Raw genomic sequence first — 57,671 nt, 5'->3', positions numbered from 1 at the left:
CGACGACCCGCCGCCCGTCACGCACCGGGTGCAGCATCGCCTCGGCCATCTGCATGTACGTGACGTAGCGCCGCTTGCTGTCGTCGTAGAGCGTGTAGAGGTCGTACGCGTCGGGCCGCTCGCGCAGCAGCCAGACCTTCGTCGCCGGGTCCGCGACGCAGAAGAACACGTCATCCGCCGCACGAATGCGCGCTTCGTCGGCACGGGTGAAACCGCTCGCCTCGATCCCCGAGCCGAGGATCTCCAGCGAACCGGGCCGGGCCGGCGGCGCTATCGCGGCCGGATCGTCGGTGATCGATGCCGCGCGCGCCGCGATCGCGCGCGCGAGGTGCCGCCAGCGGCGGCGATGCGTTTCCGCATCGGGATAGCGTTCATGGTCCGGCTGCGACCAGGCAGTGCTCATGATCGATCCTCGTGACGGACGGGCAATCAGCCCTTCAGGTAGGCCATCGCAACCGACGCCCCGGTTTTCACGGGCAGCGGTCGGTTCTGGTACGTCGCTTGCGCGAGCGTCTGGAACGCCAGATACGCATTGGCACCCGAGTTCTGCTTCATCTGCGCGACGAGCGCGTTCTGCGCGTCCTGCGGCCAGCGCCAGTTCTGCGCTTCGGTATCCGCCTGGCTGTTCTTCGTCTGCAGCAGGGTCGACAGCGTCACCTGCAGCGTGGTCGAATCGCCCTGCACTTCCTGCACGTACTGGCTGAAGGTGGTCCAGCGCGTCGCGACCGGGATCGGATCGTTCAGCATGTAGTTGACGAGCAGCCCGAGCCCGGACGTCTGGCGCGGCTGCAGGTTCGCCATGTCGCGCTCGTCCTGCTGCCGCCATGCGTCGAGCAGCTTCCCGGCGGTCTGGAACGCGACGTAGATCGCGACACCCTCGACGAGCGTCGGCAGCGCCTTCGTCATGATCCAGTTGCCGACCGCGCCGAGCACGCGCGACACCGTCCCCGGCTGCACATCGACGTCGGTGTCGATGTCCACGTCCACATCGATGTCGATGTCGCTGTCGGTCACGACGTCGATGTCGACGTCGATATCGACGTCCACGTCCACGTCGACCACGGCGATGAAATCCACGTCCACGTCAATGTCGACATCGACGTCGACATCCACATCGATATCGATGTCCACGTCGACATCCACGTCGATATCGATGTCGATGTCGATATCCACGTTGATCGGATCGGCGTCGTCGCCCACCGCGCTGTCCGGCGCCGCGCTGTCGCCGTTCGCGTTCAGCGCGCCGCGAATCTTGCCGGCGATCTCGCCGACGTTGTTCGCGAGCCATTGCAGCCCGCCGGGAATCGCGCCCAGCAGGTTGATCGCCGCATCGACCGCCATCGCGAGCTGCACGGTGAAGAACGCGCCGTAGACGAGGTCGTAGAGCACCGCGTACCACGGCAGCGTCGGGTCCTCGTAGGACTGCGCGATGAACTGCTGGCCGTTGTACGTGCCGACGAACGCCCAGGTGATCGTGTCGGGGTGGCCCTCCCAGGCGAGATCGCGTATGACGGCCGTGAGCAGCATGCCGTTCTTCGCGGTGGCGCCCGCGCTGGACAGCTGCGAGGTCGCGAAATCGAGCGGGATCGCCGCGCCTTCGGTGGGCGTGTACGTCGCGTTGCCGCCGGTGATCGTCAGCGTTCCGATGCTGGTCGTCGGCAATATGAAGCCCATCGAACTGGCTGCCGGCGGCTCGTAGCAATAGTAGGTGCCGGGGAATGCATAGAGCTGGTTCGTCGCCCAGTAGCCGAGCGCGGAGTAGAGGCCAAACGTGAGCCCCGCCGCGCCATTCTGCGAGAAATAGGCCGCCGCCGCATCGGGCAGGCTGGTAACGGGCGTGTTTTCGACCAGTGCGTTGAAGTTGAGCGCCGTCGGTGTGAACGGCTGGCTCACGGTATTCCGGTAGAAATTCCAGCCTGCCTGCGCGATGTCCGCGTCAGCCTGCGCGAGCGGAATCGTCTGCGAGGCGGGCGTGAGCGCTTCCGCGACGGCCACCTTGAGCGGAAATTCGTCCGTTTGCCGCGTGATCACGACGCGTGCGATCGGCTCGTCGGTCGTGAAGTGGCCTGTACCGTCCGCCGACACGCTGCCGAGCAGCGTGTAGGTCGGCACGTACGCTGACGGATCGGTCGACGGCGGATTGGTGGGCGTCGGCGACATCGTCGTATAGACATTCACCGCCGCGCCGTACGTGCTGGTGACGTTGATCGGGTAACTGGCCATGTTCACTTCCCCCATACGCGATACGGTGAATGCGGCAACAATTCGGATCGCTGACAAATCCGCGTAGCCATTGCTGATCTCGTGTGGCAGTTGATTCGCGCGCCGCCGGCATCGGTCAACTCAACAGCCGCTCGACCTCCCGGATCAGCGTGCGGCGCCGTTGCGCATCCTGCTCGTAAGCGCGCGCGGCGGCGTCGATGTCCGCACCGCAGTGCGGGCACGTGAGCTCGTGCTGATGAACGTAGCCGTTGCACGCGCGGCAAAGGCCGAGCGTGGGCGGGATTCGCCCGACGTCCGGCGCCCGCTTGCCCTTGTGTTGCCAAGCGAGTTCGACGGTCTGCCCCGACCGGGAGATGCTCGACACGGGCGTGCTGTCCGCAATGCGCTCGGTGACGAGGTCGAAGCGCCCCACCGCGAATGACGCCGGCGCCGCATCCTCGATCTTCTCGATGCGCTCGCGCAGCCCCTGCTTCTTCAGTTCGAGCACGCGATAGTGGCAGTAAGGGTTGTTGCCCGGCTTGCCGAGCAGCGAATGCGAGGTCCACGTGCAGCCGCCGCGGCACACGTCGGCGTAGTAGCACGTGCGGCAGAATCCCCACAGGTCGTCCACGGAGCGCAGCCTGCCGAAATGAATCGCGTCGCTCGTCCGCCATATCTGCTCGAGCGACAGATCGCGGATATTGCCGCCCGCGAAGCCGACCGTCGCCAGCGACGGGCAACCCTTCACGGTGCCGTCCGCTTCGAGCGCAATCACGGTCTGCCCGGCCGCGCATCCGGTCCAGTGCACCCGCTCGTCCCCGAAACCGCGCCACAGATGCTCGTACGGGCCGAAGTAGCCGATGTTGTTGCCGACGTTCATCAGCAGGCCGCGATCGAGACCGCGCTTGTAGAGATCGGCGAGCAGCGGCATCAGCTCTTCGAGCTGGTACGGCTGCAGCAGCAATTCATCGTGATCGACCGCGTTGCCCATCGCGACCGTCAACTGAATCTGCCAGTGCGTGACCCCGATCTCGATGATCGTGTCCATCAGCGCCGGAAGATCGCGCATCGTCGCCGAGCCGATCTGCGTATTCACGCTGATCGCAAGACCGTGCGCGCGCGCCCGCTTCAGCGTATCCACGGCCCGCTCGAACGAGCCGGGGACGTTGCGCACCTTGTCGTGCAGCGGCGCCAGGCCGTCCAGCGACACGCCGAGGCCGTTCAGGCCCGCCGCGACGGCTTGCTCGAGCCGTGCCGGCGTCAGGTTGCGGCCGCCCGTTTGCACCGCGCAGTACATCCCGTGCGAGCGGATGGCCTTGATGAGCTGCGTCCAGTCCTTGCGCAGGTAGGCCTCGCCGCCGATCATCGACACTTCGCGCGTGCCGAGCCTGGCCAGCGACTCGATCACCTCGAGGCACTCGTCCGTCGAGAGTTCGTTGGTGCGCCGGCGGCCTGCACGAGATCCGCAATGCAGGCACTTCAGATCGCAAGCCAGCGTGATTTCCCACACGACATGAACCGGGATGAAATGTGTGTAGTCCTCATTACCCAGGAATCGAACCGGGCGTACTGGGGTCTCGTCCATGCCGATGTCCTTCGAGTGTCGTTGCGCCCGCGTCGGCCGCTTGCCGACCGGGCTGTTCGCAGGCCATTCCTGCCTGCCGTTCGCCACGCGTGCCGCGGGTAGCGGCACGCGTTCCCTGCGTCGCAAACGCTCAGCGTCGCGCTTCCAGCCGCGCGATTTCGGCATTCAGGCCGGCGAGCGCCTGCTCGATGCGGCCGGCATCGGCAAGCTGCTGTTCGGCCTCGCGCGCAAGCGCCTTCATGCGGACGAGGTCGCCCGATTCCCGCGCCTGCTGCAGGCCGACGCCGTATAGCGGCGTGACCGGCTGCTGGCGTGGCTCGAGCGGCTGCAGCGCGCCGGTCGCGGTCATGATCGCGTGGTCGACTTCGTGCCAGCGTTCCCCCTCGAAGAACCGGTAACTGGCGACGCCCGACTTCCAGTCCGCCTCCACGATGCCCTGCAAGCGGAACGTTTCGGCCAGGCCGCTGGTCGGCCCCGACGGATTGCCTTGCAGGTTCAGGACGAGTTGCGCGTTGGCGCCCGGCGCCAGCACCATCTGGTTGTATTGGCCCCATACCTGCGCACGAAACTCGAGCGGCGGCCAGGTCGGCTGAGTGACGCGGGCAATACCGCTGACGGTCTTGGCAGACGGGTTGACGAGCAGCGCGAGCGTGAGGACAGGTGCGCCAATTGCCGGCGTGGCGACGCGGAAATTCACGGGAAAAAGAGCAGCGGACATTACGTGGCTCCTGTAGCGAATAGTGATCGGGAAAACCCGGCCGGACTCAATGCCCGGCTTCCAGGCGGGCGATTTCCGCCTTCAGCGCAGCCAGCGCCGTTGCGATTTCGTCGCGGCTTTGCAGCTGATGATTCGCGGCAGCGGCAACCGTCTTCATGTGCGCGAGATCGCCGGAGGCCGTCGCCTGTTGAATGGGCGCGCCGTACAAGGGCCGCGGCCCCCCGTGCGGCTCCAGGATCACCGAGCCCGGCTCGAGCGGCACGAATTCCCGATCGATCCTGGCCGGGACGTTCTCGATCGCGTGCCAGCTACCGTTGTCGAAGTAGCGGTACGAAGCGACGCCGCTTTGCCAGTCGTTTTCCAGCACGAGCTGGAGCCGGAACGTCACGATCGAATTCGAGGCCGGCCCGCCCTGATTGCCCTGCAGCGTCACCAGAATTCGCGTATTGACCGGCGGCATCAGCGCCATGTACGTATAGGTGCCCCAGACGTCGGCATCGAACTCGACGGGCGGGTTCACTGCCTGCGTGACGGTTGCGGTGCCGACCACACTGCGCTCGGGGGTGTCGACGAGTAACGCGAGCCTGAGCGTGGGTGCGCCCGGCAACCCCGTGCCGATGACATAGCCGGCCGGGAAAAGCCCTGTACGTGAGTTCTCGGACATCTGGTCCTCCTGGGTGGTGAACGAAACGGCGATGCGCGCGACGACCGGTCAGGCCTGTTCGCGCTTCACGATTTCCTGCTTGAGCTTGCCGACCGCAGCGGCAAGGTCCCCGTGCTGCTGCAGGACCGCTTCGGCCTGACTCAGCAAAGCCTTCATTTTTGTCAGATCCCCTTCCGATATGGCCTGGTGGATCGCTACGCCGTAAGGCGGAATGACATGCCCGGTTTCCCTGTTCATACCGTTCTCGCTGAAAAGATGGTCGCGCTGATTCGCGGAGCTTCCCGCGAGCAGCAGATAAAGCAACGCATGTGCCAGTGGCGGTGTGTGCGGGCTGTGCCGGTGGGATTCGCTGCGGCGCGCCGGGCGGTGGACGAATTCGGCCGGTCGGTTGCTGCGGCGATGGACGGATTCGTCCATCGACGTTGCGTGGTTTCGACTGTGGGGTGCAATGGCAGTCGGGACCGGGAATGCGAGGTGCGGATTTTGGTGAATGTGATCAACCGGACTGGTAACGCGATCACGGAGATCGGCGTTCGTGAACGGGGGGAAACGGCTACCGCACGTTGAAGCGGATTTCAACCGCTGTCGGAGGGCAGGCCGAAAACCACACCGTCGGTCTCGGGTGCCTTGCTGAAGATGGACTGGACCTATTCTGGAAACGCAGCGGCTTCCTGGTTCACCCGAAAGCCGGCGGCGCGTTTCACCATCACTTACGTTGCGGAATGAAGCCTGGGGTGCCGGTCTTGACGACTTCGTTGAATCTCTGTCTGGTCTGAATTCGATTGATCTCGTCAAACGCGTCAGCCGGAAGCGCGGAGATGTCGAAATTCTCGCGCGCACGGGCCGCAGTCTTGGGGGTGGTAAGCACAGCGCCGCCACGCTGCACCGCCCAGGCAAGCAGTACCTGCGCCGACGTCATTCCAGTTCGAGCGGCAATTCGGGAAATGACCGGGTCCTCGAGCGGCCCCGGCCTTATTCCGTGGCCCAATGGCGCAAAGGCCAAAAACACGACCCCGTTCTCCTTGCAGAATTCCAGAAGCTCCGTTTCGGGAAGGTACGGATGTGCTTCGACCTGCACTGCAGCCGGCTTGATTCGCGTCGAGTCGTAAAGGGGCCGCAATTCGTTCAAGCCGATGTCAGACAGCCCGATGGCGCGGCATCTACCATGGTCGACGAGATTTTCCATCGCCCTCCACGTGTCAAGCAAAGTCACGCCTTTATCGTAGATAACCGCGCCGTTTTCATCGCGCGGGTCCTGCTCATCCCCCGGCTGAAATGCAAACGGAGTGTGTATGAGATAGAGATCCAGATAGTCGAGCCCAAGCCTGCCGAGACTCGCCTGGAAAGCAGGTTCGACACGCTCGGGCCGATGATTGGAGTTCCACAATTTTGTGGTCACAAAAATTTCTTCCCGCGCGATCCCTCCGGCAGCAAGCCCTATCTGCAAGGCCTCGCCCACCTCACGCTCGTTCCGATATCGCTCGGCACAATCGAAGTGTCGAAATCCGGCTTTCAGCGCGTCGCTGGTCGCGCTGGTCGTCGTAGCGGCGTCGGAAATCAGCGTGCCAAATCCGAGTGCGGGCATGCAGCCTCCTCCGTGATTAAGCGCCATCCTTCTGATCCGAAAATCGGAAGATTCAATCATCACGACACCTCCACACTATCTTGTGAGCAGGGACACAGGAGCGACACTAGAGCGTACAGTTGAATCCATCGAGTCGCGCTGATCCGCAACGCAGCCGCCACCACCAGGGTCAAGCGCGAGCGGCGAGCGGGTCGGCTTCCCGATTCAGTGTAGCCGACGAGTTGCGGAGCAATAGGAGGACCTTTAGGGAGATGGCAACTGGCGGTTGGCAGGTAGCGGATAGTCCGATCTTACGATGTGCCTTTGGGGGAACTTAATCGGTAGCATTTTGATACGTCCTGGACGGTCGATCACCCAGTGGCGCGATAGGCCAACAATTGCCTTTCATGTTCGACAGGAGTCCGACCTTGGCGGGCGTGCCGTATCGGCGTGCGTGAGGCGGTTATCAGGGTCTTTGACGACAACGCGCACGAATCAGTAATCAGCCATGCCGAGTTGAAGGTCCACGTGTACGATATGACCAGTTGACCAATGAGTTTCGCCAGACACCGTGAAAGCAGTTTGCCCGCTGCACGGGCCCACGACCATCATCGGCACGAACGCGTACGGGTTTCCGGTTTATGCGTGCTGCTGCCACGACGTGCCTTATATGGCGCCGCCGGACCGGTGTACGCGGGTGCCGACGCAAACCGGATCCGACCCGCGGCAGCAACCCCAACAACCGAAGACGAACAAAGAAGGACACTGACGCTCAACGCTGCCGTGAGAATGAGTTACGTGAATCGCGTATCAAACCATCAGCTTCCCACCTTCACCGGTGGCAGGAATTTTCCGGGCGCGCCCGGTTGTTGAAAAAGAATTGTTGCGATGTCTCCGTCGGCGACGGCGATATCCGGCTTCCCGTCGCCGTTCAGATCGGCGATCGCAACGGACAGCGGCTCCACCACGCCTGCATAGTTGACGGCCGGCAGGAAGACGCCCGGTCGGCCGGGATCCTGCAGCAGGACCGATACGCTTCCGGTCGTCGATAACGCCCCCGCGTTGGCCACCACGAGGTCGGGTTTGCCGTCGCCGTTGAGATCTCCGACCGCAACGTCCAGGGAACGTGCGCCTGTGGGGTAGTTGGTCGGAGCCAGAAAGCTACCGGGATGCGCCGGATCCTGAAGCAACACGGACACGCTCGCTGTATCGGGATTGGACGGCGTACCCTGGTTTGCGACGATGATATCAAGCAGGTGATCGCCATTCACGTCCGCCAACTTGAGTGCCGCAGGCTGGGCGCCCGCCGCAAATTCCGTTGGAGGCAGAAAGCTTCCCGGGTGCGCTGCATCTTGCAACAGCACCGCGACATCCCCGTTGCCATTGTTGTCCTGGGTCAACACGACAAGATCCTGCTTGCCATCCCCGTTCACGTCACCAATGGCCACTGCGATGGCCGATTTGCCAACCGCCACCGGGGCGGGCGGCAGGAATGACCCCGGCGGGCCCGCTGGATTCTGAATCAGGACTGCCAGATTGGAACTCACTGTGGCCACAACGATGTCTGGTTTGCCGTCACCATTCAGATCGCCGACGGCGAGGCCGTTGGGGTGCCCGCCCACCGGCACGACAACCGGCGGCAGGAAGGTCCCGGGATTGGCGTGATCCTGGATGAAAATCGATACGCTGCCCGCGCTGCTGTTGGCAACTACAAGATCGAGCCTGCCGTCACCATCCAGGTCAGCGGCTACGACCATCTGCGGATCACTGCCGGTAGCGTAGTGCACACCGGGTGCGAATGTGCCTGCCGCCGAAGGGCGCTGGAGGACTACCGCGACAAATCCCGAGTGAGGCGGCGCGGAGCTGACAAAGGTCGTGGCAACGGCGAGATCCTGCAACCCGTCCGAATTGAAGTCTCCGGCAACAATGGAAGAGGGAAGATTGAACGGAGCCAGTCCCCCACCATCACCACCACCACCGCCTCCTCCGCCGCACGAAAGAAGCAGGACCGACGCTAGTCCGATACATGCACGCAATTTCGGTCGCATGTCCGTCTCCTTCGCACCCTTACCGCATGACCTGATTATAGAAACTGTAAAAGCCTTGATGGTTTCGACAATTGTTTGGCGCCGACACGCTGAGCTGTTCTGCTCCGGTTGTTGGTAGCGCCACAACGGTCGGACGCGCACTGTCCGAATAAATCCATCACATACGCTGATTACGGCAGGTGAGATCGATCGCGCACACTGACGCGATACAGGCGTTCGCCTTGTGCTTGCGGGCCCTGCCGCTTATCGCACAGCTGCTACGAACTTTGGCACGGCTTTTGCCCCGATCGAAGCAAGTGTCGCAACGCCCACTATGGTAGCCAATGAAAACCTGTTACTTCTGCTACGTAGACAATCCCGATTCGGCAGTTCAGTGCAAGCACTGCCGAACGGAACTTTCCTTCAATGAAGCCGCATTGAAGGATGCTGCGACTGAAAGAATGATGACCAAGTTTTCCGAGACGGCCATTGCATTCTTTGTAGCAGCTATCGTCGCGGCGGTCGCATATTGGGCCGTTAGAACGGCCGGCTGAAATGGGCGTTATCGCGAGCAGCCGTTGGCTATCGGCGGATTTCATTATCCTTACCCGTTGTCACCCCCCGATATCTGTCGAGTTCATAGCGATTCCAAACAGACGTTGCCCCTCTTTGGTGTCCTCGACGCGCCAGCCCTGTGCGCCTAACGTCTCGCGTATCTGATCGGCTTTTGCCCAGTCTCTTTCCACTCTGGCGCGCTCACGCTCGCCGAGTAACACCCGGACGTTTTCCGGGATGTCGAACGCAACAGGAATCCAATCGCGCAAACCGAGACCAAGCACGGTATCAAAATTGTCCACTGTCGCTCTCAAGGTCGAGGTCGGCAGGTCACTCCTGACTAAATCCCAAAGCACGGCGAGCGCCCTTGGCAGATTCAAGTCCTCGTTCACTTCAGCGTCGAATCGTGCAGCGAAATCCGGATCGACCCGGCCTCCTTTCGGCCAATCGGAATAGAGATGCCGAAGCCGGTTCAGCGCAGTCTGTGCTGCGTCGAGAGACGCCCACGTGAAATGCAGCTTGCTTCGATAATGGGCGGTCAGGCACAGGTAACGGTACGCAAGCGGATCGACGTTCCTGCGCTGCAAAGTCTCCAGGCGAACGAAATCGCCGCTCGACTTTGACATCTTCGTATCGGCATCGAGCGTCAGAAAGTGCCCGTGCACCCAATAATTCGCAAGACGCGTGCCGTGGGCCGCCTGGGTCTGCGCAATCTCGTTACTGTGATGCACGGCGATATGGTCCTCGCCGCCGCAGTGAATATCAAACAACGTCCCGAGGTACTTTGCGGACATCGCCGAGCACTCGATATGCCAGCCCGGAAAGCCGCGCCCCCATGGGCTGTCCCATTCCATTTGCCGCTTGACACCGGCCGGGCTGAACTTCCACAACGCAAAGTCAGTAATGCTCTTCTTCTCGCCCAACGCGACCCGCTTGCCCGCATGCAGCCCTGCGCGATCCAGCCGCGCGAGATAGCCGTAGTCGTCCTGCTTACTGGTGTCGAAATAGAGGCCGTCGTCCGTCCGATACACGTAACCAGCTCGCTCGAGCTTGCCGATGAACGCGATCTGTTCGTCGATGTGATCGGTCGCACGGCACCATGTCGTTGGTTCGAGCAAGTGGAGCGCGCGCCAGTCCCTGATAAAGGCATCGGTGTAGCGCTGGGCGATGGCCCACGCCGACTCCCCGGTCCGCCGGCTACCTTTTTCCATCTTGTCTTCGCCTTCGTCTGCATCCGAAGTCAGATGCCCAACATCAGTGATATTGACGACGTGCCGGACTTCGTATCCGTTGCGCATCAATACGCGACGCAGAATGTCCTCGAACACATAGGTTCTCAGATTGCCAATATGCGCGTCGTCATAGACCGTGGGGCCGCAGCAATACATGCCGACCTGCCCGGCGTGGATTGGCGTGAACGGGCGCATGGTCCGCGACCAGGTGTCATACAACGCAAGCGGCATTGAGTTTCTCCGTCCCGAAAGTGTCGGCTCAAAAACAAAAAGGCCGCCTGTTTCGTATAACAGGCGGCCAGAAGGCTATTGCTTCAAAGTTTAGCGATTTCGCTAGACGCAAATTTCCCCTGGCACGTTGTGACAACATGCGCAGATCGACGAAGAGAGGAGATTGGCGTGATTCAACATGCGAACGATGCTAGCGCCTTTGGGCAGCGCAGGTCAATACTGTCGAAGGCCGCTTTCATCAAATGGTCCAGGATGACAGCTTCTGGCCGACTGCCGCCGGATGCGATCGGCCATAGCCACCCGTTTCAGGCACGCGGCGATCTACGAACTCACGAGCGAGCCTGTTTTCTTCATCCCCGGAAGCATCGTGTTTTCCTATGCCGGCTGAACGTCGAAGTGCGCGGCGGCGTATCGCGCATTGCAGTTCCACACCTCGATCCCGTCGCGCTTGAACGTGGCCCACCCGTCCTTCACCGTCATCGTCGCGTGCGGGAATACGGCACCGTGCCCGTTCGCCGTTGCACCCAATATCGTGCGCTCACGGCACGTTACAACGTACTCGCCGTCCACCAGCATGGCGTCGGCCTGTTTGCTACTCATCGCTGTTTTCCCGGACTTCGGCCTGGCCCGCATTGTCCTCACAATCTACCCAGTACCGCAACGGGTCTCGATGCTGCGGAAAGCGTGCATTGAGCCATGCCGAAAGGCGAGCCCAGTCGGGATGGTGGGTGCCGGTCATCGCCGACCAGATCGTGGAGCGCTCGAGGATCTGATCGCTCGCGCGGTCACGGACTAGAAGGCTGCCCAGTCCACTTGAACTGTTCGCCTGCGCCTCGACGACATAACGCGGCAAAATCCTCAGTTCCGCATCTTCGGCCCAACCGTATACCGCTCGAATGACGTCCGACGGATCTCGCAGTTCAATGGGACCGGTGGCCGGACGAATGGCTTTCCATCCCTCCGGAAACTCGGCGATTACCTCGTGGCTGGTTTCTCTCACCCATCTCACTCGCCAGGCCCGCGCAATCGCGTCGCGAAGGCCAGACAGCGACGTGTAGCCGGCAGGCATCTCAATCGCAATCGGAAGCGTGATCAGATTGTCTTTCCAGAGCCCGGGTTCGTCGTGGGTGCGCTGGGCCGTTTTGAACACGCTTGCTTCGAAGGGATTCGCAGGCTGGTTCGACCTGCTCGTGTCCCCGCGTGGTAGTCCCGCGAAAAGACGCTCGGCGTCCTGGCGGGTGAGTTTTGGTTTCCCTTTTTTCATCCGATCCTTCTAAATTCGCAGCATGGCCGCTTTTCCTGTTATCGGCCGGTGCCGTCGCTACTTGATCAACTGCATTCCGGCGACCTTCGAGGCCGTCACGCCGAAAGTGGCAGTGTACTCGCACTTGGCAACGTGCCCCGACCGCTCGATCAGGAAATCGCGTTATCGCAATCGCTACAGCAACCCGGGCGCCTGGATAAGTCCCGGGCCCTGGAGCGCAGCCACCGGCACATGCAACGGTCGCTCGAGCGCGTCGACGGCTGACGTCGTTCGCGCGGACTGTCGCAGCAGATCCGCGAGATACCGCGTCGCAGCAACGTGCGCAGGCACCGAGCCGAGCGCCAGCGCCGTCGAGATCGCGATGCGCAGCCCTTGCTCGGCCGCGCCTGTGTCGCCGAGCATCCATTGTGCACGCGCCTTGACGATCAGCAACTCGCCGAGATATGCGCGCTCGTGTCTGCGGATCACTTCGTCGAGCGCGTTGGAAACGAGCGCTTCGCATTGCCGCGCACGCCCGGTGCTCAACAGGAGCTCGCCGTGCTTCCAGGTCTTGATCGAATAGAACAGCGCGCCGCCATGCTTCGCGATGTCGTTGTCATAACCGTCCAGCAGCATCGCCTCGGCTTCGCCGTGCTTGCCGACCGCGCTCAGGTAACAGGCCCTGAATATCCGGGCGGCCCCGCCGCAACAGGCCAGCCCTCCGGCCGACGATACCGTGTCGAGCGCGCTCGTCAGATCCCCGAGCCGATCGATGTCGTCAAAGAGCATCGCGAGCCACGCAGCGCCTTGCAGATCGACCGCGCGCCCGACCGAATGTGGATGTTCTTCCTCCGTTCGCGCGATCAAACCGTCCAGCGCACGGCGCGCATCGTCGACCGCCCCGGTCTGGTATGCGGCGAGCCCTTCGACCGTCAATGCGAGCCCCGCGACATCGACGCCGTAAGCCCCGAGCCGGCGGTCCGCTCGGCCGATGCTGCGCAGCCCGCCGCGTGACAGCGACTCCAACGCTTCCTCGCTGTCGCCGAGCCAGAACAGCGTATTGGCCAGCGCGACATGGGCCTCGTCGAGCGCGGCCCGATCGCCCGTCGCGTGCGCCCGCTGAAGGAGTTCCTGTGCGGTGGCGCGCGCCTTGCTGAGCTGCAGCGTCACCAGTTGCGTCGTCCAGATGCCGAATTGCACCGCCGCGAGTTCGCGCGCGTCGCATACGCCGTCGCCGATCGACAACGCCGTCTTGTAACAGGCCATGGCCTCGGGAAACTGCCAGCCATGGACGCTGCGCAGGCTGACCGCCAGCAGGCGATACGCACCGACCTGCAAGCGGCGACTGTCTTCGGTCGGGTTGGCCTTTTGCAGCAGCTCGACGCAGCGACGCAGCAGCGGAACCGCTTCGCGAAACCGGGCCGTGCCGACCAGCGCTTCCGCGCCCTCCAGACATTGCGTCGCTTCGCCGTGTTGCGCTTCGCGCGCCTTCAGCCGACGCTCGACGACCTTGCGGCCGACACCCAGCAACGCGGCCGCGGCACTCTTGTTATATGAAGTCCTCTCCAGCGCGCGATCGATCAACAGGCGTTCGGCTGCGGCCAGCTTGTCGTCGCCGCCGAGTTCCAGCAGCCGATCCGCGAGATGGGCACGTGCGACATCGTCGTGCGCGTCCGTCGCCAGAAACGGCGCCAGCGTTTCGGCGTCGATCCGCGCATGCTGCGCAAACACGCTGAGCTGACTGACGAGGTTGCGTAACTGGCGGACGTTGCCGGGCCACGGCTGCTCGCACAGCCGCTTGATCGCCGCCGGCGTGAACGTGATCGCGCGCGCTTGCTGGGCCGCAAAATGGGCGGCGAGGAGCGGGATGTCCTCGCTTCGTTGCGCGAGCCCCGGCACGTTGAGGATGAATACCGCGAGCCGGTAGAACAGGTCTTCGCGGAACCGGCCGGCGCGCGCTTCTTCCAGCAGGTTGCGATGCGTCGCCGCGACGATGCGCCCGTCGAACCGCACGCTTGCCGATGCCCCGATCGGCCGGAACGTGCGCGTTTCGAGCACGCGCAGCAGTTTGGGCTGCAGCGCAAGCGGCAGCTCGCCGATCTCGTCGAGAAAGAGCGTGCCCGCCCCCACCTGCTCGAACCAGCCGCGGTGGTGTTCGACAGCGCCCGTAAACGCACCTCGCACATGACCGAAGAATTCCGCTTCGATCAGGTCGTGGGGGATGGCGCCGCAATTCACGTCGATGAACGGCATATCGCGGCGCGGCCCGTTTGCGTGAAGACGCCGCGCGACCAGTTCCTTTCCGGAACCGGTCGGCCCGACGATCAGCAGCGTATGCTCGGTCGACGCGACACGGTCGATCATCCCGATCAGTTGGCGGAACGCGAACGACACGCCGATCAGCGCAGGCGCATCAGGTGCGCCCGTGTCGCGTGCGCGCACGTCCGGGCCGGAGGCGGCCCCGTTCCGTATCGAATTCATCACGCGATGCGCGGAAATTGCGATGCACGCCGATGCAGGACGACGTCGGGCCGCCGAACCACGGTGCCGGCGCGCGCCGTCGCGTCAGGATCGGGCAATCTGCCCGCGCTGCGGATCACTGTCCCCGGTCTTGGCATGCTCTTTCCTATTCGGTCGAATTCGAGAGCGATTTTTTCAATCTTCCTGCTTTCGGCAAAGCACGACGGCGGCGCTTACCGAATCAACCTGCCGACATGTTTCCTGATTCAGATTCCGGAATTTCAGATCGTCGCGGCCGGATTTCGGATGAGGCTTAAACAGTGTAGCGGGAATTCTTAAGACCAGGATTAAAATAAGTGGGGCGGGAATATTCTTGTAAATTCGTATGGAACGGGCAATATTTGTCACGCTTTTTTCACGAATTTCCGCACGCTGCCCGGCGTGGTTGATCAAGGGCGCCATCTGCAGTGCCGGCGCGACGAACTGCCGCGTGCGTTCGTCAATGCGACATTCCGCATGCAGGCAAGACGAGCGGAGATGGAGCGCGACCGAGTCTGCAGAACGTCGATTCCCGACGCCCGACCATCGCACGGGTTTCGCGAGACCAATTCGCGTCATGGCCACGTGAATCACAACACGGATTCTTTTATGACGAGACAATGCCAATAGGCTTACAATCAAACAAATTTAGTTACGGCATATTTTCGCCGCACCCAGTCAGGAATATTCGCGCCCCATTCACCTATAAATTCAATTCCAATGGCCGAATGCTGCACGAATTTCGCGGGCGAGGCTACGTACTCTGCGATCGATGTTGAGGTAGCGAGGGCAAACTGCTTGCGGTACTTTACGAACCCCCGGTTTACGTCCGAGCGAAAGCCCATTCGCTCGAAGCGTGCGTCGAACAGAAAGCTCCGGCATTCGCCCACGGCATGCCGCCTGATTGAAAGCTCGCGGGCAAGATCCCGAGTACCGCGTTTTGTTCAATGAAACGCCGGATTGGGAGCGCCGGCTCGGCCTGGATTTCTGGGCGGACGAATCCCAGGAAACGCACATCGGACATTCTTGATCGCCAGGATTTCCTAGGATTGATGCAGGATCTGCATGCCGCCCGGACAGACGACATGCATGTCCTGTACACAACGCCGCTTTCGCATGAGGTGAAGCATGTCGAACCTCAACCTCGAGCCGCTTTCGGACGCGCCGGAGCTTTGCGTGCGCAATGTCAGGCTCCGCGCGACGGACAATCTCCAGACGAAACGGGACAAGCTCGCACGCGTCATGGTGGATGAGATGTACCAGTTCGTGGGCTTGCTGGACGCGAACGGCATGACCCTCGAGGCCAACCGGGCAGCGCTCGAAGCGGTTGGCCTGCGGATGGACGATGTTCAGGGCAAGCCGTTTTGGGAGACGCGTTGGTGGCTCGTTTCGCCGCAGACCCAGGCTTTGCTGCGGGAGCTGATCCGACGCGCAAGCGACGGGGAGTTCGTCCGCTGCGATTTCGAAATCTACGGTCACGCAACGGGTGACGAGACGATCGTCGTCGACTTCTCGCTTCTGCCCATCAAGGATCAGAACGGCAAGGTCGTGTTTCTGCTGCCGGAAGGCCGCAATATTACCGAAAAGAAGCGCGCCGAAGCCGAGATCGCTCGAAAGAACGAGGAATTGCAGGCAAGCCGCGAACTGATCCGTCGCCAGCACGACGAGCTTCAGCACCTCTACGACAAGATCGTGGCCGAGCAGAAGGTGTCGGAGCGGCTGCTCCTCAATCTGCTGCCCTATCCGATCGCAGAACGGCTGAAGGCACGTCACGCACTGCTCACCGACAGCATCCCGGAAGTCATCGCCGACAGCTTTCCGGAAGTGACTGTTCTGTTCGCGGACATCGTGGCGTTCACGCGCTTTTCGGCAGGCATGAGCCCCGAGCGGTTGGTGAGCGTGCTTGATGAGATCTTCAGCGAATTCGATACCCTCGCCGACATCCGTGGCCTCGAGAAGATCAAGACCATCGGCGACGCTTACATGGCAGCCGCTGGGCTGCCGGAGCCGGCCGCGGATCACGCGGCGCGCGCGGCGCATATGGCGCTGGACATGACCGACGCGCTGACGCGCTTCAATCAGCGCCGCGGCTACAACCTGCAGATGCGCATCGGGATCAACAGCGGTGCGGTGGTGGCTGGCGTCATCGGCAAGCACAAGTTCATCTACGACTTGTGGGGCGATGCGGTCAACACGGCCAGCCGGATGGAATCCCACGGTGTGGCGGGACGGGTTCAGGTAACGGATGCGACCCGGCACCGGTTGGGTGAACCGTTCGTGTTCGAAGAACGCGGGACGATCGAGGCGAAGGGAATCGGCAAGTTGCACACCTGGTTTCTGTCCGGCCGGAGCGATGCCTAGCGGTCGCGGCCTCGGGCGTAAATTCCGGCACACATGGTGTCGGCTGAAATCCTGCCGACAAGGCTTCGCGCCTCCAGAGAAGCCTCTGTAACCCTGTTCACTTCCGCTTTCGTCTTCCGGACCGAACGCTACTCGTGCCCCTCCAGTTCCGCAAACAGCCAGTCTTGAAAGCACCTCAGTTTCGGCAAGTCCGCGCGCGACTTCAGCAGATTGAGCGTGTAGCCATTCACTCTCAATCCCTCCAACCCTAACGGGGCCACCAGCGTGCCCATCTCCAGTTCGCGCTGCACGAGCAGCAGGCTTTCCAGACACACCCCCATCCCGTCCACCGCTGCGCTGATTGCCATGAACGAGCGATCGAAACGCGGCCCGCGCGTGATATCCAGTACGACCTTGCGATGCAGTCGCATCCAGTCCCGCCAACCCACCAGGCAGCCTTCGCTGTGGATCAGCGCGTGATGCCGCAAATCCGCGACCGTGCGGATCGGATGCTCGCCATTCACGAGTCGCGGCGAGCATAGCGGCACGATCGTTTCGAGCGGCAGGTCGAGCACCATCGTGCCCGCCGGCTGCAGCCGCCGCGCGCCGTAGCGGATATCGATATCGACGGATTCCTTGATCAGGTCGACAGGCGCCGACGACGCATTGAGGCGCACGTCGATATCCGGATGCAATGCGCTGAAACGGGCGAGCCGCGGCATCAGCCATTGCGTTGCGATGCTCGGCGTCGCATGCACGGTGAGGATGTCGCTCTTCTCGACGCGCCCGATGTCGCGCGTCGCCTTGTCGATGCGCGCGAACGCCGCGCCGATTTCCTCTGCATATTGCCGCCCCGTGTCGGTGAGGATCACCGCGCGATGTACGCGATGAAAGAGCCGCACGCTCAACTGATCCTCCAGCAGCTTGATCTGATGGCTGATCGCGGAGGGCGTCACGAACAGCTCGTCTGCTGCGAGCGCGAACGACGAAAGCCGCGCCGCGGCCTCGAACGCCTGTATCGACTTGAGTGTGACCCGATTGTGCATTGCAGCGCTCACGTGAATTGAATTCAGCAATGAGCCACTTTAATTCGTTTGAGCCCATCGATTCAAGCGGATACGCTTTTCCTCACTCGCAGCGCGCCTGAAGCAAGGGATTACCCGAATCTGCGAGCAGGACGAAACATCCCGCCACGAATCACCCGGCGTCCGGCCTTCAACACGCCGGGGCCGCAAGAAGGAGACACGCGTGAATACGAGCGAAGCCGGGCGCACCGCCCAACTCGCGGAACACGCCTACCGCATCCGCCGCAATGCGCTGCTGATGGGCGAGGTACAGGGCCAAGGCTATATCGGCCAGGCGCTCGACATCGCGGACGTGCTGTCCGTCGCCTACTTCGGCGCGATGCGCTACCGCCCCGACGATCCCGAATGGGAAGGACGCGACCGCTTCCTGCTGTCGAACGGCCACTACGCGATCGCGCTATACGCCGCGCTGTTCGAAGCCGGCATCCTGCCCGCCGACGAACTCGAAACCTATGGCAGCGACGACAGCCGCCTGCCGATGTCCGGCATGGCGAGCTACACGCCCGGCATGGAGATGTCCGGCGGCTCGCTCGGCCAGGGCCTGACGATCGCCGTCGGCCGCTGCCTCGGCCTCAAGCGCAAGAACTCGGACGCGTTCGTCTACACGCTCTTCTCCGACGGCGAACTCGACGAAGGCGCAATCTGGGAAGGCCTCATGTCGGCCGCGCACTGGAAGCTCGACAACCTGATCGCGATCGTCGACGTCAACAACCAGCAAGCCGATGGCCCGTCGACGCAGATCATGGCGTTCGAGCCGCTCGTCGACAAACTCGAAGCGTTTGGCTGGTACACGCAGCGCGTGAACGGCAACGACATCGAAGCCGTTGCGCGCGCGTTCGACAACGCCCGCCAGCACACCGGCGCGCAGCCCCGCATCATCGTCTGCGATACGAAGATGGGCTGCGGCGTGCCGTTCCTCGAAGCACGCGAGAAGAACCATTTCATCCGCGTCGACGCGCACGAGTGGCAGCTCGCGCTCGACGCGCTCGAAGCCGGGAGGCAAGCATGAGCACCGTCGCGAAGAAGCCGCGCCTGAAGACCTCCGCAATGATCGCGTCGATCGCGGGCGAAGGCCAGATCACGCGTTCCGCGCCGTTCGGCCATGCGCTGTCGCAACTGGCGCGCGTGAAGACGAACGTGATCGGCATGACGGCCGACCTCGGCAAGTACACCGACCTGCACATCTTCGCGAAGGAGTTTCCCGAGCGCTACTACCAGATGGGCATGGCCGAACAATTGCTGATGGGCGCGGCGGCCGGTTTCGCGCACGAAGGCGCGCAGCCGTTTGTCACGACCTATGCCGTGTTCGCGACGCGCCGCGCCTACGACTTCATCCATCAGACCATCGCGGAAGACAACCTCGACGTGAAGATCGTCTGCGCGCTGCCGGGCCTCACGACGGGCTACGGCCCGAGCCACCAGGCCGCCGAAGACCTCGCGCTGATGCGTGCGATGCCGAACATGACGGTGATCGATCCGTGCGACGCGCTCGACATCGAGCAGATGGTGCCGGCGATCGCCGCGCACAAGGGCCCCGTCTACGCGCGCCTGTTGCGCGGCAACGTGCCCGCCGTGCTCGACGAGTACGACTATCGCTTCGAGCTCGGCAAGGCGAAGCTGCTGCGCGACGGCAACGACGTGCTGCTGATCTCGTCCGGGATCATGACGATGCGCTCGCTCGAAGTCGCGAAAGCGCTGGAGGAAGACAACATCGGCGTCGGCGTGCTGCATGTGCCGACCATCAAACCGCTCGATACCGCGACCATCCTGCGCGAAGCAAAGCGAACGGGCCGAATGGTCATCGTCGCCGAGAACCATACGGTGATCGGCGGCCTCGGCGAAGCGGTCGCGCGCGCGTTGCTCGGCGCCGGCGTCACGCCGCCGTTCCGGCAGATCGCGCTGCCCGACGCATTCCTCGACGCCGGTGCACTGCCGACGCTGCACGACCGCTACGGCATCTCGACGGAAGCGATGAGCGACACCATCAAGGGCTGGCTCGGCTGAACCGGGCAACCCGCCATCACGACAACCCATACCGAACGCAATATCAGGAGAACCGCATCATGTCAGAGTCTCGTCTTCTCGACGGCAAGGTCGCCGTCATTTCCGGTGCGGCATCGCCGCGCGGCATCGGCATGGCCACCGCGCGCCTGTTCGCGAAGCACGGCGCGAAGATCGCGATCCTCGATCTCGACGCATCGGCGGCACGCGATGCGGCCGCGTCGATCGGCGCCGAGCACCGCGGCTATGCTTGCAACGTGACCGACCGGCAGGCGTGCCAGGCCGCTGTTGAACAGATCGTCGCCGATTTCGGCACGATCGACGTGCTCATCAACAACGCGGGTATCACACAAGCCGTGAAACTGCTCGATATCGATTCCGAGAGCTGGGATCGCGTCCTCGACGTGAACCTGCGCGGCGTGCTGTATCTGTCACAGGCCGTCGTGCCGCAGATGAAGAAGCAGAAGAGCGGATCGATCGGCTGCATGTCGTCGGTCTCGGCGCAGCGCGGCGGTGGCATTCTCGGCGGCCCGCATTACTCGGCGGCCAAGGCGGGCGTGCTCGGCCTCGCGAAAGCGATGGCGCGCGAACTCGGCGCCGACGGCATTCGCGTGAACTGCGTGACGCCCGGCCTGATCCAGACCGACATCAACGCCGGCAAAATCAGCGACGACAAGCGCGAAGAGATCCTCGCCGGCATTCCGCTGAACCGTCTCGGCGTGCCCGACGACGTCGCGGGCGCATTCCTGTTTCTCGCGTCACCGATCTCGTCGTACATCACGGGCGCTGTCATCGACGTGAATGGCGGCATGCTGATTCACGGCTGATTTGCCGCCGACGTACACAAGACGTGCGGCCGGGTCCGGCCGGCCGCGCGCGACAGGCAGTCGCCGGGCGAAGACAAACGCGCCAGAGAGCGTGTTGTCCGGGTAAAACGAACCGATACATCACAAATCCGTATTGGAGGAGCACATCATGAGCAATCGCTCGACCACCCGCAGCGGCATCGATCGACGTAGCTTCCTGAAAGCGGGCGCGACCGTCGCCGCGGCGGCGCCGCTCTGGGGCCTGTCGATTCGCAGCGCGTCGGCCGCCGAATTCTCGTACAAGCTCGCGACGGGCCAGGACCCGACGCACCCGGTCAACGTCCGCGCGCAACAGGCCTGCGACAAGATTCGCGCAGCGACGGGCGGCAAGCTCGACATCAAGGTCTTTCCCGCGAACCAGCTCGGCTCGGATACCGACCTGCTGTCGCAGGTGCGAAGCGGCGGCGTCGAGTTCTTCAATCAGGCATCGTCGGTTCTCGCGACGCTCGCGCCCGCCGCCGGCATCGTCAATACGGGCTTCGCGTTCCCCGACTACGACACCGTCTGGAAAGCAATGGACGGAGATCTCGGCGCCTACGTCCGCGCACAGATCGAGAAGACCGGCATCGTCACCGTGTCGCGCCCGTGGGACAACGGCTTCCGCCAGGTCAGTTCGTCGACGCGCGTGATCCGCAAGCCGGAAGACCTGAAGGGCTTCAAGATCCGCGTGCCGCAGGCGCCGATGCTCACGTCGCTGTTCAAGGCGCTCGATGCCGGCCCTGCCCCGATCAACTTCAACGAGCTGTATTCGGCATTGCAAACGGGCGTTGTCGAGGGACAGGAAAACGCGCTGCCGATCATCGCGACGGCCAAGCTCTACGAAGTGCAGAAATCGATCAGCCTCACGTCGCACGTGTGGGACGGCTACTGGATTCTCGGCAATCGCCGCGCGTGGGAAAAGCTGCCTGCCGACATGCGCGCGATCGTCACGCGCGAATTCGAAGCGGCCGGGATGCTGCAGCGCGCGGACATCGCGAAGCTGAACGGCACATTGCGCAACGACCTGAAGGCCAAGGGCATCAACGTCGTCGACGTCGACCGCCAGGCGTTCCGCGACGCGTTGCGCAAGACGAGTTTCTATGGCGACTGGAAAGCGAAGTACGGCGATCAGGGCTGGAACCTGCTCGAAAAGTACGTCGGCAAACTGGTATGAACACCATGCATACGATTACTTTCCCTCATCCGTCGCCGCGCCGCATCGTCGACGCGATCGACACCGTGCTCGGGCACCTCGTCGAAATTCCGGCCGCACTGCTGGTGGTCGCCGAGATCGTCGTGCTGCTGGCAGGCGTCACGAGCCGCTACCTGCTGCATACGCCGCTCGTCTGGTCCGACGAGCTCGCGTCGATGCTGTTCTTGTGGCTCGCGATGCTCGGCGCAGTGGTTGCGCTGCGGCGCGGCGAGCATATGCGGATGACGGCGCTGGTCGGCAAGGCATCGCCTTCTGTCCGCGCATTTCTCGACGTGGTCGCAATCGCCGCGCCGATCGCGTTCCTCGTGCTGGTGATCGGCCCGGCCGTCGAGTTCGCGCAGGACGAAGGCATCATCACGACGCCCGCGCTCGACATCTCGAACTCGTGGCGCGCCGCGGCGCTGCCCGTCGGCTCGATCCTGATGCTCACCGTCGCGTGCCTGCGCCTGATCCGCACGGCCAACTGGCAGATGACGCTCGCGGCGCTTGCGCTGGTGGCGGCGATCGGCGGCGGCTTCGTGGCCGTGAGCCCGTTGCTGCAGGATCTCGGCAACCTGAACCTGCTGATCTTCTTCGTCGGCCTCGTCGCGCTGTGCGTGCTGTCCGGCGTGCCGATCGCGTTCTCGTTCGGGCTCGCGACCTTCGGCTATCTGGCGCTCACGACGAGCACGCCACTCAGCGTGGTGGTCGGCCGGATGGATGAAGGCATGTCGCACCTGATCCTGCTGTCGGTGCCGCTCTTCGTGTTTCTCGGGCAACTGATCGAGATGACGGGCATGGCCAACGCGATGATCGCGTTTCTCGCGAGCCTGCTCGGCCACGTGCGCGGCGGCCTGTCGTACGTGCTGGTCGGCGCGATGTACCTGGTGTCGGGCATCTCCGGCTCGAAGGCCGCCGACATGGCCGCCGTCGCGCCCGTGCTGTTCCCGGAGATGAAGGCGCGCGGCGCGAAGCCCGGCGATCTCGTGGCGCTGCTCGCCGCCACCGGCGCGCAGACGGAGACCATACCGCCGAGTCTCGTGCTGATCACGCTCGGCTCGGTGACGGGCGTGTCGATCTCCGCGCTCTTCACGGGTGGCATGCTGCCGGGCATCGTGCTCGGGATCACGCTGTGCGCCGTCGTCTGGTGGCGCTATCGCGGCGACGACCTGTCGGGTGTACGCCGCGCGACGCGCGGCGAGATCCTGCGCAAGCTGGCCGTCGCGCTGCCCGCACTCGCGTTGCCGTTCGTGATTCGGCTTGCCGTCGTCGAAGGCGTCGCAACTGCGACAGAAGTGTCCACGATCGGTATCGCGTATGCCGTGCTCGCAGGCCTGCTGATCTACCGGCGTTTCGAGTGGGCACGCCTCAAACCGATGCTGATCGACACCGCCGCGCTATCGGGTGCGATCCTGCTGATCATCGGCGCGGCGACGAGCATGGCATGGGCGCTCACGCAGTCCGGCTTCTCCGGGCAGCTCGCGCAGTCGATGGCAACCCTGCCCGGCGGCGCGATGATGTTCATGGCGGCGTCGATCCTCGTCTTCGTCGTGCTCGGCAGCGTGCTCGAAGGCATTCCCGCGATCGTCCTGTTCGGCCCGCTGATGTTCCCGATCGCGCGGCAGATGGGCATTCACGACGTGCACTACGCGATGGTCGTGATCCTGTCGATGGGCGTGGGCCTGTTCGCACCGCCGTTCGGCGTCGGCTACTACTCGGCCTGCGCGGTCAGCCGCATCCATCCGGATGAAGGCATGAAGCCGATCGTCGGCTATATCGTGGCGCTCGTGATCGGCCTGATCGTCGTCGCCGCCGTGCCGTGGATCTCGATCGGGTTCCTGCACTGACGCATTGCGCTGCGTCCGGGCAACGGACGCAGCGCCCTTCCCTCTTTCCACTCTTGCTCATGCGATAGCCGCCGCCTGACAGGCGACGCGGCAAGGAGAAGTCATGTCCGCAATCATGCCGTTGCGCGAAACGCGACCGCTCGCCAACGCGATCCGGTTTCTTGCCATCGATGCGATCGTGCGCGCCGGCGAAGGCCATCAGGGCGTGCCGCTCGGCATGGCCGAAATCGCGACGGCGCTGTTCACGCAGCATCTGAAGTTCAATCCCGCCGACCCGCAATGGCCAGACCGCGACCGCTTCGTGCTGTCCAACGGGCACGGCTCGATGCTCCTCTATGCGTTGCTGCATCTGACGGGTTACGCGCAATTCGGCATCGATCAGATCAGAACCTTCCGCGAGATGGGCTCGCATTGCGAGGGGCATCCCGAGTTCGATCCGGCCGCGGGCATCGAAGTAACGACCGGCCCGCTCGGACAAGGCATCGCCAACGCATTCGGCATGGCCGTCGCCGAGGCTTACCTGAATGCGAAATTCGGTGACGGCATCGTGAATCATCATACGTATGCGTTCGTCGGCGACGGCTGTCTGCAGGAAGGCGTCGGCCAGGAGATGATTTCGCTCGCCGGGCACCTGAAGCTCGGCAAGCTGATTGTCTGCTGGGACGATAACCGCATGACCGATGACGGCAGCACGTCGCTGTCAATCAGCGAGGACGTGAGCGAGCGGTTTCGCGTTGCGGGCTGGCACGTGATCGAAGTCGACGGGCATGACATCGAAGCCGTCGCTACGGCGCTCGGCGAAGCCAGGCGCGATCCGCGCCCGTCGCTGCTCGCGTGCCGCACCGTCATTGCACGCGGCATCGCGCGGCTGCAGGGGCAACGCGGCGGACACAGCGGCAAGCTGTTCGAAGCCGACGCCGATGCCGCACGCAACGAACTCGGCTGGCCGCATGCGCCGTTCGAGATCCCGCGCGACGTGCTCGAGAGCTGGCGCGCGGCAGGCCGGCGCAGCGAGGCCGAATATCGCGCGTGGCACGAACGGCTCGCCGCATTGCCCGGCGATACGCGTGCCGAATTCGAGCGCATACAGGCAGGCCGATTGCCCGACGGATGGCAGCGCGTGCTGGACGACTATCGCAAACAGGCCGTGGAGCGCGGCGAAGGCCAGGCCGGCATCATGATTTCCGCCGAGATCAACGACCTGCTCGCGCCGTTGCCGGAGCGCATGGTCGGTTGCGCGGATCTCGAAGCGCCGACGAGCCACAAGCGGGGCCTGCAGGCGTTCACCGCCGATGATCGCAGCGGCGCGTACGTGCATTGCGGCGTGCGCGAGCACGTGATGGGTGCGATGGCGAACGGGATGGCCGCGCACGGCGGCGTGATCTCGCTGGCCGTCACGTACCTCGCCTTTTCCGACTACGAGCGGCCCGCGATGCGCATGGCCGCGCTGATGGGGCTCCCCGTGAAGTTCGTGTTCAGCCACGATTCGATTGGCGTCGGCAGGAACGGGCCGACGCATCAACCGGTGGAGATCCTCGCTTCGTTGCGCGCCATGCCGAACATGCGCGTCTTCCGCCCTGCCGACGCCGTCGAGGCGGCCGAATGCTGGGCGCTCGCCTACGAACATCGCAGCGGGCCATGCACGATGGTGTTCGCGCGTCAGACGCTGCCGCTCGTGCGCACGCGCCACGTCGCCGACAATCTGTGTGCGCGTGGCGGCTACGTGCTTGCGGAGGCCGAAGGCGGCCGGCGTCTCGTCACGTTGCTGGCGACGGGCTCGGAAGTGGCGCTGGCGGTCGCGGCGCGCGAACGTCTGCAACAGCACGGCATTCCGACTGCCGTCGTCTCGCTGCCATGCTGGGAATTGTTTGACGAGCAGGACGACGCCTATCGTCACGCCGTTCTCGGCACGGACACGGTGCGCATCGGCGTCGAAGCAGCGGTGCGGTTCGGCTGGGATCGCTACCTCGGCGAGCGCGGCGGGTTTGTCGGAATGACGGGGTTCGGCGCGTCGGGCCCCGCGGACGCGCTGTATGAACACTTCGGCATCACGCCCGCGCATATCGTCGCCGAAGCGAAACGCCGTCTGTGAACCGCCCCGATTCATTTCCTTTCGCTCAACAGGAATCAACATGCAGAAGATCGTCTTTCTCGACCGGGCGACGCTCGCGCCGCAAATCCAGCTCGCGCGCCCGGCATTCGAACACGAACTTGTCGAGTACGACCATACACACGCCGACCAGGTCGCCGCACGTCTGGACGGCGCAACCATCGCGATCACCAACAAGGTGCCGTTGACGGCAGACGTGATCGCGCAACTGCCTGCCCTGAAACTCGTTGCCGTTGCCGCGACGGGCACCGATTGCATCGACAAGGCGGCGTGCGAACGGTACGGCATCCGGGTTTCGAATATTCGCGGATACGCTGTGAACACCGTGCCCGAACACACGTTCGCGTTGATGCTCGCGTTGCGGCGCAACTTGATCGCGTATCGCGACGACGTGCTGAACGGCGAATGGCAGAAATCCGGCCAGTTCTGCTTCTTCAATCACGCGATACACGACCTGGGCGGCATGACGCTCGGCATCATCGGCGAAGGTGTGCTCGGTCAGCGCGTGGCGGAGATTGCGAAAGCGTTCGGCATGCGCGCCCTTTTCGCCGCGCACAAAGGCCGCGAGGGGCTCGGTCCGCTCTACACGCCGTGGGACGAGATCCTCGAAACCAGCGATGTCATCACGATACACAGTCCGCTCACGCCGCAAACGCGCGGCATGCTTGCGATGCCCGAGTTCCGCAAGATGAAGCGCAAGCCACTCATCATCAATACGGCGCGAGGCGGGCTGGTCGATGAAGACGCACTCGTGCGCGCGCTGGATGAAGGACTCATTGGCGGGATCGGCTTCGATGTGCTGTCGACCGAGCCGCCCGATGACGACAATCCGCTGATGCGGATCGCGCAGCGGCCGAATGTGATCGTGACGCCGCATGTTGCGTGGGCGTCGGATGAGGCGCAACAGTCGCTGGCCGATCAGTTGATGTCCAACATCGAGAATTTCGTGAGCGGTACACCAGTGAATGTGGTGGTTTGACGTGAGGTCTACAGGCGGACAAGATTTCGCCTAGACTCTAATGGCCGTTGCGGCCTGCGGCGCCCACATGCAGACGTGCGACCCCTACTCTCATGGCTCGGTTCGAAAGCGTTGACCACTTGCGATTGCCGCTGTCCGGCGAATTGCCGGACGAGCGAATTGCGCGCGCCATTCGGCTCGCCGGGACGGCCGGTCAGGCGTACGTCGAGCGCCGCGGCATACGGCGCGGACAAGGTGCTGCACGGCACGTTTTCCGCCAACCTCGAATTGCTGCCCGGCGCGAGTGGTCACCCCGACACGCTCGAGTGGTGGCTTCAGCATCCCGAGGCCTGGGAAGCGTCGCGTGCGAATCTGCAGGCGCCGCAGTCGGCGATGGCCGATTACGTCGCGTGGATGTACGCTGGCTCGACTTTTCGGCTCGACCGCTGCATGTGGTTGAAGCCGATGGGCGTGTCGTGCTCGAAGGCGCAAGTGAATCGATGGACACATTCCTGTGCACGATTCCGGGGGATAACGTGCCGAGGAAACGCATTGCCATTCGGTCGAGTGCGAGTGGTTAATGTCTTGCGGGTGTCGCGACCACGCCAGGCATGTACTGAAAATTATTTCCTATCCACTTCCGATCGATTGTCAAAATTTGGCGGTATTGTCGTTGTTGCTGTTTCGACGCCAGACACACGTGCGTCAAGTGTTGGTTGCGAAGCACACCCATTCAACGCGCATTGCAGGTCCCATTTTGACTGGCTTATGCTCTGACGCTCTGACGCGTAATCATTCGATCTCGCCAAGTCCGGAGCCGCCGGTCCGGATACGTCGACGCCCTCAATCCCGCGCCACAAGTGAACGTGACAACCGATCTCACGGCTGACGAACCGACACTCGTTCGATGTGCCCATGATTTCTTCAGCACGCACCACACGCAGTGCCGGCAACAGCTGCCGGCCTGGCGCGAGCGGATCGGGCACTTCCTCGACGTACCGATTGCGGTTGCCGAACTCGACAACGGTTTTCAGGGATCGATCGAGAGCTACAGTAGCGCCGACCTGACCTTCATGGCGTGTCGCACCGATGCCGTTTCCCAGACACGCTCGGCCGCGCGCATCTCGACCGATGCCGTTCGCCGGTATGTCTTTCATGTGGCCGTGGAAGGCGCGATCGAAACCTCGACCGGCTTGTATCCGAAACGGATTGCGACGCAATCGGTGCCGGGCGTGCTCGCGCTCGACATGGGCCAGCCGATGTCGATGACGCGCGCACGATGCCATCTGCTCGCGCTATTCGTCCCCCGCGCGCTCATCGAGTCGGTCATTCCGGAGGCCGAGTCGATTCACGGCCGTGTCATCGAATATCATTCGCCGCTCGCGCGCCTGATTCCAGGGCAACTGGGCGATCTGCAGCGCAACCTGCCCCGGATGAGTGCGAGCGACGCTTACAGCGCGATGCACAATTGCGCGCTGCTAATCGCAGCGGCCTTCGGCCAACAGGCGCAACTGACCGGAAACGCACGCGCTGCCGCGCGCGCGGCGGTGATCGGCATGCTGCGACGGTACGTGGACGCCAACCTGCACGACTCCGATCTCACGCCCGAGCGTGTGCTGCGCGTTTCGCAGTTGTCGCGCCCCACGCTGTACCGGATGTTCGAGCACGAAGGGGGGCTTGCCGCCTATATCCGCAACCGCCGCTTGATGCAGGCCGCCGTCGACCTGCGCAACTTCCCGGATAAACACGTCGTCGAGATCGCATACAGTCTCGGCTTCAAGAGCGCGAGCGAATTCAATCGCGCGTTCCGGCGCGCGTACGACATGCCGCCACTCGAATTCCGCTACTTCGCACTTCGGACGCGCTAACGCGCGCCTTCGACGAATTGCGCGACGTGCCCGCATGCAACCCTGCCGGCAGCACGGGAATATGCTTTCCATGAATCGTTCTTTTGAGCGGCGCCGCGCAGCCCGTAGCATGATCGGGTCAAACTCCGTCCAGTGTCGGAATGTCCGCGCAAACAGACAAAGTCGTGCATTGGCTGTTATCCAGCCTCGAGCCCAGAAGCCAGCTTTTTCATGTCGGCCAGTATTGCGGCGACTGGCAGGCATCGACCGCCGGTCGCGCAAAGGCAAGCTTCCACGTGATCCTGCACGGTACGGCGTGGCTTCACTTCGCCGATGGCCGCGAGAGCCTGCCGGTTTCCGAAGGAGAAGCGGTCTTTCTGCTGCGTGACGTGCCGCACTGGCTCTCGCCGACCGCAGTCCACCCGAAGGTCGGCACTTTCGCCGACGACCAGCCGATCGAGCGACGCGGGACGATGCAACCGCTCGATGAACCGGCAAGCGGCAGCGTCGGACTCGCTTGCGGTTTCATCGAATTCCAGTCCGCCGTCTCGCGCACGATGGTGTCGCTCTTCCCGGAATGCCTGATCGTACGGCACGGCGACGCTGCGTATCAGAGTATCCACGGCCTGTTCGATCTCATTCGCGACGAAGGCAAGCACGGTATCGACGCGCCGTCGCCGTTGATCGACCGACTGGTCGAGCTGCTGCTGTTCTACGCGGTCCGGGACGCCGCGCGGCATGACACCGTCGCCAGCGGACTCGCGTCGCTCATGCAACGGACCGGCTTCAGCGCGCTCGTGGCCGCCATCATCGATGCGCCCGGCGATGCGTGGACAACCGATTCGATGGCCGCGTTCACCCATATGTCGCGCACGGCGTTCAACAAGCACTTCAGCGAGGCGTCGGGTCATCCGCCGATGCAGTTCGTGACGCTGATCCGCATGCGGCTCGCGGCGGACCTGCTGCAACAGGGCTTGCCCATCTCACGTGCGAGCGAACAGGTCGGTTACCAGTCGGAGTCCGCGTTTGCCCATGCGTTCAAACGCACGATGGGCATGCAGCCCGGCGCATGGCGCCGTGAGCGCGACAGCCTGTCGAAATCGGCGGCACGCCTGCACTAGGGTCTGTTTACATAGGGAACGCGCATGCGTTGCCACGAGAACGGCCGCTCGCGAGGCGCGCGACGCCGCGAATACTGACGTATTCGCAAGGAGCGCAACGCGGCGAGCGGCCGTTCTCGTGGCAACCCCTAATTAAAAAACTCATTCCACGGGAATGCACGAAATCGCCCGTATGGCGGCGTCGCTCGTCGCTTGTTTGGCTCGGCCAAACGGCGCTCCTCACTTCTTGCCCTACGAGCGATTTCGGGCATTCGCATGTGCGTTCCATATGTAAACAGACCCTAACAACCGCTTCGCGGGACAAACGCACAGGAATCGCGAACGTTCGCGCATTGTCCGGCAGCAGGCCAGCCTCGACAATGATCTCACCGCTTCCCTGGAGAAACCTGTGAGCCGCCTGCCCCTGCCAACCGTCGAGAACGCCCCCGCTGCAAGCCAGCCGTTCCTGGAAAAGTCGCTGCGCGCGAATGGCTTCCTGCCGAACCTCGTTCGCTCGCTCGCCAATGCGCCCGTCGCCCTCGAAACCTATCTGACCGTCGCCGAGATCAACAGCCGCGCGGGCCTCACGTTCGCCGAGCGCGAGGCTGTGCAGATCACCGCGGCGGCCGTTCACGGCTGCGGTTTCTGCGTGGCCGGACACACCGCCGCGGCGCTCAAAAAGGCCAACATCGATCGTGACGACGTCGACGCGTTGCGCCACGGCGCGCCGCCCCCCGATACACGGCTGGCCGCTGTTGCCGAATTCACGCGCGCGGTGATCGCCACGCGCGGTGCGGTCACCGACGACGCGCTCGACGCTTTCATCGCAGCCGGCTTCAACGAAGCCAACGCGCTCGAGGTAGTGCTCGGCGTGAGCCTCGCGACACTGTGCAATTTCGCAAACAACCTGTCGCGCAACGAACTCAACCCGGAACTGGCGGCATACCGATGGGAACCTCAAACGCAGGCCGCCTGACGGCGCCCGAACTCGACGTGTCGCTGGTCGACTGGCTCGACGCGAACGCGACGCGGCTCGATACGGACACCAGTCTGAAAGCCGATGTCGTGCCGCGCCTTGCGTCCGCCGGGTTGTTCCGGATCGGCGTTCCGGCCAGCCTCGGCGGCGCGGGCGGCACGACCATGGACGCCATTGCCGGCATCGCGTCGGTGGCCGAACATTCGCTGGCAGCCGCGTTCGTCTTCTGGGGCCAGCGCAGTTTCATCGAGTACCTGCTGCAAAGCCCCAACGCCGCGCTACGCGAGCGCCTGCTGCCCACGCTACTCGACGGCAAGCTCGCCGGCGCAAGCGGCCTGTCGAACGCAATGAAGTACCTGTGCGGGATCGAGTCGCTCCAGATAGAGGCCGCGCAGCACGCCGATGCCGATGCCGACGACAACGACTGGCGTCTGACAGGCAGGATGGCATGGGTGACAAACCTGCGCGCCGAGCAGTTCGTCGTGGCCGCGGCCGTCTCGTATCGCGACGGTCGACCGTCCGCGATCGTCGCCATTCCGCACGACGCGCCCGGATTGACGCGCAGCGCCGATCTCGACCTGATCGCACTGCGTGGCAGCAACACGGCGGCATTGCAACTCGAAGGCGTTCGTCACGATGCTGCTTGGTTGATCCATCCGGATGCGCAGACGTTCCTGCCGGCGGTGCGGCCCGCATTCCTCGGCCTGCAGTGCGGACTCTCGATCGGGCTCGCACGACGCTCGCTTGCCGAAGCGCGGCGCGCAGCGGAGACGACGCGCAGCATTCTCGGCGCGGAAATCGAATCATGCGCGGCCGAGCTGGCCACCGCATGCGCGCTGCTTTCGTCCGGCATTGCCGACGGCAGTCTGCACGCGCGACCGAACCGCCTGTTCGAGCTTCGCATCGCGCTTGCCACCCAGGTGGCAAACGCGGTGAACCTCGAACTGGAAGCGAGCGGCGGACGCGGCTATCTGCGCAACGCCGGGCTCGGTTTTGACCGGCGGTGGCGCGAAGCGGCGTTCATTCCGATCGTCACCCCGAGCGTGGTCCAGCTGAAGGCGCAACTCGCCGGGCAGACACGGAGCGTAGCCGCATGACGCACTCGCTACTGCATGCGCACGGCCTGACGCTCGGCTATGGCGATCAGGAACGCAGCACCGTGCTTGCCGAAGTGTCGCTCGAGGTCGCCGCGGGAGAAATCGTCGCATTGCTCGGCCCGAGCGGCACCGGCAAGTCGACGCTCCTGCGGGTGCTGGCAGGCCTGGAGCGCCCGGGATCCGGCTCCGTGTCGGTCAATGGCACGGTGCTGAACGGCCCGCATCCCAAGGTCGCGCTCGCATTTCAGGATCCCTGTCTGCTGCCGTGGCTGTCGGCAGAGAAGAACGTCGCCTTCGGGCTCACCTTCGCGCATCAGGATCGCCTCACGCATGACGAACGAAGCGATCGCATCCGGTCGGCGCTGCGGGCAGTCGGGCTCGAGACCGCCGCGACGCTGCGTCCGTGGCAACTCTCCGGCGGCATGGCGCAGCGTGTGGCGTTGGCGCGTTCGCTCGCGCGTCAGCCGCAAGTGCTGCTGCTCGACGAGCCGTTCTCGGCACTCGACGAGGTCACGCGCGGCGCAATGCAGCAGTTGCTGGTGCGCGTCGTCTCGACGACGCAATGTGCAACGGTGCTTGTGACCCACGATATCGACGAGGCGCTGCTCACGGCCAACCGCATCCTGCTGCTCGGCGCGCAAGGCCGCTTCATCGATACATGGCACGTGGATCTCCCGCATCCACGCGACGACTTCGTCGGTGAGCTCGGCATGCTGCGCATCGGCATCCTGAAGGCATTGCACGCCGCGATGAAGCGCTCGCATGCATTCGAACAACCCTCCGTTACCTGAGCGCCCACCCATGTGCCAGATTCCGATGTCACGCCGCGAATGGCTGAAACTCGCGGCCCTGTTCACCACGACGGGCGCAGCCCCGTTACTCTCGATGTCGCGCGCGCAAGCCGCGACGGAACCGGACGCGCCCGTTCGCATCGGCTACCTGCCGATCACCGATGCCGCGCCGTTGCTGATCGCGCACAACAACGGCTATTTCGCCGCCGAAGGGCTGACGGTCGAGCAACCGAAGCTGTTACGCAGCTGGGCCCAACTCGTCGAAGCCTTCCTGTCCGGCCAGGTCAACGTCGTGCACCTGCTCTCGCCGATGACCGTCTGGGCGCGCTACGGCAGCCGCGCGCCGGCGAAGGTCGTCGCATGGAATCACGTGAACGGTTCCGGGCTGACGGTCGCGCCCGAGGTCGATTCGCTGCGCGATCTCGGCGGCAAGACCGTTGCCATCCCCTTCTGGTATTCGATCCACAACGTCGTGCTGCAGGACATGCTCCGTCATCAGGGGCTCGTGCCCGTTCTCAAGCGACGCGGCGCGCCCGCCGCGAACGAGGTCAACCTGGTCGTGATGGCGCCGTCGGACATGCCGCCCGCACTGGCGTCGCGCCAGATCGCCGGGTATATCGTCGCCGAGCCGTTCAACGCGATGGCGGAACTGCTGAAAATCGGCAAGATACTTCGCTTCACCGGCGATGTCTGGAAAAATCACGCGTGCTGCGTCGTATTCATGCACGAGGCCGACCTGACGCAACGCCCCGGCTGGTCGCAAAAGGTCGTCAACGCAATCGTGAAAGCGCAATTGTGGGCGCGCACGCACCCGCAGGAAACCGCGCAATTGCTGTCGAAGGATGGTACGCACCGCTACACGCCGCATACGCTTGCGGCGCTGGACCGCGTGCTGGTTCCGTCGGCGTCGCTCGCCGACACCTATCGGGCAAGCGGTGCGATCCGCCACATCGACTGGCACGAGAAGCGCGTCGATTTCCAGCCGTATCCGTTCCCGAGCTACACCGAAGCGCTCGTGCGCCGTCTGAAGACCACCGTTGTCGACGGCGACAGCAAATTCCTCGCATCGCTGGATCCGGCGTTCGCGGCACGCGATCTCGTCGACGACCGGTTCGTGCGCCGAAGCATCGACGCGGTCGGCGGGCTCGCGGCGTTCGGTCAACGCGATGCCTTCAGCCGCGAGGAGACTATCGTTGTCTGACGCGATCACGGACCGCGGTTCATCCGCAATTGCGACGCCCCGGGCGCACGCCGCCAAGCGCAGCGTCCGCCTTCGCGCGGGGTGGCTCGGTGCGGCGGGCCTCGTCGCGACGGTCGCCCTGTGGTGGGCCGCCGCTCACGCGCTGACCGCGCCCGACTCGCTCGGCCGGCAGTTTGCGCCGGATAGCGCGTTCGCCAGCCTGCCTTCGCTGCTGTCGGACGGCCATCTGGTCGAGCACGCGCTCGTCAGCCTGCGGCGCATCGGCGTGGGACTTGGATCGGCGCTGCTGATCGGCGTCCCGCTCGGGCTGCTGATCGGTCGGGTGCGATGGGTCGAGCGCGCGCTGTCGCCGACGTTCCAGTTCCTGCGCATGGTGTCCCCGCTGTCATGGATGCCGCTCGCGGTCATGTCGTTCGGCATCGGCGATCGCGCGGTCTATTTCCTGCTTGGCTTCGCCGCGCTATGGCCGATCCTGATGAGCACCTCCGCCGGCGTCATGCAGATCGACCGGCGGTGGCTGCGACTCGGCGAAAGCCTGGCCGCAACGCGCAGCGAACTGCTGCTGCACATCATCCTGCCTGCGATCGCCGGCCCGCTTCTCAACGGCATCCGGCTCGCGATCGGCATTCTGTGGATCGTGCTCGTGCCGGCCGAAATGCTCGGCGTCAACGCCGGGCTCGGCTACCTGATTCTCGATACGCGCGACCGGCTCGCCTACTCCGAGCTCGTCGCGGTCATTCTCGTCATCGGCGCGTTGGGATTCGTGCTCGACGGCGTCGCCCGGTTGCTCACGCGCGCGTTGCTTCGCGCGGATCATCGCTAGCGAAATCCGAGCGGCGATCACGCATGCAGATCACCGCTCGCGATAAACCGACAGAAGGTCTCGTTGCTCGCTGCCGAGATGCCGGCCACGCTCGAGCGTCGATGCCGAACCGTCCCGGACTACCAGTAGAAAATGGATCGTGGCAGCGACACGATGCTGAACACAAATAAAACATACTGCTATGTACAGCCCGGAAACGCAACATATCGTTACGGCCCGGCCTGCCCTTCCTTCTCGCCACGTCAATTGAGACTCGCAGATCACACGCAGAATGGAAGAGAGTCGCATCTCATCACGGATCACGTCGAACAGGGAACGTCAGCCTCCTCAAAAGCCAATTCCACGACTTGCTTTGACATTGAACATACTAGTAGGTACACTCCGACCGAAGTCATCAATCTGCGCTGCAACTCGGGATTCCTTCGCCGTTCTGGACGGTATTCGAATCCTGAACAACGATCGGCTGACTTTCGCGAATCAAAATGACTCGGCGGCGTCCCCGACCGAGTGGCCGACTGAATCTCTGAGAGCTGTTTACACACAGGAGGGGTAGCTACATGTCCGATTCGTCCGCTTCCATCCAGACGGCGAACCCACGCCGCTTCGGGCCCAACTACCGGTGGGTCGTCCTGGCTGTCGGTGTTGCAGCGCAGGCGAGCTTTTCTGCCGCGTTTTCCGGCATCCCGGTGATCGGCATCATGATTCGAAACGGCTACGGCCTCAGCAACAGTGAACTGGGGTTCGTGCTCGGCTGCATGGCACTCGGTGTCGGCGCAACCGAAATATTATGGGGACTGCTGACCGATAAGCTCGGCGACCGCGTGGTGCTTCTGATCGGCCTGCTGTCAATGGGCGCCATGCTCGCGATCATGTCCGCGTTTGTCGTGCCGGGCCAGCCTGGAAATCCGGGGCCGGCCGCGCTCGGTATCAGCTTCGTGCTCGTCGGCGTGCTGGGCGCGAGCGTCAACTCTTCGTCCGGACGCGCGGTGATGACCTGGTTCACCGACAATCGCCGCGGTTTCGCGATGAGCATCAGGCAAACGGCGATCCCCGCCGGCGGCGCGATCGGCGCCGCGATCCTGCCGTATCTCGCCCAGCATTATGGATTCGCCGTCGTCTATGGCGTGCTCGCGGCGTTCTGCCTGGCGAGCGCACTCGTCACATTCATCTGGCTGCACGAAGCCGAGCATCCCGCCGCATCGGCCTCCATCGCGCTCGCGCCACGCTCGCCGCTTCGCCGTCTCGACGTATGGCGCCTCGCGCTGGCAAGCGGTCTGCTCACCGTGCCGCAAATCGCCGTGCTGACCTTTGCGGGCGTCTTTCTTCATGACGAGAGGCAGGTGGGCATCGCTACGCTCGCGACAACGCTGGTGCTGGTGCAGGTGGGCGGCGCCGCGCTGCGTGTCTGGAGTGGCCGCTACACCGACAAGCACCAGAACCGCCGCAGCGTGATCCGCGCGATCGGGCTACTGTCAGGTGTCTTCACGCTCGGCCTGCTCTTCGCGCCCCACATGCCGACCGTGATCGTGCTCGCGCTCATCTGCATCAGTGGACTGTTCGCCAATGCGTGGCACGGCGTGGCCTACACCGAAATTGCGGTGATGGCTGGCGCCGGCCGCGCGGGGACGGCGATCGGCATGGAAGGCACCACCGTCTTCTTCTCCGCGTTTCTGACGCCGCTGCTGATCCCCGTCGTGCTGGCCGCGTCGGCATCGTGGAGCGTCGTCTGGGGATTGATCGGCGTGGCGTCGCTGGTCGCGATCCCGCTGTCTCCCGCCCGCCAGCGCACCGCGGATTGACCGCGCATTCGACACGCCCCCCCACTTGGCAGGTCGGGGGAACTTTACTTGCCGCCGTACATACCAGTTGGTATGCTATTCGCAGCATACTTTCTGGTATTCCAAACTATGACAGCCAAAGACTCCCTGATTACTCAGACGCAGGCGTTGCTCTGGGAACGCGGCTATATCGGCACCAGCCCGAAGGCGATTCAGGAACGTGCGCTCGTGGGCCAAGGGAGCATGTACCACCACTTCAAGGACAAGGCCGATCTGGCGTTGGCAGCGATCGAGCGCAGCAGTGAAGAGATGCAGCGTGAAGTCAACGACATCTTGTCCGCCGACGGAACGGCGATCGAACGGATCACGGCGCTCCTGCGGCGCGAGCGCGACGTGCTCCGTGGCTGTCGCATCGGTCGCCTGGCCCAGGATCCGGAAGTGTTCGCGAGCAGCGTGCTGCGCAAACCGGTCAACGACACGTTTGACATGCTGAAGCGCCGGCTTTCCGAAGTGCTCGAATTGGGTATCGCCCGCAAGGAACTGCATGGCGATCTGAACGTCGCCGATACGGCGACGCTCATTTGCGCGGTCGCTCAAGGCGCTTACGTACTGGCACGTGCGGCGAATTCGGAGATCCCGTTCGAGCACGCGATCAACGGGCTCCTGCTGATGCTGGATGAATTTGCGATCTGACCACCAGCGTCACGCGCGACGTCTTCCCTCGCACCATCCACTATGCCTTTATCGGACGGGAATCGGCCGCGCCGGAACGCCTTGTGACAGCGATCGAAGAGGCGATGATCATCAGGAAACCGATAAGATTCTGCGAATTGATGGTCTCGGAGAGGAACAGCACCGACATCGACACGCCGAAAATGGGGGTGACGCACAACAGGATGGCCGACAAGCTTGTTGGGATATATCGCATTCCCAACAGATAGAAATAGAACGAGAGGCCATACGACAGCGCACCAGACGACAGCGAATAGACGGTGAACTGTGCGGGCTTGAACGACAGGTTGCCGGTTACTGTGAGATAGCTCAGTACCAGCACCACGCAGAAACTCAACTGCCAGAAAAGGAGCGACTCGGGGCTGTTCTTTCCGACTATGATTCGCGACGACAAAGTGACGTACGCCGCGGCGAAGAGCGTACCGAGCAACACCAGCCAATCCCCGGAGTTGATCGATATCCCGGCGAAGATACTTTCCTTGGTCGTCACAAGCACCGCGCCGAGTGTCGACAGCCCACCCCAGAGCAATACCGTCGACGACACTCGGTCACGGAATATGGCGAAGGCAAGCCCGATAATCATCAGGCCTTCCATCGCCTGAAGGATCGTGGCGTTGATCGCGCTCGTCCTGCTCAACCCGATCAGCACGACGTAGAACGCCACACCGGGCTCGAGGACGCCAAGCCAGCCGTGCTTCCATTCACGCATCGACAGCTTTTGACCGAACACGACGAGCAGGAAGATGCATCCCCATGCGGCCAGCAGCTGAATCGCGAACAGCATCGTCTCGTCGACGTCGCGCAGGCTACGCTTGCTGAGGACCATCCCCCCTCCCCAGCAAAGCGTTGCCAGTACCGTCAAAGCGACACCCTTTCGTTCACTTGTGCGCACGTTCAGAGCCCTCGGTAGATCAGATCCGGCAAGTTGACTCTCACACGACGCAATATTTATGTGCGTCGTACATACATATGCTAAATTGGACGCTATGGAAAAGCAACGACTCGACAATTTGTTAGGTGCGCTTTCGCTGGCGCTCATGGATCGACTGCGGGAGGCGATCTCGTCTGCGTCCGGCTTGAACGAGACGGCGGTGTTTGCGCTGGTGCTCTTGAGCCAGCGTCCTGTCGTGACGATCGACGTACTGGCGAAGCAGCTCGCGCTCGCCCACTCCACGGTGGTGCGACTCGTTGAGCGGTTGGTCGAGGATGGGTACGTGGAGCGGAACTCGGGCGCCGATCGACGCGCAGTGTTCTTGTCGCTCACACCGGCCGGGAGAGATCTCGCGAACATCGTCCTTGACGCGCGTCGAAAAGCAATCGAGCCGCTGACCGATCAGTTGCCGGAGACCATGCAAGCTGCGTTGATCACCCTCTGCGAGCACCTCCTCGAGCGCATGTCCGTTGACGCGCTAACCTCGGTTCGGAATTGCCGGCTTTGCGACGAGCAGGCATGCGATCTCGAGCGTTGCCCCGTTGAGAAGCAGTACAGGATTCAGGTTTCGTGACGGGCTTGCATGGCCTTGCGTCTTCACGCCAGCGCGCGAATCCAGAAAACGCGCCCGTGCCAAGCTGCCCGCTTCGATTCGTCAAGAAACTTCGACAGCCATGGCCGTGCACACGGAACAGGACTTGCGAAAGCGGACCGAGACGGTAATTTCGGAATATCTGCTTGACGCATACAACGTCAACGGCAACGTTTCCACGATCGTGCAGTGGCGATGACCAAAGACCGGTCTCCAATGGTTGCGAGAGCGATCTCCACCGCACTGGACGAACTAGACAGTCTGGGAGCGAACCAGCTTCAGGGCCCGGTGGGATTTTGTCACGGTGACGTAAGACCGGCGAACATCCGCATCGACGGTGAACGCGTGACGTTCTTCGACTTCGATGATAGTGGTAGCGGCCCCCAATGGCTCGATGTTGCGGCCATGGCGCTATGGCTGGAGGTCATCAACTACGATGACGCTGGCGCGCTGTGGCGAGCCTTCCTCGATGGGTATGGCCTGGCCGAAAGCGAAAGTGTGCGCCTGTTCGTGCGCTGGCTCGTCGCTAAACATCAGCTCCGGCTCATACGATTCCTGTTCGACTATTGCGAACTGGACGCGCCGCTGTGGGACCTCGTTCTCGATCAGGCCCAGGCGATCGTCAGCAACGCGGCCCGCGGTAAGCTGCGCGCCCTTTCTTGCTGCCGCGATTGAATCGAGGTCCGTAATCGCACTCGCGCAAGCGTGACGCTTTTCAACCCCATGCGCGCTCCGCGGAGCAATTTGAGTTCAGTCGCGAATCGATCGCAGATCGGCGATCGCAGCATCCGGCAAGTGCCTGGCGAGTATGTCCCAGAAGATGATGTCGTGCATTGCGGCGGCCTCCTCGGCGTTCGTCCACGCCCGGGCTCCGACGATCGTGTCCGCGGTCTCTCGAGCCGCGTCAACGATGTTCTGATTGACCTGTTTTTGCATGAACACGATATCGGCTGTCTCTCCAGCTTCTTGAGTCTCGCGCAATCGTTTGCGAATCGCGGTTCAATGTGATGCGCAACCGTGGGCCGAATCGCTCGCCCTCTCAGCAATTCGATCAGGCCCTGCGCGCCTGCAAGCGCGGACCACACTGCGCCTGGCCGGAAGCCCATTCCGCCAGGAACGTCACTATTCTACCGATTCCGATCTCGCGTGCGTATCCGTGGCGGTTATCGAAGCATTTTGGCGGATGTTGATAATACATCGACAAATACGTCTTCGCGCATGAGTTTCAGGAAGCGCGTGAAAGTCATTTTTTGAGACGGAGTGTCAAGCCGAACAGCCCCACCCTCGTAGAATTCTCAGGGCTGCATGTACATCGGTGTTTGCCTGTTTCAGGCTGCCACGGGCTGTCCGATTCGGACACGACATAGTTGCCGAGAGCCGTGTGGATGGCATGCGTCAACGGGTTTGAGTGCTGAGCCCGGAGCGGGCCTATGCCGGTCAACAACCTCCTTGGGAATCGCCATGGAATTGACACATTCCATACTGTCCAGTTCGGGAAAGCACGCTACACGGGCACCGACGCAAGTCGACATTGTGCTGTTCAATGGTTTTGCACTGCACGACGTCGCGGCGATCATCGAGATTTTTCATAAGACTAGTGCGCTGACTGCATCCAGTCCATCCGGCGAGGCGCGCTATAACGTCTCGCTGGTGTCCGCCGCCGGCGGCCGCATTGCCACGTCTTCATCCGTGTTCGTCTGGACGGACAGCGTCGATTCGCGGCGGCGCATGGACGGCAAGCACATCATTTTCGTTGCGGGCGGAGCAGCCGCTCATCTGGCCTGCCGCGACACGCGGCTGATCGATTGGCTGCGCCGCCAGCATCCGCTCTGCGACACCGTTCATCCGATCGCTGAAGGAAAGCATCTCCTGGATGCGGCCGGTCTTCCGAGCGGATTTCGCGCCGGCAACGAAACGCCCGCCGTGAATGTTGACGGTTCGCCGAGCGACGAGCCGGACGCAATTCGCATCGCGTTGCGCATTGTCGGAGATGACTCGGGCAGCGTCGTCGCGCGGCAGGTGTCCGGGTCGTTGTCGTTACCGGCGCCTGCACCGTCCGGGCCGTCCGGACCGTCCGTTGCAGCAAGCACAGGGGCGCGCGTGAGCGAGCAGATCACGGCATCCGCGCGTTGGCTGGACGCGAACGTCGACCGGCCCGTCTCGATCGATGATGCGGCGCAAGTCGCAGCCATGAGCGAGCGCAATTTCCTGAGACGGTTCAAGAGCGAGATCGGCATGACGCCATCGGACTATCTGCAGCGCGCTCGGCTGAACATGTGCTGCAGGATGCTGCTGGAATCGAACTTGCCCGTCGACAAGGTCGCGCGACGCTGTGGGATCAATGGTGGCGCGCAACTGGCGAGACTGTTCCGGAAATACCTGTCCACCACGCCGACCGAATACCGCGCGCGTAACGAAGCGACCGATTGCGTTGCGTGAGCGCGGTGCGCGTCAGGCGATGCGTGCTCGGTTATGGTGCCGCGGGCGTGGGAGAACGTGGTTCTGGCTTGCTTCCTTGGCATGGGGTAATGCGTTGCTGCTTGCACACTTCAGGTGGGACAGGTGTTCGGCCGTTGTGGACGATCGTGTGGCCCGTTTTCTCGAATGGCAGCTAACTGGCGATCTTCTGATTCGGCGGGATTCGGCCAGGAGGCGTCATTCGGTTGTGAAGTGTGCCAGACTCTAGACCGTCAGCTTCACTCTGAATTCTGCCTGATGTCTCATCGCGCATTTCGACCTTTGCAGACGCCGGAAAATGCGAAATCAACGACCGCTATAGGATTCTTGACCAATGAAAACTGGCGGCACTTCGGCACGTGTAAAGATTTTCCCACTGCCCTGGTACGATGCGAGGCTGACATGTGAAGCTTTTCATTGCGCTCCTACGCTCAAAGCTCGCTTGTCGAAATTGTATCGACATCCTAATATCATTCGTTGTAGGTAACATTCCGGCCTCCACCGTTCAGCCCAGATCATTCGACCGACTCACACGCGCGGCGGGCAATGTATTATCCGCGCCGCGTCGCCCTCTCGGATGATCATGTTTTTTCGCCAGAATCCTCAAACAAGAAATGGAGAACGACGATGAGAATCGTTCGTGGATTCGTCGGGGTTATCACTCTTTCGATACTTTGTGCATGCAGCACGATCAAGCCGATGCAGCCCGCGGATGCGAGCAGCGTGGCGAGCATCAACACGGCGCTCGAACAACGCGCGGATGAATATCAAGCCGAGAGCGCAAAATGGGCCGGCACGGAAGCATGGAACAACGTTCCGCTGATCGCGCTAGGCGCGGGCGGCGTAGCGGCATCGGCGTTTGCCACGGGTGTCGCCAAGGGCAACTGGGTCATCGGGCTGGCGTTGGCCGCAGGCGCGTGGGCGTTGGGCTACTCGACGCTCGCGCCGGACACCAAACAGGACGCGTATTCGACCGCCGCCGCGCAGTTGTCGTGTCTCGCGGAAAAATCGAAGCGCGCGGATGACAGTCCGGATTCCCGACTCAGAGAGGAAACGACACAGCTTGAGTCGAGCGTGAAGGTCTTGGCTAACCGCACCAACGCTGTGAATGGGCTGCGCGCCGACGTGCCTTCCGCACTCGGCGACAATGAGAAGAACGCAATCACCGCCGCCGACGTGCTCGTCGCCAAGACGAAAGGTGTGCTCGACGCCGGCAATGCCGAACTCGACGCCAGAGACTCGATTCCGCTCACACTGAAAAGCCTGCTGTACGCCATCGACAGGAAAGCGCAGCTCGCCGCGCGCAGCAAGGTGATGACCGTCGCGGACGTAAGCAGTGCGCTTTCCTCGACCAAGGTCGGCGTGGCGACTGGAGCTGGAGCGGCGAACACCGCGCCCACGGGCGGCGGTCGCTCGATCGCGCAGAACCGCGTTGCCGGGGTCGACAAGCTGAGCAACGCAGCCAAAAAATACGCCGATGCGGCAAACCAGCTGAGCATAGCGGCCGATCCTGTCGCCAACAATCCTGTTGTCGAAAGAAAGATTTACACGGGTACGCTCGCGTCGTTTGCGCAATGCACGAGCGACAAGTAAGCGCTAATGACCCTCACGCAAGGAGGCGCGCCATGTTCTCGATGCTTCCCTTGACGACACTCGCGTTCCGCGATGTCGGCCAGAATCTGAAGTACATCACCGTGGAAATCGCGATCGAGCCGCAAGAACGCACGCAGTGGTGCTGGGCCGCCGTCGCGATGGGCGTATCGGCCTTCTTCGACGCTGGCAGCATCTGGACTCAGTGCAGCATCGCGACGCAGGTTACGGGCGGCCCGTGCTGCGGCCCGCAGCAGGACGGCGATGGCTGCGACATCCCGGAACCGCTGGAAGCCGTGCTCCAAAGCGTCGGCGTGACAACACAGCGTTCCAGCGTTTTTGACATCACTGCCATAGCGAACGAAATAATCAACGAGAAGCGCCCCGTTGCAGTCCGTATCGAATGGACCGACAGCGGCCATGTCGGCGAAGGCCACTACATCGTGATTTCGGGCGTCGAATCGACGGCAGAGTTCGCATCAATTCAATACATCAAGATAATGGATCCGCTCTACGGCCCCAGCATCTGTTCGATCGACGATCTGAGAGAAGCGTACACGCAGAATCGTGGCCGCTGGACTGACTGCTACTTCATGCGATTCTGACCATGCCGACACGATCGTCACAAACACGTTACGGGGACGAATTATCGTTGCTGGGTCCGCATGTCGCCGCCGCACTTGAAGCGCTTGGCGAACAGTTGAAAGACAGCAGCGAGCTGATGTTGCACGGGCCGTTTCCGCTTTACGTTGGCAATCCAGCGCGCTTTTCGCATGGGGAAACTCGCAAAGGCGTGAGGATGACGGGATGGCGGGCGCTCGTCACCTCGAACGGCAAGCCCGTCGCGAGCGTGAACATCGCGGAGAAAGAGAATGGGTCAGGACGTCTGCTGTTCGATGTGCGTGGCGCGCAAGCCGCCGTGGCGCTGTGCAACGCGCTGAAGGTTGCACAGGACTGGCTCGACGAATCCGGCTCTCGCGTCGAAGTGCGCTTTCTTACGTTTCCTTCGCTATTTATCACGGCCGTCTGGCTGCATGGCAACAAAACATGCTTCGTGCCGACGCGGCTCAATGCGAATGGCCGCCCAGAGGCTCTCGTGATGACGCGCATCGAACTGATGCAGATTGTCGCGCTGGAGAAGCGCCGTCACAGCATGATGCGACGCGCGGGCGTCAGCCGCAGTGCGCTGGCCCAATAATAAACGTAATCATTACCCAAACCGGAGGAGGTTTAATCTAGTCCGACGATGAAACGACGCCCCGAGTGTTCGCGTGCAGGCCTTGGAACTGCCCGACCGATGATTCCAGTGTCATGTCTATAGCCAGCGTGTGAGCTGGATGTCGGTTTGGGATTCGTCGCGAGTTTGAGCAGCCGCCGGAAGATGCGTTTGCTCGGGTTGTTTGTGCCGCAGTTTGCGAACTCCTAGGCTCGGGCGTTTTCGGCGATGCCCGTGCACGATAAGCCGCGCTTAACGAACCCCTAATCTCAATGGTGATGCAATGTCTAGACTAATCGGCACTATCTCAGCCCAAGGATTCACAAGTGACATCGTCGAGGATGACGATCTTCGCGTCTACTACACTGCAGACGCCGATATCGACGCGGACGGCGCGAACGGACAGAATGATGAGCAGGCGGCTTATATGGTCGGCGATCAAGGCTCCGAGTTCCTTGCGAACGGCGGTATGAAAATGGTTGGTGACAAGGTGGTTTGCGCCCATGAGTGGGCGCGCAGCATTGTCTTGCTTGATACAGACAATCAACCGAAGGTATTTCCCGGGGGCGTCATTGCATCAACAACCTGGTATCGCAATCGTGCCCTGCCAGCATCGGACCCTGCGTCGTATGTCGATGCTCAAACGATACCGTACGTCGTAGTTCCGCCGCTTGTTGTTACTTCAGTAGTCGGAGTCGTGCGCGGCTGTAAGGCGCGCGTGACGTGGCAAGGGAAGAGCGTTGACTGTGTTGTGGCAGACTTAGGCCCGGCTAACAGGATCGGTGAAATCAGTATCGCTGCGGCCGACGCACTGGGTATGAACAGCAGTCCGCGCAACGGAGGGATCGATAAACCCGAAGTGTTTTATGAGCTGTGGCCGGACGTTCCGGCACCCGGATTCGAATTGCAGCCTGCCTAAGACAACCGCTCATAGCCGAATTTGAGGCATCCAAAAGCGAGTGCAGACACCTGAGAGACCATTCAACGATCCATACACTTCGCTTGCGCGGGCGTGTTCGTGAGGCACGGCTGGACTAGCTTGCAGTCAGGAACCCTGCCTTGCCTATAACGAGTGTGTATCGATCACAATTGAGATGCGAACGGCCGAAATATGTCGAGCAGCTGTCTCACTCGCGACAACATCCCAACGTCCGAAAGAGCCCCGAATCGCGGATGCTTCGATGTCGACTTTGACGGCCGTTACGCATTCTAAGGCTGCCATTGACACGATTTCGCAATAACCGACGGTGTTGAGTGGGCATCTGCCGTCGGCGTTCGCGAATTCCAGCGATGCCGCTCGGCCTTCGTCGTCGGTCCCAGTTCAGCCAGAAGCGGTCCTTCGCGACATCCTGTTGAATGTCTACTTACGAGGCGCTAGCCGCCCTTCGGTGAAACAATGTAAGCGCTCAATAAGCGATGCCTGTCGGCGGTCATCGCACCGAAGTCAATTTGATATGCTTCGACGTTCCAATGGGATCATCGCGGAGCATGGATGATGCGTCGAGTAATGGCTGCCGTACTATTCGTGGCGCTTGCTGTTTCCGCCTCTGCTCAATCCTCACACTTCAACGCTGGAGTGACGCGCCTTACGGTGCCCGACGAAACCGCACCGATCGACACACTGGTGTTCTATCCGACAAATGCACCAGAGGTCCCCTGGCAAGCGGGTCCACTTGTGGTCGAAGCGAGCCGGAACGCGACGCTGGCTGCCAATCAACGATTTCCGACCGTGTTGCTGTCGCATGGGCGTCGCGGAGGGCCGCTAAGCCATCGCGACCTGGCCGTTGCGCTGGCGCGAGCGGGTTTCATCGTTATCGCGCCCACGCACATTGGGGACGCCTCGGGCTTTCCTTTGGCCCAATCACAAGCGCAAGTCCTGATTGATCGACCGCGGCAGGCTGAAGAGGCACTTGATGCCGTACTTTCGTCCGCAAGGTTCGCGCGTAGCGTGGACGCGTCCCGGATTGGCATGATCGGCTACTCCGCTGGCGGCTATACCGCCCTGACTCTCGCGGGTGCAAAGCCAGATTTTGAGCATGCTATTGCGGTTTGTGCTCATCTCGACGATCCCGGCTCATGTCCGCCCTCCGGGGCCAAAGAAAACATGGCGGGCTCGACAAGCAATGCCTCCTTTTTGTCACCGAAACTTGCAACCTGGCGGCCGCCCGTCGACCTACGCCTTAAGGCGCTCGTTCTGATGGATCCGCTTGCGGTTATGTTCGACTCATCGAGCCTCGCGCCAATCCACGTGCCGATGCTGCTCTACCGTCCGCAAAGCGATGCCTATCTCAATGCGACCTGGAACGTGCTCGCAGTGGCATCTGGATTTCCGGTGCCGCCGAAGCTGGTGGTGGTGCCCGGAAGCCATTTTGTATTTATCGATTCATGTCCTCCGCAAATTGCAGCTGCTGAACGTCTCATTTGCCAGGATGAGCCGGGAGTCGATCGATCGTCCATTCACCGTCAGATCGAAACGCAAGTGATAGCTTTCCTGCAGGCGAATCTTTGATCTGAAGTTAGTAGATTCGACGACGATCGACAGGCGTGTCGCAGGGAAGCAGCGTGTCGTGGTCATCGGCATTGCGGATTCTTCGCGGACATTCGCCGTAAGCACGCGACGGGCCGAAACGGGTCGGATCTGCCGTCGGCGTCCGCGGCGTCCAACGATGCGGTGCAACCTTCGTCGTCGGTCCGAGTTCGGCTGCGGATTCAACCCGTCGATGCAACGTATTGGTGAAAGCGCTCAGCCGGTGTATCGAAGTCTAGTGTTTTTTCGAACGACAGAACTCTTACAATCCTCAATCAGCAATTGCCTGGATCGCTGTGTACGTTGGCATGGCATAGCATGCGTGGTTGGTACGCCGTTCTTAACGCACTGAAGAAGGCTGTCGGTTCGCCTTTCACTTCAGCACGTCGCTTGCTTCCGCACCACTGATGTAGCGTTGCACGTCAGAAGGCAGAAGCAACCTGTGCTTGGCGAGTTTGTTCGCGGCTTTGGTGACGGCCCTAACGTAGCCAGCGTGATCCCTGTAGCGCTCCTGCAGCGACGGTCTCGGATCACCGGTGGCTTGGCGCTGCGCCTCGGTCGTCGCAAACGGGATGAATTGCCCCCACCCCTCGCATCCGTCCGCGCCGCCGAATGCGTCTGCGCGCAGCGCCCAGCCGGTTGTCGTAGCAACTGGCGCGGCCACTGGCGGCAGCCGCACGCCAGCGATCTCATTGCCATCGTCATCCACCGTTGAAACAAAGGCAGGATAGATTTCGCCGGTGGCGATGGGCGGATTGATGCTGAGGATACCCTGGTCGAGGCGAGGCCCGAAGTTGAGCAGGTTGCGCACTGTGACTACGCCCGTATACGTCACGCCCGGAATCGTGGGCCAGTCGAGTAAATCCTGCGGCACTTTACCGACACCATTTACCGAGTTCTCGGTGGGCTGGATGAATACGGCTGTGCCATCCGAAGTGCGGGGCACTCGGCTGTGAGGTGGCGCAGTGCCATCGACGACCCACTGGTCCATCGCGATGAACAGCGCCCGCAACGCAGGATTCGGGTCAGTGGTGTTGCGGAACTGCTGGCAGATGCCACGGGATTTGGGCGGCGAACCCGACCGGTTGTGCTCGACGCCTGAGAGCAGATAGAACCGGACGTTGTCCGGATCATCGAGGTCATTTCCCTGGGTATTCGTGTGCAGCAACGAGCCGGCCTTGACCCAATACTCGTTCGCCGAATTCACCGACATGATCTTTGGACAGGTATCCGTCGGCGTACACCTGGCAAGGCGGCCATCTGTCTTGCTGGTGAACGGATCGGTGAGTGTTGTATAGGCGAATGGGAAGATGCCCTCCGGGTACCGATGGTCCTGCCGGGTGCGTTCGGTCCGGCTGGGCTGGGCGAAGCGGTAATTCAGCCCGACACCGGTGCCGGCGGCGATCCAGTTTTCGACGCCATCAAAGATCTTGCGCTGGCCCTTGTCTTCATTAAAGCCCAGCCAGACAAAGTCGTTCATGTAACGCCCCGGCTGCGAGACGGCAAATGCGTACGCGCGCTCGATATCTCCTGCTAGCGGGTTGGGCCGGTTGAAGCTATCAGCCTTGGCATTGCGCAGAAAGGAGACGAAGTCGCGCGTCGCCGCAAAGCCAATCCCTGCCACCACCGGATCTTTCGCCGTATAGGAAAATTCGTAGATTGCGCTCTGCTTGAACGGCGTCCCTGCAGGCAGCAGGCGGATCGTTGTGTCATTGACGAATTCCCAGTCCGCGCGCTTCGGCGCATCGTTAAGATGATCGCGCACGGTCAGCGTAGCCTTGGAATGGTCGTGACTGGCGGTCGGATAGGACAACCTGTACGTGAGCGCAGTCGAGTTGTCGAACACGATGTATTCATAGGCAGGCCCGGTGATCGAAGAGCCATCCGGATTCCTGGCAACGGGCACGGTGATGGTCAAATTGTCACCTCCCGACGGAGCCGATGGATCCCAGCCATTCCATGCCAAGGAATAACCTTGGTTCATCAGGAAACCCTCGCCGGCATCTGCGGCCGTGGTTGGGTTATTCCCACCGCCGGATAAATTGAAGGGACCAAACACCTTGCTGCCGCGCTGGTTCACTTCCACAAAAAGCTTATGGTTGCCCTTGGACACATCGACGGGCTTCAAGATATAAATGTCCATCGAATATTCCACCATACCGCGCGCGTTGCGCGGTGCAAGTTGCAAATCCGTAATGACGGCGTTGCGCAGATCGTTCGGATCTACCTCGCCAAATGCCTTACCTCTCAATTTTTCATAGGCGCCGACATCGCCGAAGGTCTTGCCGTTGAAGGTGGGCGACTCGACCGAGGTGATTTCGATTCTAGTAATGCCTGCCGAAAATGTTTCGATGGAAGCCGTCATGAGGAATACAAGAACGGACAGGGATGCAGAGAGCCACAAGCAGCCATGGACTTGCTTTTTGAGCGTTTTCAACATAGGTATCGCATCGCCGCTGGCGATGCGATGCAGGTCTGAAAGGAGGAGCGCAATCATGTCCGATCTCCATTGCCAAAGGCACCGAAGCGTCGATATGCATATTCCGGCGAGTTATTACTCCCGGCATTCCCCCGATACGCGACAGCAAATGCTTACTGGCTCTATGGTTTCCAGGCTGCAGTAAGCGGTTCGCGGCGCCTTGAAACGAGTGGAAGATCGTTCCTCCGGCACGTGCCGCAAGATCCCGTATTGGAAGATGCTAAGCGCCATTGGCGGACACCCGCAGCCCGCCTCATGGAAGGAGGCCCTGCCCGACGTGCATTGCCTGCCGTGGATGTTGCCGCCCACCCTCTGCGCGGCATCGAGCGTAGCCAGCGTACGCTCCGCCAGATCGCCCGTGGTGTCTTCAAATGTTCGCAGCACAATTCATGCTGCCTCCGGCGCATCAAACCCCGCCAGTTTGAAGATAGATGACTGACAAGAACAAATTTTTAAGTACTTTCCCGGATAAAATTCCAATCCAGTATGTGTAAGGGCGCACATTCAAATTCAATGTCCCTCCCCCGTGCGCTGCATGGGCCAACGCGGATACTGCGAGGCATTAAGGTGCGGCGGATTATAAATCCGATTATTTCGGGCTTGTGAATCGGACGTGACTTTTCTTCAGGGTATTGAGTTTTTTGCGGAGCCGAATTTTTGAGTATTTCAACGTCGGCGAGCGAAGCATAGGCGAAGAAGACGGATAGCGGCTCGGCGGGAGCGCTTGTGGAAAGCGTTACAGGTTCATACCTGCGCGATGCGGTCGCCATTGCGCTCGCAGCGGTCTGCGCCTTCGGCGCGGATTACATTCCGGTTCGCAGGTATGGGGCCGAAGCCGTCTGCGACTGACTCATGTCGGCCTGCAAGCGGCCAATCGCAAGTGTAGTCCGATGGGCTGTAATGGGTCGTTTTGAGCCGGTAACGGACCTCCGGCGGAGGTATCCGGCGGAGTACGGCCATTATGAGCAATTCACGACCGGCGCCCGCGTTGGCGCTTAAGTGCCGGCGTGACGCCCGCGGCGATACGCTCGATACTTGTGCTGCGATTTGCCGCGCCCGGTTGTTTTCATTGCGGTGCTTGCAGTGCAGCAAGATGAGTGTCCTGTCGCCCGTGCGGCCCCGATGAGTGGCGCTCGAAGGCGTGAACCTCCCGATCATGGTGCCTTTGCACGGGCCAAACGTCGGCGCCAGGCGGCGTGTTGGACCGTCCGAATTCGAGGCACCTGCCCGGGTGCGGCCCGTGCAATGATGTGCCATGACCAACACGAGAGATGGAATGACGACTACATTCGACGAGGCGACAACGGCGGCGATCGCCGCGTTTGCCCAATTGGATTTCTACACGGCTGTGCAAGCGATGCGCGCCGAGGCCGATTACGACCGCGAACGAGACCAGTGGATCTCTCGCTATATCGACGAGCACGGCGGCGGCGCGGACGATGCAGCATACGACGCCTTGCACGCGCAGGCCCAGGCAACCCCGGAATACGCGCAGTTCATCGATGCGGCTCGCCGGGAAATCCTGGAATACTTCGGCGTGACCGACAATCAACTGGACTGGATGGTCCTGCTGCGCAATGACGACAGCGATGAGCTTTGGGCGGAAGTCAACCGGCGGCGGAGCGCGCTGGGAACCGGTGAAGTGCGCGGAGATCTCTGATCATTGCTTGCCATTGGGGTCTCAAGTCGTGCTGGGTGCGGGGCTAGAGTCAGGTCAGTCGCGTGTTGCGCTGGGCTCTCAGTTGCTGCAACCGATCCGCTAAGGGCGGACAAGCTTTCGGATCTTCGGAACGAGTGACCGTTGTGCTCTGACACCTGCCCTCGGAGGTGCAACGGCTCGATCGGCAGCAACGGGTCGGCTACGGCCGATCTCGTCTCCTGCATGTCAGCTCACGAGAAATTCCAAGCTTGTTTCTCGAAGAGTTCGCTCCGGACAAATTTTCGGTTAGATTCCCAAAGCGTATCCACCGGCAGCCTTCCGGACACATTTCAGCAAAGAACTTCTTCGCATGAACTCCCGCGCACCCACGGTCGATGCCGGCCATCCGCTTGAACACGGCATTGCGCATAGCCACTTCAGCGTGCGGGGCGAACCGCCACAACGTCGCCTGCTGGCCTGGCGCGATCGGGTCGGTCATCTTGTCGACGTGCTGCCCTCGCGGTCTGACCTGGAGCGGCCGTTCCATGCTTCAATCGACCGCTTTCAGGTTGGCGAGCTGGTGTTGACGGATTGCCGATCCGACCTGATGGTCCTCGATCGCTCACTGGCCCGGATCTCGACAGACCGGGTACGCGACTTCGTCTTTCATGTGTTTCTGGAGGGCGGCGTCGACAACGTCGCCGTCCGCACCGCTCATCGCAGTTCCACGCCCGCGCCTGCACGCATCCTCGCGCTGGATATGAATCAACCCTTTCGCATGCAACGCCTCGCATGCCGGGTCATCACGTTTTTCGTGCCGGGCGCGCTGGTGCAGGAAGTCTTTCCCGATCCGGAGGCCATCCACGGTCGCGTGCTCGATGGGACGATGCCACTCGAACGGCTGATCGTCGAACACGTCACGGCGCTTAGTCAGACAATTGCCTGCATGGAAGCCCCTGACGCGGACAACGCAATCCGCGCGGCGGGCAGGCTGCTGGTTGCCGCGTTCGGACGGCAGGCACGCCTGATCGGCGACACGCGCGCGGCCGCGCGGGCGGCCATGTTCGGTCAGATTCGGCGCTATATTCGGGCGCACCTGACCGAGGACGACCTCTCCCCCGAAAGCGTGGTGGCTGCGTTTCAATTTCCCCGCCCGACGCTTTATCGCCTGTTTCAGCACGAGGGCGGCGTCGACGCGTATATCCGCCATCTGAGGCTGCGCCATGCGGCCGACGAACTGATCCGTTATCCGCACGTCGCGGTGGCGGAGATTGCTTACGGATTCGGATTCAAAAGCGCGTCTGATTTCACGCGCGCGTTCCGGCGAGCCCACGACATGGCGCCGCAGGATTTTCGGGCGCTGGTGAGCAGCAAAATGGTTCGAACGCCGTGAGCGAGGCGTCAATGCGTGCGCGGCGAGCTCAGCCTTCGGCGTGCCGCTCCTTGAAAAGCATCAGCGCGCAGAAGCTCACGCCACATGCGGGCGCGACATACCAGGCCGCGGACAGCGGATCGCCGGTCCATTTGATCAAACCGGTCACGATGAATTGAGCGGTGCCGCCGAACAACGCGACGTTCAACGCATGCGAAACGGCCATGCCGCTCGCGCGCACCCGCGCGGGCAGCGCTTCGAGCACGAGCAGGGTGACCGCGACGGCGCTGAACGCCACCATGATGCTGAAGACTGCGACGCCGCACAGGATCGGCAGCACGCTCGTCGCACGGGCGATCATCAGAAAGACCGGATAGACCAGCAGCGCCGAGCATCCCGAGGCCACGAGGGCCAATGGCTTGCGGCGCGGCAGACTGTCGATGACACGGCCGGCCAGCGGCGGAATGACGACCAGCAGCAGCGCGGACAACGCGGAAGCCTGAAACCCGGTGACGGCGGGCATGTGCATCACGCGCGTCGCATAGCTCGGCATGAAGTAGACGATCGCGTAGACCGGTATGGTTTGCCCCATCATCAGCAGCATCGCCAGCACGATCTTCGTTCCATGTTGGTGGAACAGTTCGGTCAGGGGTGTGCGCGCGTGTCCGGCGGCGTTGATGACAAACGGATCATCGCGAAGCCGGTGGCGAACGTAGAGGCCGACCGGCGCGATCAAGAGACCGATCAGGAACGGGATTCGCCAGCCCCACAAGGCAAGCGCCGCCGGCGACACCGTGCTGGTGATCAGCATGCCCAGGGTCGCCCCCAGCAACGCGGCCGCGCCCTGACTGGCGAGTTGCCAGCTGACCAGAAAGCCCCGGCGCGACACGGGCCCTGCCTCCAGGACGAAGGCAGCGGCAACGCCGATGTCGCCGCCGACGGCAAAGCCCTGCAACGATCGACCGGCGATCACAACGAGCGGCGCAATCACGCCTATGCTGGCAAACGACGGGCACAGGGCGAGCGCGGCGGTTCCCAGCGCCATCATCCAGCTCGTCGTCGCCATCGCTGCGCGGCGTCCCACGCGGTCCGCGTATGTGCCGATGACCATTGCACCAACAGGCCGCATGAAGAACCCGATGCCAAATGTACCGACGGCCCACAACAACGACGTCATCGGATCGTTCGCCGGGAAGAACCGGTCTCCGATCACCGCCGCGAAAAATCCGAAAACGGTGAAATCGAACATTTCGAGGCCGGTCACAAGCGATGCTGCGACGACGGTTTTCGAAAGTTCGCGGGGATGGTCCTGATTGCCGGATAGCTGGTCGCACGTCGCCATGACAGGCATGAAAATACTTTTGTAAGGTGGTCAGTGTTGGCGCATGAGTTTCACGTCGAGCACCGAAAATTGCAAAGCGAAGCAGCCTCCCTACTTCGCAGGCGACGAAAATGGCTTGCCGGGGTCCGACATCTGAACCAACACGAGCCTGAGCGTTTGCGTGGCGTCCTGGTTGACCACACGGGTTCTCTTGTTGGCGGGTTCGAGCGTGCCCTGACCGGCCGTGAGCGTCTTTGGCGGAAGACCGTCCACTTCCCATACGCCGGTTCCTTCCAGTACGTAAATCATCACTGGAGCCGGATGCGTGTGCCAGGGGCTGGAGGTGTTGGGGGCGAACTGGGACGTCAGCAGTCTCGCCTCAACGCCATCAGGCGTCGTCTCCTTCACAAGCGTCACTGCAGGCGGATTGGGCGTTTGGGCAAACACCTGCGACGCTGATGCCAGCGCAAAGAACATAGAGGCGGCGACGGGCCGGAACATGGTTACTTCTCCGCGAAGAGATCGAGATGCGATACTGCCACTGGAGCGTCCGACCGTAAATCAATTTCCATGCAGAAGATGGACAACGTTTTGCACTCCGTCTGGAACCCTATCCAATTTGCATGGAATTCACCTGCCCGCGGCAAATATCAAGGGTACCAGACGATCCAGATCAGAACGTGACAGCCGCCTTCACTGATTGCACCGCAGCGCTATTGAGGAAGATATAGAAGTTTTGCGGCGTGGTACTGCCGCTCGGGTAGATCCCGAGCGTCGTGCCGTCCTTGATCAAGTCGCCGCTAAAGATCTGCCCGCTATTCTGAAAATAAACCCGGTATCGAGGCGTGGCCGAGTTCGATTCCACGTTCGCGACCCACGCCCGCGTTCCGGCCAGTGTGACGATCTGGCCGTCACTCAGGTCATACGTTTTTTTGTCGGCGATGCTGGTATGAGGGAAAAACGCTTCCAGCGCCGAAGCGGTCGTGACGCAAGGGGTTACGTTGGGCCCCGTCGTAGCGGGTGCGGCGCAATCCCCAACCAATACCGTGTCGCCGACCACATGCCTGACCACTTTCATATACGCGGCACCAGCTTGCCAGCTTGCTTGTTTGTTATAGAGAGATGTTCCGCTTATCGTGCTGGTAACGATTCCTAGCGCGCTGCCGTCAAACAACTCGGACGGCGAACTCGCAATCGCGCCAGACAGCGGCACCGTCGTATAGCTGGTCCCTAGCAGGGTCATCGTGACGGTCTTGCCATCGGACGCCAGGTCCGTTTCCTCGACATTTTCACCGCTGTAGCTGACCTGCGTTTGAGCTGGAACTGCCGCCACAACGATGCTCCCACCCACCAGATAGCGTTCTCCGGCTCGTTTCGGTACGGCAAGTGTCGGGGCTATTGTGGATACCCCTGTCGTCAGTAACTGTGGCCCGGCCACTGCCGGGCTTTGTGCCAGGCTTGTGTCGCCCGTGAAGAAGAAAGAAGTCGCCTTGTTCAGTATCGGCGTGCCAGCGGACGAGATGTAAAAATCCAGTGAGCCGTTCAGAAAGTGTTGGCCGCCGTTTCCTGACAAAGTGAAGCTCTCGTAGCTTTGTTGCGCAGCGCTAAGATTGGCAATCGGCGTGGCGGATGGACCACCCCCGCTATCGCCGCCACACGCGGAGAGCAAGGAAGTCAGGACGCATGCTATGGAAAATGTGAAGCGCGACGATTTTCTTACAAACTCTCGTTTCCCTACTTTCATTTTATTTCCATCTTTGAGTAGCGTTTTTATTGCCGCTCGCATTCGTAAGCGGATTTATAAAACGACCCATATTAGCAGGATAACGAGTGGCTCAATTGAGAGCTGCGCTGCCAAAATTGTGCTCTGCGCCGCCAATTTGACTGTGAAAGCACCCGGCATTTCAAGTCACAGTCCGCACCTGTCCACCGTCATTCTGTCGATCGACACGCCACCTCCCGAAGGATGCGTTACAACGATGACACCAATGTCCTCGATTCATCGGCTGATTGTGATTCATCGGCTGATTACCCATCCCGAGCCGTTCGAGCCGCATCCCGAATCGCGACCGACGAAAAATATCCGTACGAGTACCTTCCCCGATAAGGCGAACAAATTCGATTGCCTAAAATGAATTCAGCCCAATCGCTCCATCGGGAGGTACGCCATGAAGTTCATGCTGACATTCACCTGGGCCCCGGACACGCTATCCCGGGCCGAAGCCATCACCCGATTTCAGAAAACGGGCGGACTACCGCCGGCGGGCGTCAGGCTGCTCGGCAGATGGACGCGAGCGGATCTGCGCGGCGGGTTCGACTTGCTTGAAACTGATGACGTAAAGACGCTGACCGAATTCGCGTACATGTGGAGCGACCTGATGGAGCTCGACATCGCGCCGGTGCTCGAAGATGCCGAACTGGGAGAGGTCTTCGGACGTGTACTGAAGTAACTTGCCCATTACACGTTCGACATCGACTCGATTCGCGATGAAGCCGACCGGGCACACCCACAGCGGTGAACGCCCTTTCCGCGCGACGTCCGCCGCCATGTCGGCGCGTTGGCGTCGCGCGGCACTCGCGCTGTTTGTCGTTCTGGCCGGTTACGTAGCCGCCGATCTCTTCTTACCGTTGAATCGCGACCTGAGCCAATTCGATCCGATCGCGACGGGGACGCTCGAGACCGGAATATGGCGCGCCTACTACGACCGTCGACACATCGCGCTCTTTCTCCAACTCGCCGAGTCACTGCGCACGCAGTATCGCTTTCCGTGGTTGAGATCGTATGTCGGCGCCTATTACGGCGCATCGGCAGCATTCACGTTCAAGGAAGGCAACGAGCGCAGCGATTACGTGAAAGCGCTGCCGGCGCTGAAAACCTACTTCAAACTGATCCGCAACACGGGCAATCGCAGTTTCGACCTCGATCACACATCGAAGCTCGAACTGGAATGGTGGATCGTGCACCGGCAGCGCGCCCGTTATCCGCCCGGCGCATTGGCTGATGCGTGCGCGGCAGCGGCGGCCGCGCTATACATGGTGCCCGCGCGCTCGACGTCCGAATTCGGTCGCTTGCGGGCGCAAGCGATGCTGTTGCGCGATGCCCGGGAGGATGCCGGCAGCGTTACCAAAAACGATTGGATAACGATCGAGTCGATGCTGCATCAGGGCTATGTGTCTCTTGGTCATGCCGTTTCGTCGACGACGACAGCGCAATAACGCGCAACCGGAATCCGCCGTCGGACACCACCCTGTCAAACGTCCTCACCGCGACAGCGACGCATCGCGATTTCCTCGCGACGTCAACCAACGAACCGCGCCTCGACGCCACTCCTCACCACGAGGTCGAATCGCTCGGGCCGGATATGAAACACGGTCGATTCGCACGTGCGCCCATCGGCCAGACGAGACGTGCGCCGCAACACGAGCAGCGGCGCATTCGCGCCGATCCTTAATCGATCCGCCACATCATCGGGTGCGCTCACGGCCGTGACCGACATGTCGGCATCCGTGATCCGCCAGCCGAGCAGCCGTTCAAGCATCTCGTAGGTCGGCAGGCTCTCGGCCTGCGCATGGGCAACGGCACGCGCGTCGGGCAGCAGACACGTCTGCGCAAGCGCGACGGGTTCGTCGTCGACCCAATGCAGGCGCTCGAGATAGATGCAACGCGTGACGTCCTCGGCGAACGCGTGCCGCAATCCCGGCGGCACATCGCACTCTTCCATCCGCAGCAGTTCCATGCGTGCGTGCACACCCTGCCCCGCAAGCGAGTCGTAGAACCCGCGCAGCACATCGAGCCGATGCCGCAACCGCTGCTTCGCGGCAAACGTGCCCTTACCCTGCTTGCGCTCGACGATGTGCGCGTCGGTCAGGCGCGCGAGCGCGAGCCTGACGGTCACGCGACTCACCGCGAAGCGCTCGCTCAACTGCGCCTCGGACGGCAGCTTACCGGTCGGTTCGTAGATGCCCTGCTCGATCTCGCCGCGCAGCGTCGCCGCGATCTGCTCGTAAAGCGACGTCGCGTCGTCACGCACCAGCGTCATCGGTTCTTCCTTTCCGTTCCCGGCCCGCCTTCAGCGGAATTCCGGATATCGATATGAAAAGCAATTGGATCGCCCAACTTGTATTAATACGTATTATCACATCTCGACAGACGGTCCGGTGCGCCGCACGAGGGCCGGACGCACGGGGAGCATACCAGTGACTGAAAACGCTATCGGCACGCCGTCGCTCGACGGCACGCCTGCCAGCCGGCCGCCACGGGCCGAACCCGCGGTGGTGCCGTCGCGCGCCGATCCGCACGCGGC

The 57,671-nt window shown here is 62.2% G+C and carries 51 protein-coding genes (1 of these 51 running past the window's edge); 30 read left to right on the top strand and 21 right to left on the bottom strand.

The window, feature by feature from the left end; all coding sequences use genetic code 11:
• The 13 genes from G3N94_RS14175 to G3N94_RS14115 form a co-directional block, all read right to left on the bottom strand.
• The coding region annotated (locus tag G3N94_RS14175) for an SAM-dependent methyltransferase (protein WP_241021835.1) crosses the window boundary (this coding region is incomplete at its 3' end): on the bottom strand, positions 1-403 show 403 of its 1,203 nt. The annotated region extends 800 nt beyond the left edge of the window.
• A 26-nt stretch (positions 404-429) separates the two neighbouring features.
• Positions 430-2,223, bottom strand: coding sequence for a hypothetical protein (locus G3N94_RS14170; protein ID WP_205793013.1), 1,794 nt, complete (start codon positions 2,221-2,223; stop codon positions 430-432).
• A gap of 115 nt (positions 2,224-2,338) precedes the next feature.
• Positions 2,339-3,787, bottom strand: coding sequence for a GDL motif peptide-associated radical SAM/SPASM maturase (locus tag G3N94_RS14165; RefSeq protein WP_205793012.1), 1,449 nt, complete (start codon positions 3,785-3,787; stop codon positions 2,339-2,341).
• Positions 3,788-3,917: 130 nt separating this feature from the next.
• Positions 3,918-4,505 carry a DUF1842 domain-containing protein gene (locus tag G3N94_RS14160; RefSeq protein ID WP_205793011.1) on the bottom strand — a complete coding sequence of 196 codons (588 nt, stop codon included), beginning with the start codon at positions 4,503-4,505 and terminating at the stop codon, positions 3,918-3,920.
• A gap of 46 nt (positions 4,506-4,551) precedes the next feature.
• The gene (locus tag G3N94_RS14155; RefSeq protein ID WP_205793010.1) at positions 4,552-5,169 is read right to left on the bottom strand and encodes a DUF1842 domain-containing protein; all 618 of its coding nucleotides are present in this window, start codon (positions 5,167-5,169) and stop codon (positions 4,552-4,554) included.
• Positions 5,170-5,217: 48 nt separating this feature from the next.
• A complete protein-coding gene (locus G3N94_RS14150) occupies positions 5,218-5,406 on the bottom strand; it encodes a DUF1843 domain-containing protein (RefSeq protein ID WP_205793018.1) in 189 nt (62 codons plus the stop codon).
• A 469-nt stretch (positions 5,407-5,875) separates the two neighbouring features.
• Positions 5,876-6,814 carry an aldo/keto reductase gene (locus tag G3N94_RS14145; RefSeq protein ID WP_205793009.1) on the bottom strand — a complete coding sequence of 313 codons (939 nt, stop codon included), beginning with the start codon at positions 6,812-6,814 and terminating at the stop codon, positions 5,876-5,878.
• Positions 6,815-7,551: 737 nt separating this feature from the next.
• Positions 7,552-8,781: a VCBS repeat-containing protein gene (locus G3N94_RS14140; protein WP_205793008.1), complete on the bottom strand. Its 1,230-nt coding sequence runs from the start codon at positions 8,779-8,781 to the stop codon at positions 7,552-7,554.
• A 593-nt stretch (positions 8,782-9,374) separates the two neighbouring features.
• Complete coding sequence (cysS, locus tag G3N94_RS14135; RefSeq protein ID WP_205793007.1) at positions 9,375-10,778, bottom strand: cysteine--tRNA ligase; 1,404 nt, start codon at positions 10,776-10,778, stop codon at positions 9,375-9,377.
• 375 nt (positions 10,779-11,153) lie between these two features.
• Positions 11,154-11,378, bottom strand: a complete 225-nt coding sequence (locus tag G3N94_RS14130; protein WP_205793006.1) for a hypothetical protein — start codon at positions 11,376-11,378, stop codon at positions 11,154-11,156.
• Positions 11,371-12,042: a hypothetical protein gene (locus tag G3N94_RS14125; protein WP_205793005.1), complete on the bottom strand. Its 672-nt coding sequence runs from the start codon at positions 12,040-12,042 to the stop codon at positions 11,371-11,373. Before G3N94_RS14125 ends, G3N94_RS14130 begins: the two co-directional genes overlap by 8 nt.
• Positions 12,043-12,216: 174 nt before the next feature.
• On the bottom strand, positions 12,217-14,502 hold the full coding sequence (locus G3N94_RS14120) for a sigma-54 dependent transcriptional regulator (RefSeq protein ID WP_205793004.1): 2,286 nt from the start codon (positions 14,500-14,502) through the stop codon (positions 12,217-12,219).
• Positions 14,503-14,676: 174 nt separating this feature from the next.
• On the bottom strand, positions 14,677-15,105 hold the full coding sequence (locus tag G3N94_RS14115) for a hypothetical protein (protein ID WP_205793003.1): 429 nt from the start codon (positions 15,103-15,105) through the stop codon (positions 14,677-14,679).
• Positions 15,106-15,648: 543 nt separating this feature from the next.
• On the opposite strand from G3N94_RS14115, the gene G3N94_RS14110 reads away from it, so the two are divergent.
• Positions 15,649-16,881 (top strand): adenylate/guanylate cyclase domain-containing protein, encoded by a 1,233-nt coding sequence (locus G3N94_RS14110; protein ID WP_205793002.1) that lies wholly within the window; start codon positions 15,649-15,651, stop codon positions 16,879-16,881.
• 128 nt (positions 16,882-17,009) lie between these two features.
• Here the strand turns inward: G3N94_RS14110 and gcvA are convergent, their stop codons facing one another.
• Positions 17,010-17,906, bottom strand: coding sequence for a transcriptional regulator GcvA (gene gcvA, locus G3N94_RS14105; RefSeq protein WP_205793001.1), 897 nt, complete (start codon positions 17,904-17,906; stop codon positions 17,010-17,012).
• Between the two features lie 202 nt (positions 17,907-18,108).
• Here gcvA and G3N94_RS14100 point away from each other — a divergent pair, with 202 nt between their 5' ends.
• The 16 genes from G3N94_RS14100 (at position 18,109) to G3N94_RS14025 (ending at position 37,204) form a co-directional block, all read left to right on the top strand.
• On the top strand, positions 18,109-18,954 hold the full coding sequence (locus G3N94_RS14100) for a transketolase (RefSeq protein WP_205793000.1): 846 nt from the start codon (positions 18,109-18,111) through the stop codon (positions 18,952-18,954).
• On the top strand, positions 18,951-19,949 hold the full coding sequence (locus G3N94_RS14095) for a transketolase family protein (RefSeq protein WP_205792999.1): 999 nt from the start codon (positions 18,951-18,953) through the stop codon (positions 19,947-19,949). The genes G3N94_RS14100 and G3N94_RS14095 overlap by 4 nt, the downstream gene beginning before the upstream one ends.
• Positions 19,950-20,008: 59 nt before the next feature.
• Positions 20,009-20,773, top strand: a complete 765-nt coding sequence (locus G3N94_RS14090; protein ID WP_205792998.1) for a glucose 1-dehydrogenase — start codon at positions 20,009-20,011, stop codon at positions 20,771-20,773.
• Between the two features lie 148 nt (positions 20,774-20,921).
• Positions 20,922-21,965, top strand: a complete 1,044-nt coding sequence (locus tag G3N94_RS14085; RefSeq protein ID WP_205792997.1) for a TRAP transporter substrate-binding protein — start codon at positions 20,922-20,924, stop codon at positions 21,963-21,965.
• A gap of 5 nt (positions 21,966-21,970) precedes the next feature.
• Positions 21,971-23,830 (top strand): TRAP transporter large permease subunit, encoded by a 1,860-nt coding sequence (locus tag G3N94_RS14080; RefSeq protein WP_205793017.1) that lies wholly within the window; start codon positions 21,971-21,973, stop codon positions 23,828-23,830.
• 103 nt (positions 23,831-23,933) lie between these two features.
• Positions 23,934-25,922 carry a transketolase gene (gene tkt / locus G3N94_RS14075; RefSeq protein ID WP_205792996.1) on the top strand — a complete coding sequence of 663 codons (1,989 nt, stop codon included), beginning with the start codon at positions 23,934-23,936 and terminating at the stop codon, positions 25,920-25,922.
• Between the two features lie 40 nt (positions 25,923-25,962).
• Positions 25,963-26,919, top strand: coding sequence for a D-2-hydroxyacid dehydrogenase (locus G3N94_RS14070; protein WP_205792995.1), 957 nt, complete (start codon positions 25,963-25,965; stop codon positions 26,917-26,919).
• A gap of 845 nt (positions 26,920-27,764) precedes the next feature.
• Positions 27,765-28,766: a helix-turn-helix domain-containing protein gene (locus G3N94_RS14065; RefSeq protein WP_205792994.1), complete on the top strand. Its 1,002-nt coding sequence runs from the start codon at positions 27,765-27,767 to the stop codon at positions 28,764-28,766.
• A 140-nt stretch (positions 28,767-28,906) separates the two neighbouring features.
• The gene (locus G3N94_RS14060) at positions 28,907-29,866 is read left to right on the top strand and encodes an AraC family transcriptional regulator (protein ID WP_205792993.1); all 960 of its coding nucleotides are present in this window, start codon (positions 28,907-28,909) and stop codon (positions 29,864-29,866) included.
• A 388-nt stretch (positions 29,867-30,254) separates the two neighbouring features.
• Positions 30,255-30,821, top strand: coding sequence for a carboxymuconolactone decarboxylase family protein (locus tag G3N94_RS14055; protein WP_205792992.1), 567 nt, complete (start codon positions 30,255-30,257; stop codon positions 30,819-30,821).
• Positions 30,794-31,918 carry an acyl-CoA dehydrogenase family protein gene (locus tag G3N94_RS14050; protein ID WP_205792991.1) on the top strand — a complete coding sequence of 375 codons (1,125 nt, stop codon included), beginning with the start codon at positions 30,794-30,796 and terminating at the stop codon, positions 31,916-31,918. Before G3N94_RS14055 ends, G3N94_RS14050 begins: the two co-directional genes overlap by 28 nt.
• Complete coding sequence (locus tag G3N94_RS14045) at positions 31,915-32,709, top strand: ABC transporter ATP-binding protein (protein WP_205792990.1); 795 nt, start codon at positions 31,915-31,917, stop codon at positions 32,707-32,709. The genes G3N94_RS14050 and G3N94_RS14045 overlap by 4 nt, the downstream gene beginning before the upstream one ends.
• Positions 32,710-32,719: 10 nt before the next feature.
• Positions 32,720-33,910 carry an ABC transporter substrate-binding protein gene (locus tag G3N94_RS14040; RefSeq protein ID WP_205792989.1) on the top strand — a complete coding sequence of 397 codons (1,191 nt, stop codon included), beginning with the start codon at positions 32,720-32,722 and terminating at the stop codon, positions 33,908-33,910.
• Positions 33,903-34,733 carry an ABC transporter permease gene (locus G3N94_RS14035; protein ID WP_241021834.1) on the top strand — a complete coding sequence of 277 codons (831 nt, stop codon included), beginning with the start codon at positions 33,903-33,905 and terminating at the stop codon, positions 34,731-34,733. Before G3N94_RS14040 ends, G3N94_RS14035 begins: the two co-directional genes overlap by 8 nt.
• A gap of 557 nt (positions 34,734-35,290) precedes the next feature.
• Entirely contained in the window at positions 35,291-36,532 is a 1,242-nt protein-coding gene (locus tag G3N94_RS14030; protein ID WP_205792987.1) for an MFS transporter, read from the top strand.
• A gap of 108 nt (positions 36,533-36,640) precedes the next feature.
• The gene (locus tag G3N94_RS14025; protein ID WP_205792986.1) at positions 36,641-37,204 is read left to right on the top strand and encodes a TetR/AcrR family transcriptional regulator; all 564 of its coding nucleotides are present in this window, start codon (positions 36,641-36,643) and stop codon (positions 37,202-37,204) included.
• Positions 37,205-37,244: 40 nt separating this feature from the next.
• Here the strand turns inward: G3N94_RS14025 and G3N94_RS14020 are convergent, their stop codons facing one another.
• Positions 37,245-38,282 (bottom strand): DMT family transporter, encoded by a 1,038-nt coding sequence (locus tag G3N94_RS14020; protein ID WP_277398539.1) that lies wholly within the window; start codon positions 38,280-38,282, stop codon positions 37,245-37,247.
• Between G3N94_RS14020 and G3N94_RS14015 the strand changes: the two genes are divergently transcribed.
• Together G3N94_RS14015 and G3N94_RS14010 are read left to right on the top strand one after the other, a co-directional pair.
• On the top strand, positions 38,230-38,748 hold the full coding sequence (locus G3N94_RS14015; protein ID WP_205792984.1) for a MarR family transcriptional regulator: 519 nt from the start codon (positions 38,230-38,232) through the stop codon (positions 38,746-38,748). The genes G3N94_RS14020 and G3N94_RS14015 overlap by 53 nt on opposite strands.
• Before the next feature lie 171 nt (positions 38,749-38,919).
• Complete coding sequence (locus G3N94_RS14010; protein ID WP_346778695.1) at positions 38,920-39,441, top strand: phosphotransferase; 522 nt, start codon at positions 38,920-38,922, stop codon at positions 39,439-39,441.
• A 75-nt stretch (positions 39,442-39,516) separates the two neighbouring features.
• Here G3N94_RS14010 and G3N94_RS14005 read toward each other — a convergent pair whose 3' ends face one another.
• The gene (locus G3N94_RS14005; protein WP_205792982.1) at positions 39,517-39,702 is read right to left on the bottom strand and encodes a hypothetical protein; all 186 of its coding nucleotides are present in this window, start codon (positions 39,700-39,702) and stop codon (positions 39,517-39,519) included.
• Positions 39,703-40,215: 513 nt separating this feature from the next.
• Here G3N94_RS14005 and G3N94_RS14000 point away from each other — a divergent pair.
• The 6 genes from G3N94_RS14000 to G3N94_RS13975 all read left to right on the top strand — a co-directional run bounded on the left by G3N94_RS14000 (position 40,216) and on the right by G3N94_RS13975 (position 46,538).
• Positions 40,216-41,205: a helix-turn-helix domain-containing protein gene (locus tag G3N94_RS14000; RefSeq protein ID WP_346778694.1), complete on the top strand. Its 990-nt coding sequence runs from the start codon at positions 40,216-40,218 to the stop codon at positions 41,203-41,205.
• A 564-nt stretch (positions 41,206-41,769) separates the two neighbouring features.
• Positions 41,770-42,816: a hypothetical protein gene (locus G3N94_RS13995; protein WP_205792981.1), complete on the top strand. Its 1,047-nt coding sequence runs from the start codon at positions 41,770-41,772 to the stop codon at positions 42,814-42,816.
• Between the two features lie 32 nt (positions 42,817-42,848).
• On the top strand, positions 42,849-43,418 hold the full coding sequence (locus G3N94_RS13990; RefSeq protein ID WP_205792980.1) for a papain-like cysteine protease family protein: 570 nt from the start codon (positions 42,849-42,851) through the stop codon (positions 43,416-43,418).
• A gap of 47 nt (positions 43,419-43,465) precedes the next feature.
• On the top strand, positions 43,466-44,011 hold the full coding sequence (locus G3N94_RS13985) for a hypothetical protein (RefSeq protein WP_205792979.1): 546 nt from the start codon (positions 43,466-43,468) through the stop codon (positions 44,009-44,011).
• Positions 44,012-44,312: 301 nt separating this feature from the next.
• Positions 44,313-44,948, top strand: a complete 636-nt coding sequence (locus G3N94_RS13980; protein WP_205792978.1) for a glycoside hydrolase family 75 protein — start codon at positions 44,313-44,315, stop codon at positions 44,946-44,948.
• A gap of 573 nt (positions 44,949-45,521) precedes the next feature.
• Positions 45,522-46,538: a dienelactone hydrolase family protein gene (locus tag G3N94_RS13975; protein ID WP_241021832.1), complete on the top strand. Its 1,017-nt coding sequence runs from the start codon at positions 45,522-45,524 to the stop codon at positions 46,536-46,538.
• Positions 46,539-46,929: 391 nt separating this feature from the next.
• On the opposite strand, the gene G3N94_RS13970 is transcribed toward G3N94_RS13975, so the two are convergent.
• The gene (locus tag G3N94_RS13970) at positions 46,930-49,053 is read right to left on the bottom strand and encodes an alpha/beta hydrolase domain-containing protein (RefSeq protein ID WP_205792977.1); all 2,124 of its coding nucleotides are present in this window, start codon (positions 49,051-49,053) and stop codon (positions 46,930-46,932) included.
• A gap of 1,258 nt (positions 49,054-50,311) precedes the next feature.
• On the opposite strand from G3N94_RS13970, the gene G3N94_RS13965 reads away from it, so the two are divergent.
• Positions 50,312-50,695, top strand: coding sequence for an ATP-dependent protease (locus G3N94_RS13965; RefSeq protein WP_205790914.1), 384 nt, complete (start codon positions 50,312-50,314; stop codon positions 50,693-50,695).
• Positions 50,696-51,044: 349 nt separating this feature from the next.
• A complete protein-coding gene (locus G3N94_RS13960) occupies positions 51,045-52,067 on the top strand; it encodes a helix-turn-helix domain-containing protein (protein ID WP_205792976.1) in 1,023 nt (340 codons plus the stop codon).
• A 28-nt stretch (positions 52,068-52,095) separates the two neighbouring features.
• Here G3N94_RS13960 and G3N94_RS13955 read toward each other — a convergent pair whose 3' ends face one another.
• The 3 genes from G3N94_RS13955 to G3N94_RS13945 form a co-directional block, all read right to left on the bottom strand.
• Positions 52,096-53,397: an MFS transporter gene (locus tag G3N94_RS13955; protein WP_205792975.1), complete on the bottom strand. Its 1,302-nt coding sequence runs from the start codon at positions 53,395-53,397 to the stop codon at positions 52,096-52,098.
• An 81-nt stretch (positions 53,398-53,478) separates the two neighbouring features.
• Positions 53,479-53,868 (bottom strand): cupin domain-containing protein, encoded by a 390-nt coding sequence (locus G3N94_RS13950; RefSeq protein WP_205792974.1) that lies wholly within the window; start codon positions 53,866-53,868, stop codon positions 53,479-53,481.
• Between the two features lie 172 nt (positions 53,869-54,040).
• Complete coding sequence (locus G3N94_RS13945) at positions 54,041-54,940, bottom strand: hypothetical protein (RefSeq protein ID WP_205792973.1); 900 nt, start codon at positions 54,938-54,940, stop codon at positions 54,041-54,043.
• Positions 54,941-55,055: 115 nt separating this feature from the next.
• Here G3N94_RS13945 and G3N94_RS13940 point away from each other — a divergent pair, with 115 nt between their 5' ends.
• The 3 genes from G3N94_RS13940 to G3N94_RS13930 are packed head-to-tail and all read left to right on the top strand — an operon-like array spanning position 55,056 to position 56,583.
• Complete coding sequence (locus tag G3N94_RS13940) at positions 55,056-55,502, top strand: hypothetical protein (protein WP_205792972.1); 447 nt, start codon at positions 55,056-55,058, stop codon at positions 55,500-55,502.
• A gap of 33 nt (positions 55,503-55,535) precedes the next feature.
• Positions 55,536-55,817, top strand: a complete 282-nt coding sequence (locus G3N94_RS13935) for a DUF3303 family protein (RefSeq protein ID WP_205792971.1) — start codon at positions 55,536-55,538, stop codon at positions 55,815-55,817.
• A gap of 37 nt (positions 55,818-55,854) precedes the next feature.
• Positions 55,855-56,583, top strand: coding sequence for a hypothetical protein (locus G3N94_RS13930; RefSeq protein WP_241021831.1), 729 nt, complete (start codon positions 55,855-55,857; stop codon positions 56,581-56,583).
• A gap of 83 nt (positions 56,584-56,666) precedes the next feature.
• Here the strand turns inward: G3N94_RS13930 and G3N94_RS13925 are convergent, their stop codons facing one another.
• Positions 56,667-57,407 (bottom strand): GntR family transcriptional regulator, encoded by a 741-nt coding sequence (locus G3N94_RS13925; protein WP_205792970.1) that lies wholly within the window; start codon positions 57,405-57,407, stop codon positions 56,667-56,669.
• Positions 57,408-57,671 lie beyond the last annotated feature (264 nt).

The organism is Burkholderia sp. Ac-20353 (assembly GCF_017104785.1).
Classification (GTDB): domain Bacteria; phylum Pseudomonadota; class Gammaproteobacteria; order Burkholderiales; family Burkholderiaceae; genus Burkholderia.
Note: the sequence above shows the minus strand (reverse complement) of the source record. Positions and strands in the feature narration are given on the sequence as shown.

Coding starts and splice junctions, on each gene's coding strand:
- G3N94_RS14170 (WP_205793013.1), bottom strand. CDS start 2,223: ATGGCCAGTTACCCGATCAACGTCACCAGCACGTACGGCGCGGCGGTG.
- G3N94_RS14165 (WP_205793012.1), bottom strand. CDS start 3,787: ATGGACGAGACCCCAGTACGCCCGGTTCGATTCCTGGGTAATGAGGAC.
- G3N94_RS14160 (WP_205793011.1), bottom strand. CDS start 4,505: ATGTCCGCTGCTCTTTTTCCCGTGAATTTCCGCGTCGCCACGCCGGCA.
- G3N94_RS14155 (WP_205793010.1), bottom strand. CDS start 5,169: ATGTCCGAGAACTCACGTACAGGGCTTTTCCCGGCCGGCTATGTCATC.
- G3N94_RS14150 (WP_205793018.1), bottom strand. CDS start 5,406: ATGAACAGGGAAACCGGGCATGTCATTCCGCCTTACGGCGTAGCGATC.
- G3N94_RS14145 (WP_205793009.1), bottom strand. CDS start 6,814: ATGATTGAATCTTCCGATTTTCGGATCAGAAGGATGGCGCTTAATCAC.
- G3N94_RS14140 (WP_205793008.1), bottom strand. CDS start 8,781: ATGCGACCGAAATTGCGTGCATGTATCGGACTAGCGTCGGTCCTGCTT.
- cysS (WP_205793007.1), bottom strand. CDS start 10,778: ATGCCGCTTGCGTTGTATGACACCTGGTCGCGGACCATGCGCCCGTTC.
- G3N94_RS14130 (WP_205793006.1), bottom strand. CDS start 11,378: ATGAGTAGCAAACAGGCCGACGCCATGCTGGTGGACGGCGAGTACGTT.
- G3N94_RS14125 (WP_205793005.1), bottom strand. CDS start 12,042: ATGAAAAAAGGGAAACCAAAACTCACCCGCCAGGACGCCGAGCGTCTT.
- G3N94_RS14120 (WP_205793004.1), bottom strand. CDS start 14,502: ATGAATTCGATACGGAACGGGGCCGCCTCCGGCCCGGACGTGCGCGCA.
- G3N94_RS14110 (WP_205793002.1), top strand. CDS start 15,649: ATGTCGAACCTCAACCTCGAGCCGCTTTCGGACGCGCCGGAGCTTTGC.
- gcvA (WP_205793001.1), bottom strand. CDS start 17,906: ATGCACAATCGGGTCACACTCAAGTCGATACAGGCGTTCGAGGCCGCG.
- G3N94_RS14095 (WP_205792999.1), top strand. CDS start 18,951: ATGAGCACCGTCGCGAAGAAGCCGCGCCTGAAGACCTCCGCAATGATC.
- G3N94_RS14090 (WP_205792998.1), top strand. CDS start 20,009: ATGTCAGAGTCTCGTCTTCTCGACGGCAAGGTCGCCGTCATTTCCGGT.
- G3N94_RS14085 (WP_205792997.1), top strand. CDS start 20,922: ATGAGCAATCGCTCGACCACCCGCAGCGGCATCGATCGACGTAGCTTC.
- G3N94_RS14080 (WP_205793017.1), top strand. CDS start 21,971: ATGCATACGATTACTTTCCCTCATCCGTCGCCGCGCCGCATCGTCGAC.
- tkt (WP_205792996.1), top strand. CDS start 23,934: ATGTCCGCAATCATGCCGTTGCGCGAAACGCGACCGCTCGCCAACGCG.
- G3N94_RS14070 (WP_205792995.1), top strand. CDS start 25,963: ATGCAGAAGATCGTCTTTCTCGACCGGGCGACGCTCGCGCCGCAAATC.
- G3N94_RS14060 (WP_205792993.1), top strand. CDS start 28,907: ATGTCCGCGCAAACAGACAAAGTCGTGCATTGGCTGTTATCCAGCCTC.
- G3N94_RS14050 (WP_205792991.1), top strand. CDS start 30,794: ATGGGAACCTCAAACGCAGGCCGCCTGACGGCGCCCGAACTCGACGTG.
- G3N94_RS14045 (WP_205792990.1), top strand. CDS start 31,915: ATGACGCACTCGCTACTGCATGCGCACGGCCTGACGCTCGGCTATGGC.
- G3N94_RS14040 (WP_205792989.1), top strand. CDS start 32,720: ATGTGCCAGATTCCGATGTCACGCCGCGAATGGCTGAAACTCGCGGCC.
- G3N94_RS14030 (WP_205792987.1), top strand. CDS start 35,291: ATGTCCGATTCGTCCGCTTCCATCCAGACGGCGAACCCACGCCGCTTC.
- G3N94_RS14025 (WP_205792986.1), top strand. CDS start 36,641: ATGACAGCCAAAGACTCCCTGATTACTCAGACGCAGGCGTTGCTCTGG.
- G3N94_RS14015 (WP_205792984.1), top strand. CDS start 38,230: ATGGAAAAGCAACGACTCGACAATTTGTTAGGTGCGCTTTCGCTGGCG.
- G3N94_RS14020 (WP_277398539.1), bottom strand. CDS start 38,282: ATGAGCGCCAGCGAAAGCGCACCTAACAAATTGTCGAGTCGTTGCTTT.
- G3N94_RS14005 (WP_205792982.1), bottom strand. CDS start 39,702: ATGCAAAAACAGGTCAATCAGAACATCGTTGACGCGGCTCGAGAGACC.
- G3N94_RS13995 (WP_205792981.1), top strand. CDS start 41,770: ATGTATTATCCGCGCCGCGTCGCCCTCTCGGATGATCATGTTTTTTCG.
- G3N94_RS13990 (WP_205792980.1), top strand. CDS start 42,849: ATGTTCTCGATGCTTCCCTTGACGACACTCGCGTTCCGCGATGTCGGC.
- G3N94_RS13980 (WP_205792978.1), top strand. CDS start 44,313: ATGTCTAGACTAATCGGCACTATCTCAGCCCAAGGATTCACAAGTGAC.
- G3N94_RS13975 (WP_241021832.1), top strand. CDS start 45,522: ATGATGCGTCGAGTAATGGCTGCCGTACTATTCGTGGCGCTTGCTGTT.
- G3N94_RS13970 (WP_205792977.1), bottom strand. CDS start 49,053: ATGATTGCGCTCCTCCTTTCAGACCTGCATCGCATCGCCAGCGGCGAT.
- G3N94_RS13965 (WP_205790914.1), top strand. CDS start 50,312: ATGACGACTACATTCGACGAGGCGACAACGGCGGCGATCGCCGCGTTT.
- G3N94_RS13960 (WP_205792976.1), top strand. CDS start 51,045: ATGAACTCCCGCGCACCCACGGTCGATGCCGGCCATCCGCTTGAACAC.
- G3N94_RS13955 (WP_205792975.1), bottom strand. CDS start 53,397: ATGCCTGTCATGGCGACGTGCGACCAGCTATCCGGCAATCAGGACCAT.
- G3N94_RS13950 (WP_205792974.1), bottom strand. CDS start 53,868: ATGTTCCGGCCCGTCGCCGCCTCTATGTTCTTTGCGCTGGCATCAGCG.
- G3N94_RS13940 (WP_205792972.1), top strand. CDS start 55,056: ATGGAAAATGTGAAGCGCGACGATTTTCTTACAAACTCTCGTTTCCCT.
- G3N94_RS13935 (WP_205792971.1), top strand. CDS start 55,536: ATGAAGTTCATGCTGACATTCACCTGGGCCCCGGACACGCTATCCCGG.
- G3N94_RS13930 (WP_241021831.1), top strand. CDS start 55,855: ATGAAGCCGACCGGGCACACCCACAGCGGTGAACGCCCTTTCCGCGCG.
- G3N94_RS13925 (WP_205792970.1), bottom strand. CDS start 57,407: ATGACGCTGGTGCGTGACGACGCGACGTCGCTTTACGAGCAGATCGCG.